Annotated in this window: 53 protein-coding genes; 21 read left to right on the forward strand and 32 right to left on the reverse strand. The window is 62.8% G+C overall.

Annotation, left to right across the window (positions count from 1 at the left end; genetic code table 11):
- The first annotated feature begins 43 nt into the window (after nt 1-43).
- Nucleotides 44-1,927: a tannase/feruloyl esterase family alpha/beta hydrolase gene (locus GH659_RS07375; RefSeq protein ID WP_211364148.1), complete on the forward strand. Its 1,884-nt coding sequence runs from the start codon at nt 44-46 to the stop codon at nt 1,925-1,927.
- A 142-nt stretch (nt 1,928-2,069) separates the two neighbouring features.
- Here the strand turns inward: GH659_RS07375 and GH659_RS07380 are convergent, their stop codons facing one another.
- Entirely contained in the window at nt 2,070-3,434 is a 1,365-nt protein-coding gene (locus tag GH659_RS07380; RefSeq protein ID WP_153110688.1) for a TrpB-like pyridoxal phosphate-dependent enzyme, read from the reverse strand.
- 157 nt (nt 3,435-3,591) lie between these two features.
- Here GH659_RS07380 and sugE point away from each other — a divergent pair, with 157 nt between their 5' ends.
- Nucleotides 3,592-3,909 (forward strand): quaternary ammonium compound efflux SMR transporter SugE, encoded by a 318-nt coding sequence (gene sugE, locus GH659_RS07385; protein ID WP_153110689.1) that lies wholly within the window; start codon nt 3,592-3,594, stop codon nt 3,907-3,909.
- 187 nt (nt 3,910-4,096) lie between these two features.
- On the opposite strand, the gene GH659_RS07390 is transcribed toward sugE, so the two are convergent.
- The 7 genes from GH659_RS07390 to GH659_RS07420 form a co-directional block, all read right to left on the reverse strand.
- Entirely contained in the window at nt 4,097-5,476 is a 1,380-nt protein-coding gene (locus tag GH659_RS07390; RefSeq protein ID WP_211364149.1) for an ATP-binding protein, read from the reverse strand.
- The gene (locus tag GH659_RS07395; RefSeq protein WP_153110690.1) at nt 5,473-6,135 is read right to left on the reverse strand and encodes a response regulator; all 663 of its coding nucleotides are present in this window, start codon (nt 6,133-6,135) and stop codon (nt 5,473-5,475) included. The genes GH659_RS07390 and GH659_RS07395 overlap by 4 nt, the downstream gene beginning before the upstream one ends.
- Nucleotides 6,136-6,147: 12 nt before the next feature.
- The gene (locus GH659_RS07400; RefSeq protein ID WP_153110692.1) at nt 6,148-6,798 is read right to left on the reverse strand and encodes a tetratricopeptide repeat protein; all 651 of its coding nucleotides are present in this window, start codon (nt 6,796-6,798) and stop codon (nt 6,148-6,150) included.
- 147 nt (nt 6,799-6,945) lie between these two features.
- Nucleotides 6,946-7,731, reverse strand: a complete 786-nt coding sequence (locus GH659_RS07405; protein ID WP_153110694.1) for an SDR family oxidoreductase — start codon at nt 7,729-7,731, stop codon at nt 6,946-6,948.
- A complete protein-coding gene (locus GH659_RS07410) occupies nt 7,728-8,387 on the reverse strand; it encodes an iron-containing redox enzyme family protein (protein WP_153110696.1) in 660 nt (219 codons plus the stop codon). Before GH659_RS07410 ends, GH659_RS07405 begins: the two co-directional genes overlap by 4 nt.
- A complete protein-coding gene (locus tag GH659_RS07415) occupies nt 8,374-9,858 on the reverse strand; it encodes an AMP-binding protein (RefSeq protein WP_153110698.1) in 1,485 nt (494 codons plus the stop codon). The genes GH659_RS07410 and GH659_RS07415 overlap by 14 nt, the downstream gene beginning before the upstream one ends.
- Nucleotides 9,855-10,478: a thermostable hemolysin gene (locus GH659_RS07420; protein WP_246167768.1), complete on the reverse strand. Its 624-nt coding sequence runs from the start codon at nt 10,476-10,478 to the stop codon at nt 9,855-9,857. Before GH659_RS07420 ends, GH659_RS07415 begins: the two co-directional genes overlap by 4 nt.
- A 289-nt stretch (nt 10,479-10,767) precedes the next feature.
- On the opposite strand from GH659_RS07420, the gene GH659_RS07425 reads away from it, so the two are divergent.
- From GH659_RS07425 to GH659_RS07435, 3 genes are all read left to right on the forward strand, one after another.
- Entirely contained in the window at nt 10,768-11,004 is a 237-nt protein-coding gene (locus GH659_RS07425) for a glycine zipper 2TM domain-containing protein (RefSeq protein WP_425499986.1), read from the forward strand.
- Between the two features lie 55 nt (nt 11,005-11,059).
- Complete coding sequence (locus tag GH659_RS07430; RefSeq protein WP_153110700.1) at nt 11,060-11,518, forward strand: hypothetical protein; 459 nt, start codon at nt 11,060-11,062, stop codon at nt 11,516-11,518.
- A 562-nt stretch (nt 11,519-12,080) separates the two neighbouring features.
- Nucleotides 12,081-13,478, forward strand: coding sequence for an alanine/glycine:cation symporter family protein (locus GH659_RS07435; RefSeq protein ID WP_153110701.1), 1,398 nt, complete (start codon nt 12,081-12,083; stop codon nt 13,476-13,478).
- A gap of 76 nt (nt 13,479-13,554) precedes the next feature.
- On the opposite strand, the gene GH659_RS07440 is transcribed toward GH659_RS07435, so the two are convergent.
- Complete coding sequence (locus GH659_RS07440; protein WP_153110704.1) at nt 13,555-14,355, reverse strand: glycosyltransferase family 2 protein; 801 nt, start codon at nt 14,353-14,355, stop codon at nt 13,555-13,557.
- Nucleotides 14,356-14,529: 174 nt separating this feature from the next.
- Complete coding sequence (locus tag GH659_RS07445) at nt 14,530-16,425, reverse strand: sulfatase-like hydrolase/transferase (protein WP_246167770.1); 1,896 nt, start codon at nt 16,423-16,425, stop codon at nt 14,530-14,532.
- 184 nt (nt 16,426-16,609) lie between these two features.
- Between GH659_RS07445 and GH659_RS07450 the strand changes: the two genes are divergently transcribed.
- Both GH659_RS07450 and GH659_RS07455 read left to right on the forward strand, forming a co-directional pair.
- On the forward strand, nt 16,610-18,223 hold the full coding sequence (locus tag GH659_RS07450; protein WP_246167772.1) for a phosphoethanolamine transferase: 1,614 nt from the start codon (nt 16,610-16,612) through the stop codon (nt 18,221-18,223).
- A gap of 105 nt (nt 18,224-18,328) precedes the next feature.
- Entirely contained in the window at nt 18,329-19,507 is a 1,179-nt protein-coding gene (locus tag GH659_RS07455; RefSeq protein ID WP_153110706.1) for a GGDEF domain-containing protein, read from the forward strand.
- Between the two features lie 51 nt (nt 19,508-19,558).
- On the opposite strand, the gene GH659_RS07460 is transcribed toward GH659_RS07455, so the two are convergent.
- Nucleotides 19,559-19,987 carry a TOBE domain-containing protein gene (locus tag GH659_RS07460; protein WP_153110708.1) on the reverse strand — a complete coding sequence of 143 codons (429 nt, stop codon included), beginning with the start codon at nt 19,985-19,987 and terminating at the stop codon, nt 19,559-19,561.
- 210 nt (nt 19,988-20,197) lie between these two features.
- Between GH659_RS07460 and GH659_RS07465 the strand changes: the two genes are divergently transcribed.
- From GH659_RS07465 to modD, 6 genes are read left to right on the forward strand one after another with little or no spacing between them, the layout of a single operon-like run.
- On the forward strand, nt 20,198-21,016 hold the full coding sequence (locus GH659_RS07465; protein ID WP_153110711.1) for a TOBE domain-containing protein: 819 nt from the start codon (nt 20,198-20,200) through the stop codon (nt 21,014-21,016).
- A 28-nt stretch (nt 21,017-21,044) separates the two neighbouring features.
- Nucleotides 21,045-21,809, forward strand: a complete 765-nt coding sequence (gene modA / locus GH659_RS07470) for a molybdate ABC transporter substrate-binding protein (protein ID WP_153110713.1) — start codon at nt 21,045-21,047, stop codon at nt 21,807-21,809.
- Nucleotides 21,810-21,827: 18 nt separating this feature from the next.
- On the forward strand, nt 21,828-22,505 hold the full coding sequence (gene modB, locus GH659_RS07475; RefSeq protein ID WP_153110715.1) for a molybdate ABC transporter permease subunit: 678 nt from the start codon (nt 21,828-21,830) through the stop codon (nt 22,503-22,505).
- Nucleotides 22,502-23,584, forward strand: a complete 1,083-nt coding sequence (modC, locus tag GH659_RS07480) for a molybdenum ABC transporter ATP-binding protein (protein ID WP_153110717.1) — start codon at nt 22,502-22,504, stop codon at nt 23,582-23,584. Before modB ends, modC begins: the two co-directional genes overlap by 4 nt.
- 11 nt (nt 23,585-23,595) lie before the next feature.
- Entirely contained in the window at nt 23,596-23,997 is a 402-nt protein-coding gene (locus GH659_RS07485) for a hypothetical protein (RefSeq protein WP_153110718.1), read from the forward strand.
- Nucleotides 23,994-24,842, forward strand: coding sequence for a ModD protein (gene modD / locus GH659_RS07490; RefSeq protein WP_153110721.1), 849 nt, complete (start codon nt 23,994-23,996; stop codon nt 24,840-24,842). The genes GH659_RS07485 and modD overlap by 4 nt, the downstream gene beginning before the upstream one ends.
- 208 nt (nt 24,843-25,050) lie before the next feature.
- On the opposite strand, the gene GH659_RS07495 is transcribed toward modD, so the two are convergent.
- The gene (locus tag GH659_RS07495) at nt 25,051-25,686 is read right to left on the reverse strand and encodes a hypothetical protein (protein ID WP_153110723.1); all 636 of its coding nucleotides are present in this window, start codon (nt 25,684-25,686) and stop codon (nt 25,051-25,053) included.
- A 305-nt stretch (nt 25,687-25,991) separates the two neighbouring features.
- On the opposite strand from GH659_RS07495, the gene GH659_RS07500 reads away from it, so the two are divergent.
- Complete coding sequence (locus GH659_RS07500; protein ID WP_153110725.1) at nt 25,992-27,137, forward strand: THUMP domain-containing class I SAM-dependent RNA methyltransferase; 1,146 nt, start codon at nt 25,992-25,994, stop codon at nt 27,135-27,137.
- 74 nt (nt 27,138-27,211) lie between these two features.
- On the opposite strand, the gene GH659_RS07505 is transcribed toward GH659_RS07500, so the two are convergent.
- The 4 genes from GH659_RS07505 to GH659_RS07520 all read right to left on the reverse strand — a co-directional run bounded on the left by GH659_RS07505 (nt 27,212) and on the right by GH659_RS07520 (nt 30,248).
- Complete coding sequence (locus GH659_RS07505) at nt 27,212-27,376, reverse strand: hypothetical protein (protein ID WP_153110726.1); 165 nt, start codon at nt 27,374-27,376, stop codon at nt 27,212-27,214.
- 214 nt (nt 27,377-27,590) lie between these two features.
- Nucleotides 27,591-27,908, reverse strand: a complete 318-nt coding sequence (locus tag GH659_RS07510; RefSeq protein WP_153110728.1) for an acyl-CoA carboxylase biotin carboxyl carrier protein subunit — start codon at nt 27,906-27,908, stop codon at nt 27,591-27,593.
- 11 nt (nt 27,909-27,919) lie between these two features.
- Nucleotides 27,920-29,455, reverse strand: a complete 1,536-nt coding sequence (locus tag GH659_RS07515) for an acyl-CoA carboxylase subunit beta (RefSeq protein WP_211364154.1) — start codon at nt 29,453-29,455, stop codon at nt 27,920-27,922.
- A gap of 331 nt (nt 29,456-29,786) precedes the next feature.
- The gene (locus GH659_RS07520; protein WP_153110787.1) at nt 29,787-30,248 is read right to left on the reverse strand and encodes an Lrp/AsnC family transcriptional regulator; all 462 of its coding nucleotides are present in this window, start codon (nt 30,246-30,248) and stop codon (nt 29,787-29,789) included.
- Nucleotides 30,249-30,420: 172 nt separating this feature from the next.
- On the opposite strand from GH659_RS07520, the gene leuA reads away from it, so the two are divergent.
- From leuA to GH659_RS07555, 7 genes are all read left to right on the forward strand, one after another.
- The gene (leuA, locus tag GH659_RS07525; RefSeq protein WP_211364150.1) at nt 30,421-32,082 is read left to right on the forward strand and encodes a 2-isopropylmalate synthase; all 1,662 of its coding nucleotides are present in this window, start codon (nt 30,421-30,423) and stop codon (nt 32,080-32,082) included.
- Nucleotides 32,083-32,212: 130 nt separating this feature from the next.
- Nucleotides 32,213-32,971 carry an adenosylcobinamide-GDP ribazoletransferase gene (locus GH659_RS07530; RefSeq protein WP_153110732.1) on the forward strand — a complete coding sequence of 253 codons (759 nt, stop codon included), beginning with the start codon at nt 32,213-32,215 and terminating at the stop codon, nt 32,969-32,971.
- A complete protein-coding gene (gene cobC, locus GH659_RS07535) occupies nt 32,956-33,483 on the forward strand; it encodes an alpha-ribazole phosphatase family protein (RefSeq protein ID WP_170285841.1) in 528 nt (175 codons plus the stop codon). The genes GH659_RS07530 and cobC overlap by 16 nt, the downstream gene beginning before the upstream one ends.
- Before the next feature lie 5 nt (nt 33,484-33,488).
- Complete coding sequence (locus tag GH659_RS07540; protein ID WP_153110736.1) at nt 33,489-34,676, forward strand: class I SAM-dependent methyltransferase; 1,188 nt, start codon at nt 33,489-33,491, stop codon at nt 34,674-34,676.
- A 91-nt stretch (nt 34,677-34,767) separates the two neighbouring features.
- Nucleotides 34,768-35,502 (forward strand): pteridine reductase, encoded by a 735-nt coding sequence (locus GH659_RS07545; protein WP_153110737.1) that lies wholly within the window; start codon nt 34,768-34,770, stop codon nt 35,500-35,502.
- A 49-nt stretch (nt 35,503-35,551) separates the two neighbouring features.
- On the forward strand, nt 35,552-36,430 hold the full coding sequence (gene ttcA / locus GH659_RS07550) for a tRNA 2-thiocytidine(32) synthetase TtcA (protein WP_153110739.1): 879 nt from the start codon (nt 35,552-35,554) through the stop codon (nt 36,428-36,430).
- Nucleotides 36,431-36,583: 153 nt separating this feature from the next.
- Nucleotides 36,584-37,519: an adenylate/guanylate cyclase domain-containing protein gene (locus GH659_RS07555; protein WP_246167775.1), complete on the forward strand. Its 936-nt coding sequence runs from the start codon at nt 36,584-36,586 to the stop codon at nt 37,517-37,519.
- A gap of 137 nt (nt 37,520-37,656) precedes the next feature.
- Here GH659_RS07555 and GH659_RS07560 read toward each other — a convergent pair whose 3' ends face one another.
- From GH659_RS07560 to GH659_RS07635, 16 genes are all read right to left on the reverse strand, one after another.
- Nucleotides 37,657-37,860 (reverse strand): PsiF family protein, encoded by a 204-nt coding sequence (locus tag GH659_RS07560; RefSeq protein WP_153110743.1) that lies wholly within the window; start codon nt 37,858-37,860, stop codon nt 37,657-37,659.
- A 53-nt stretch (nt 37,861-37,913) separates the two neighbouring features.
- The gene (gene hprK / locus GH659_RS07565) at nt 37,914-38,861 is read right to left on the reverse strand and encodes an HPr(Ser) kinase/phosphatase (protein WP_153110746.1); all 948 of its coding nucleotides are present in this window, start codon (nt 38,859-38,861) and stop codon (nt 37,914-37,916) included.
- Between the two features lie 10 nt (nt 38,862-38,871).
- A complete protein-coding gene (gene ptsN, locus GH659_RS07570; protein ID WP_153110748.1) occupies nt 38,872-39,327 on the reverse strand; it encodes a PTS IIA-like nitrogen regulatory protein PtsN in 456 nt (151 codons plus the stop codon).
- Nucleotides 39,328-39,509: 182 nt separating this feature from the next.
- Nucleotides 39,510-39,830 carry a ribosome hibernation-promoting factor, HPF/YfiA family gene (hpf, locus tag GH659_RS07575; protein ID WP_153110750.1) on the reverse strand — a complete coding sequence of 107 codons (321 nt, stop codon included), beginning with the start codon at nt 39,828-39,830 and terminating at the stop codon, nt 39,510-39,512.
- Nucleotides 39,831-39,966: 136 nt separating this feature from the next.
- Nucleotides 39,967-41,388 carry an RNA polymerase factor sigma-54 gene (locus GH659_RS07580; RefSeq protein ID WP_153110752.1) on the reverse strand — a complete coding sequence of 474 codons (1,422 nt, stop codon included), beginning with the start codon at nt 41,386-41,388 and terminating at the stop codon, nt 39,967-39,969.
- Between the two features lie 80 nt (nt 41,389-41,468).
- On the reverse strand, nt 41,469-42,212 hold the full coding sequence (gene lptB, locus GH659_RS07585; RefSeq protein WP_153110753.1) for an LPS export ABC transporter ATP-binding protein: 744 nt from the start codon (nt 42,210-42,212) through the stop codon (nt 41,469-41,471).
- A gap of 12 nt (nt 42,213-42,224) precedes the next feature.
- Complete coding sequence (gene recX, locus GH659_RS07590) at nt 42,225-42,674, reverse strand: recombination regulator RecX (protein WP_153110755.1); 450 nt, start codon at nt 42,672-42,674, stop codon at nt 42,225-42,227.
- Nucleotides 42,675-42,689: 15 nt separating this feature from the next.
- A complete protein-coding gene (recA, locus tag GH659_RS07595) occupies nt 42,690-43,709 on the reverse strand; it encodes a recombinase RecA (protein WP_153110757.1) in 1,020 nt (339 codons plus the stop codon).
- A gap of 140 nt (nt 43,710-43,849) precedes the next feature.
- Nucleotides 43,850-45,679: a type IV pilus assembly protein FimV gene (locus GH659_RS07600; RefSeq protein WP_153110758.1), complete on the reverse strand. Its 1,830-nt coding sequence runs from the start codon at nt 45,677-45,679 to the stop codon at nt 43,850-43,852.
- Nucleotides 45,680-45,764: 85 nt separating this feature from the next.
- On the reverse strand, nt 45,765-46,274 hold the full coding sequence (locus GH659_RS07605) for a CinA family protein (RefSeq protein WP_153110760.1): 510 nt from the start codon (nt 46,272-46,274) through the stop codon (nt 45,765-45,767).
- A complete protein-coding gene (locus tag GH659_RS07610) occupies nt 46,271-46,777 on the reverse strand; it encodes a phosphatidylglycerophosphatase A family protein (protein WP_246167773.1) in 507 nt (168 codons plus the stop codon). Before GH659_RS07610 ends, GH659_RS07605 begins: the two co-directional genes overlap by 4 nt.
- Nucleotides 46,758-47,738: a thiamine-phosphate kinase gene (gene thiL / locus GH659_RS07615; protein ID WP_153110763.1), complete on the reverse strand. Its 981-nt coding sequence runs from the start codon at nt 47,736-47,738 to the stop codon at nt 46,758-46,760. Before thiL ends, GH659_RS07610 begins: the two co-directional genes overlap by 20 nt.
- 75 nt (nt 47,739-47,813) lie before the next feature.
- Nucleotides 47,814-48,302 carry a transcription antitermination factor NusB gene (gene nusB, locus GH659_RS07620; protein ID WP_153110765.1) on the reverse strand — a complete coding sequence of 163 codons (489 nt, stop codon included), beginning with the start codon at nt 48,300-48,302 and terminating at the stop codon, nt 47,814-47,816.
- The gene (gene ribH, locus GH659_RS07625) at nt 48,299-48,781 is read right to left on the reverse strand and encodes a 6,7-dimethyl-8-ribityllumazine synthase (protein ID WP_153110766.1); all 483 of its coding nucleotides are present in this window, start codon (nt 48,779-48,781) and stop codon (nt 48,299-48,301) included. The genes nusB and ribH overlap by 4 nt, the downstream gene beginning before the upstream one ends.
- 40 nt (nt 48,782-48,821) lie before the next feature.
- Nucleotides 48,822-49,949 (reverse strand): bifunctional 3,4-dihydroxy-2-butanone-4-phosphate synthase/GTP cyclohydrolase II, encoded by a 1,128-nt coding sequence (gene ribBA / locus GH659_RS07630; RefSeq protein WP_153110768.1) that lies wholly within the window; start codon nt 49,947-49,949, stop codon nt 48,822-48,824.
- Nucleotides 49,946-50,560: a riboflavin synthase gene (locus tag GH659_RS07635; RefSeq protein ID WP_153110770.1), complete on the reverse strand. Its 615-nt coding sequence runs from the start codon at nt 50,558-50,560 to the stop codon at nt 49,946-49,948. Before GH659_RS07635 ends, ribBA begins: the two co-directional genes overlap by 4 nt.
- Nucleotides 50,561-50,863: the final 303 nt, after the last annotated feature.

Raw genomic sequence — 50,863 nt, forward strand, 5'->3', positions numbered from 1 at the left:
GTTGTTTGCATGACCGGTAAATCTAAAACAGGAGGGGTGAAACATGCATCACCCATCGACTAAAGAGCTTGCCACGGACGGTCGTTTCCGACTCAAATCGAGCTTGCGCATGATGGCACTTTGCGGTGTTCTTGGTATTTCGGCGTTCCTTACCGCCTGCGGCGGGAGCGATAGCGACGATGAAGTGGCCGTTACCGAGCCATCCGTTCCGCAGCTTTCAGCGGCCGTCGGCACTACGCTGAGCAAGTGCGCCGATCTGGCTTCAACCTTCAGTTACTCCGGGCTCAAAATCACCTCATCGACACTGGTGGCCGCCGGCTCGACCGTGACGGCTGACGGAGAGACTTACACGCTGCCCGAGCACTGCTATGTGCAGGGCTACATGAACGAGCGCGTCAGCGTCGTGGATGGACAGACGTACCGGATCGGTTTCGAGATGAAGCTGCCGAAGGACTGGAACGGCCGCTTCTTCTTCCAGCCGAACGGCGGAACCGAAGGCACGCTGCTCCTGCCGCAGAACCAGGCGAACGGGCGCATGCTCGGCGGCGGCCCGGTGACGACCGGCCTGAACAAGGGCTTTGCCGTTTTGAGCTCCGATTCGGGGCATGACGGCAACGCCCGAACCGATGTCGCGGCGAGCATTCGTGGCGCGGTGTTCGGCATCGACCCCGGCTCACGTACCGACAACGCGCATCGCTACGTGGCGACCCTGACGCCGATGGCCAAAGGCCTGATCGCAGCGGCTTACGGCAAGGGGCCGGACCGTTCCTACATGATCGGCTGCTCGAACGGCGGGCGCGTCGCCCTCGTGACGGCAGCGCGCTATCCCGACATGTTCGACGGCATCCTGTCGGCCGCGCCGGCCGTCAGCCTGCCAACGGGAACGGTCGCCGCGATGTGGAATGCGCAAGCCATGGCGCCCGTCTCGCCGCTGGTGGATGGCAAGGCCGATATTTCCAACAGTTTTATCCAGGCCGAAATGGATCTCGTGAAGAGCAAGGTGCTGGCCAAGTGCGATGCGCTCGACGGTGTGGCCGACGGCATCGTCGCCGACTACAAGGCCTGCAAGACGGCCTTCTCGCTGACGGCGGACGTGCCGACTTGCACAGGTGGCGAAACTGCGGGCACCTGCCTGACGAGCGCCCAGAAAACCGCAATGGCCAAGCTGATGGGTGGTCCGAAGAAGGCCGACGGAACGGCGATCTACGCCGACATGGACTACGATCCGGGCATGGCCGCGCCCGGATGGCGGGCGTGGATGATGGGGATGACCTCGAATGCGGCCGGCCCGGCCTCGGCGAGCAACCCGACCAGCCAGATCTTCAACCTGATGGCGCCAAGCATGGGGCTGATGTTCTCCAGCCCGGCGGTCGACCCGGCAACGCTGACAAGCTCGGCCACCGGCCTTTTCGACTATGTCATGAATTTCAACATGACGACCGATCTGGCCAAGGTCTATGCGACGGGCAACGGCTTTGCCGATTCGCCATGGAACGAGTACACGCCGCCGAACCGGGACGATCTGAGCGCATTGCGCAATCGCGGCGGCAAGGTGCTGCTCTTCCACGGCACGGCCGATCCGATCTGGTACTTCAACGACACGATCAACTGGTACGAGGCGCTCAAGGCAAAAATGGGGTCAAACACCGAATCGTTCAGCCGCGTCTTCCCGGTTCCGGGCATGAACCATTGCTCGGGCGGCCCGGCGGCCGACCGCTTTGACATGGTGACGGCACTGGTCGACTGGGTCGAGAAAGGGCAGGCGCCGGAGTCCGTGATGGCCTCGGTGCGCCCGGTGGCCAAAAATAGCGGCATGGATGCCAGCTGGCCGACGAACCGTACCCGCCTGCTCTGCCCGTACCCGAAGGTCGCGCGCTACAAGGGAACCGGCAACACGGAGGACGCGATCAACTATAGCTGCCAATAATCCCTAACCACCCTAAGCTCTGCTGTTGGCCGTCATCGCTCTCCCCGTGGGGCGGTGACGGTTTTTTTTGACCGAGGTCAGGATCAGCGCCAGCCTCCTGACGGGCCGCCGTGCCAGTACGGCGCCCGACACGCGCCGCCGATCAGCCGAATTTCGGCAAGTGCTGCAGCGACTTCTGGATGGCCTCGTCGGGGTACTCGAAGTCGACCAGTTCGCCCGCGAAATAGCGGTCGTAGGACGCCATGTCGAAGTGGCCATGGCCGGTCAGGTTGACGAGGATGGTCTTGGCTTCGCCCGTCTCTTTGCAGCGCAGCGCCTCGTCGATGGCGCCGCGAATGGCGTGGCAGGACTCCGGCGCCGGAATGACGCCTTCGGCGCGCGAGAACAACACACCGGCTTCGAAGGTGGCGACTTGCGGTACGGCGAGCGCCTCGATCAGCCCTTCGTGGTAAAGCTGCGAAAGAATCGGGCAGGCGCCGTGATAGCGCAGTCCGCCGGCGTGGATGCCCGGCGGCATGAAGTCGTGCCCGAGCGTGTACATTTTCATGAGCGGCGTGAATCCCGACGAGTCGCCGAAATCGTAGGCGTATTGGCCCTTCGTCAGCGACGGACACGACGTCGGTTCGACCGCGACCAGCCGCACCGGCTTGCCGTTGCGCCCGCCGGCGGCGTTGTCGGCGACGAAGGGGAAGGCCATGCCGGCGAACGAGGAACCACCGCCGCACGGCGCGAACACGACGTCCGGCCAATCGCCGGCCAGCTCGAACTGTTTCTTCGCTTCCAGCCCGATGATCGTCTGATGTAGTGCGACGTGGTTGAGCACCGAGCCGAGCGCGTAGTTGGTGTCGGCGCGCGAGGCGGCTTCTTCGACGGCCTCCGAGATCGCCAGCCCGAGCGAGCCCAGGTTGTCCGGATCGTTGGCCAGCGCGTCGCGGCCCGTCTGCGTCATCACCGACGGGCTGGCGAACACTTCGGCGCCCCACGTCTGCATCATCGAACGGCGGTAAGGCTTCTGGTTGTAGCTGACCTTGACCATGTAGACGCGCACGTCGAGGCCGAACATCTGGCCGGCCAGCGCCATCGAGCAACCCCACTGCCCGGCGCCGGTCTCGGTGACGATCCGCTTGATCCCGGCCTGCTTGTTGTAATACGCCTGCGCGACGGCGGTGTTCGGCTTGTGCGAACCGGCCGGCGAGACGCTTTCCTTCTTGTAGTAAATCCGCGCCGGCGTGCCGAGCATCTCCTCAAGGCGCACGGCGCGCACGAGCGGGGCGGGGCGCCACAGGCGATAGATTTCGCGTACCTCCTGCGGAATCGGAATCCAGCGCTCCATCGACATTTCCTGTTCGAGGATGCTCATCGGGAAAATGGCGCTCATCTGTTCGATTGTCGCCGGTTTGCCGTCCGCCCCGAGCGCCGGCAACGGCGGATTCGGCATGTCGGCAGCGACGTTGTACCAATGGGTCGGAATTTCGGATTGCGGCAGATCGAAGCGAAGGGATTCCATGCACTAATCTCCTGAGACTGGGGCGCCCGCGCGGGGCGGGAAAAGGCGCCAGTATAGCGGTCGTGCGTTGTGCTAGCATTTTCGCTCCAAGGACGTGAGGACGACCTCACCTCTCCAATTCGTTTGGGGACGGCCCCGCTTGTTTGAGGAGCGTTTCGTGAATTGGATAATCCTTGTCGTCGCCGGGCTGCTTGAAGTCGGTTGGGCGATTGGACTCAAGTACTCCGAAGGTTTTACGCGACTGTGGCCCTCGGTCTGGACCAGTCTGTCCATGCTGCTCAGCGTTGGCTTGCTCGGCGTCGCCATGAAATCACTGCCGGTGGGTACGGCCTATGCGGTCTGGGTGGGTATCGGCGCCATCGGGACCGCCGTTATGGGCATCGTTCTATTCGGCGAGCCGGCCAACTCCACCCGATTGCTGAGCCTGCTTCTGATTTTCGCCGGTATCGTTGGCCTCAAGTTGTCGGCGCCTTGACTGTCCGTGCCGGAGCGTTCCGAGGCCGTCAGTTGTGCGCGATCCGATGCTTGGCCGGGAAAAATCGTGAAAGCACCGGCCTTGAGGAAATAGCGTTTCAGCGGCGCGCTTTGGCGACGCCCTGGGTGTAACAGGTTGCGGTCGTTTATAAGCGGTTGTAAGGCGGTCGTCGGTCGACGCGGGCGGCTTACGCTTCCCAGCGCAGCCGGGCCTCGAAGCCGACGATCTGTCCGCCTTCAGTACGGTTGGCGAGTTCGAGGCGGGCACCGTGCAGTTCGGCGATGCGGCTGACGATGGTCAGGCCGAGGCCGCTGCCTTCGGCGGTGACCGAGTTGCCGCGATAGAAGCGTTCGATCAGCCGCGGCAGTTCGTCGGCGGGAACGCCGGGGCCGTTGTCGCTGACGCCGATCACCGGGGCACCGTTCTCGGTGCGCAGGAAAACGCCGATGCGGCAGTCGGCCGGGCAGTAGCGCACGGCGTTGTCGATCAGGTTGCGCAGGACGATTTCGAGCAGCCCGGCATCGCCCTCGACGATGGCATCCGGCGCCGCGAGGTCGAGCTCGATCGTCGCGGCGTGGGAGGTGTCGCGAACGCCGGCGACGACGCGCCGGGCAAGGTCGGCCAGCGGCACCGGCTGCGAATCGGGCAGTCGGCCCAGCGGGTCGAGGCGGGCCAGGCGCAGCATCTGCTCGACGAGGCGCGTCGCGCGGTCAAGCCCGGCCATGGTTTGCGCGAGGGCGTGGGTGCGTTGTTCGGCGCTGCCGCTCAGCTGGGCGACCTGTGCCTGGATGCGGGCGGCGGCGAGCGGCGTGCGCAGTTCGTGCGCCGCGTCGGCGGTGAAGCGGCGTTCGTTTTCCAGCGTCTGCCCCAAACGGAAGAGCAGCCGGTTGATGGCGGCGACGAGCGGCTGTGCCTCCCGCGGCACATCGCGCGTGGCGAGGGCGGCCATGTTGTCGGCGGAGCGGGTCGATACTTCGGATGCCAGATCGTCGAGCGGCTTCAAGCCGCGCCGGACCGAGAAATAAATCGCCAGCAGGAGCAGCGGCAACATGAGGGCGATCGGCTTGATCGTCTTGTAGGCGATTTCCAGCGCTTCCTTGTCGCGCTTTGGGATCGACTCGACGATCTGGACGCGCAGCGCGTGGTCGGCCGATTCGAGCAGCAGGCTGCGCCACGGCGTGCCGGCGTCGTCGAGCGTGGCGTAGCCGAGAGGGCCATTGATCGGCGTGGCCGGCGCGTCCGGCGAACGGGTGAGCACGGTGCCGTCGGGGCGGCCGATCTGGTATTCGAGTGTCAGCCGGTTGCGGCGTGGCGAGAGGCCGCGTAGGCCGGCGATGCGGGCCGGCAGCTCGCGGAAATGATCGTCGCCGCTCTCCGCCTGCGCCAGGACAAGCTGCGCTGTTTTGGCCAACTGGTCGTCCATCAGCTCCTGCACTTCATGGCGGGCGCGGCGGTAGCTGATCGAGGAGGCCAGCCCGAGCATGAGCAGCGAAGCGACCGAGACGAGCAGCAGCAGGCGCCTGCGCAGCGAAGGGACGGAGCCGGAATCGAGGGCGCCGGATTTCAATTTGCGTCACCCAGTTGGTAGCCGAGGCCGCGCACGGTACGGATGAAGTCGGCACCGAATTTCTTGCGCAAATGATGCACATAGACTTCGACCGTGTTGCTTCCCGTTTCCTCTCCCCACGCGTAGAGGCTTTCCTCGAGCTGGGCGCGCGTGCGGATATGGTTCTTGTGGCGCAACAGGTCTTCGAGCAGCGCGAACTCGCGCGCCGAGAGCAGCACGTTCTGGCCGTTGAAACTCACCTGCTTGGCGGCCGGTTCGAGCACGACGCCGCCGTGTTCGAGCGTCGGCTTCGCTTCGCCGGCCGCACGGCGCAGCAGCGCGCGCAGGCGGGCCAGCAGTTCCTGCAGGTCGAAGGGCTTGGTCAGGTAGTCGTCGGCGCCGGCGTCGAGGCCGGCCACCTTGTCGGCGCTCGCGTCGCGCGCGGTGAGAATCAGCACCGGCAGACGGCTGCCGCGGTTGCGCAGATCTTTCAACACCGACAGGCCGTCGCGCTTGGGCAGGCCAAGATCGAGCACGCACGCATCGTAGGGATGGTCGAGCAGGGCGAGGCGGGCGGCCTCGCCGTCGCGCACCCAGTCGACCGCGTGATCGGCCAGTTTCAGCCCGGCATGGATGCCGTCTCCCAGCAGTGCATCGTCTTCAACCAGCAATATCCGCACGTTTTCTCCCGTTTATTTCGATTCTTTGTCGAGTTTCGCCAGCAACGCCTGGACTTCCTGCCGGCGGCCGTTGTCGGCCAACTCGCGGCCGGGGCGCGGCGCGGCTTTGAGTGCCTTTTCCAGATACTGGCGTGCTTCCGCCGGGCGGTCGCGGTCGGCCAGATACTCGCCATAAAAGAAGTTCGGGTCAATCCCGTCCGGGTTGAGGGCGAGCGATTTCTTGAAGTACTCCTCGGCACGGGCCTTGTCGCCGAAACCGACCGGCCAGCCCGGGACCCTGGCGTAGAGCGTCGCCAGACTGGTGTAAGCCGAGCCATTGAGTGCCTTGTCGTTGAGCTTCAGCGCTTCCTCGAAACGTTTTCTGGCTTCCTTGGCCAGCGATAGCGCGCCCAGTCCGCCGCGCGCGCCGGCTTCGCTGGAAACGACGATACCGTCCCAGATCAGTGCTTCGGCCATGCCAGGATTGGTTTCGACGATCTGGCGCGATTTCTGCGCCAGCGCCTGGTACTGATCCGCCTGCTGTTTTTCCGGCATCCGGTACTTGATCTCCGCCCACTGGTCCTGAATCGGGCGAATCAGCTCCTCGGGCGTGGCCGCGTGCGCGGCGCTGGCGAGCAGGAGCGCAAAAAGGGCGGAGGCGGTGGTCTTGATGATCGAGCGCATGGTGGTTCCTTTCATACGGTGATAAACGCTTTCGACGCAGAGATCGCAGAGATACAGAGAGCGCAGAGAAAACCTTTTTTCTCGCTTTTCTCTGCGTACTCTGCGCCTCTGCGATCTCTGCGTTGAAAGAGGTTTGGTGGCATGTCGTTATCGGCCGGCGGCGTGTTGTTTGATGATCGGCAGTTTGCCGGCGAGGCTGCGGTCGATGAGGCCGGGGGCGATGCCGTTGAGCCAGGCGAAGAAGCGTTCGGGAAAGCCGATGTGCAGTTCGCGGTCGTTGCGCACGAGCGCGGTCACGATTTCGCAGGCGACGTCGGCGGCGCTGTCGCTCTGGCTGTTGAGCGCCCGGTTGAGCGCGGTGACGGCGGCGCTGTTCATTGGCGTGTCGATGGAGCGCGGCGCGATATGCACGACGGCAACGCGCGTGTCAGCGAGTTCGCGCCGCAGCGCCTGCGAGAAGCCGCGCAGACCGGCCTTGGCCGCCGAATAGGCGGCAAATCCGGCGAACGGCAGGCTACCGAAGGTCGAGCCGATGTTGACGACGACGGCTTCCGGCTGCGCCTTCAGCCACGGCAAGAGAGCGTGCGTGAGGCGGATCGGCGCTTCGAGGCTGGTGGCGAGCACCTGTTCGATGGCGGCCCATTCCTGATTTTCGAGCAGGCCGAAGAGGCTCGCGCCGGCGTTGTTGATCAGCACGTTGGCGCCGAATTCACGGGCGGCATGGGCGACGGTGGCGATGCCATCGGCTTGGGTGAGATCGGCGCCGACGACAGCCGTGCGGCCGCCGAGCGAAGTCTGCAGCGCGGTGAGGCGCTCGGCGTTGCGGCCAGCCAGCAGCAAGGTGGCGCCAGCCTCGGTGAGTTGCTTCGCCAGTTCGCTGCCGAGTCCGCCGGTCGCACCGGTGAGCAGGATGCGGGCGTGCTGGAGTTTCATGACGTCTCCCGGGCGGTCGGCAGGGCGCGGAAAATGTCCGCGTAAAGCTTGAAGAAGACCTTGGCGCAATGCACGACCTCGGCCTGATCTTCCGGCGTCATCTTGTCGAGCAGATCGGCGAGGTGGCGGGTGTGTTCCTGATCGAGCGTGCCGTGTGAGCGCAGGTAGGTGAAGGCCTGGTCGGGCACTCCCAAGGCTTCCTGAATGCGGTCGGCGGCGTTGAGCGCGAGGGCGACGCTGGTGCCTTCGAGCACGAACACCATGCCGAAGAAGCCGGCCGGATTGCGGCGATAAACGAGGTCGTAGGCGTAGGCGACCATCAGCTCGGCCGGCAGGTCCGGCTGGCTGTGGCGTACCGCCTCGGCGTCGCCACCGGCCGCCGCGATGTCGTTGAGAATCCATTCCTCGTGGCCGATTTCTTCCTCGATGTATTCGGCGACCGGGCGGCGCAGCCAGGCGAGGCGTTCGGGCAGGCGGCCGCCGAGCGCCATCAAAAGCGGCGTCGTGTGGCGGACGTGATGAAAGGCCTGGCCGAGAAAGGCGAGGTAGCTATTCCGGCTCACTTCGCCGCGAAAACAGTCGGCGATGATCGGTGCCGACAGCAGGTAATTGCGCTCGGCGGCGGTGGCTTCGGCGAGTTGTTCATAGAAGGACATGGGCGGGCTCCTGGGTGGGTTGTTCGTCATAAAGTGCCGCCAGCGCGGCGGCGTGGTGGTTGAGAATCGCGGTGCGGACGGGGCGGCCGTTGCCGGTCAGCTGGCCGTTCTGCGGCGTGAAGGGCGCGGCGACGAGCCACTGGCCGATACGGGCGTAGTCGGGCAGCGAGGCGTTGGCGTGCCCGATGGCGGTAGCCAGTTCGTCGTCCGCGACCCCGGGGAAGGGCACGACGATCGCCGCCAGTGATAGCTGTCCGTCGCCGGCGACCAGCGCTTGGGCGATCTGCGGCTGCGCCAGCAGCGCGGCTTCGACCCATTCCGGGGAAACGTTGCGGCCGAACGAGGTGATCAGCAGGTTCTTGCGCCGGCCGGAGAGGTGCAGATGGCCGGCTTCGTCGAACTGGCCGAGGTCGCCGGTGGCGTATTCGGCGGCGTCGGGCGACGGGGTGCCGAGATAGCCGAGGAAGGCGCGCGTGGCGACGTGGATTTCGCCGCTGCGGATGACCGTGCGCACGTGTGGCAAGGGCCGGCCGACACCGTAACCGTCGTCGCCGGGACGGTTGAGGCTGACCACCGAACCGCATTCGGTCAGGCCGTAGCCCTGATACGCCGGCAGGCCGAGCCGGCGCGCCTGTGTTAGCAGCGAGGCTTCGACGCGCGAGCCGCCGACGGCGACGTAGGAGAGTTCTTTCGGCGCGCTTTGTTTGCTACGGGCGAGAAACTGGCTCCACGCCTTGAGCAGTTCCGGCACCAGAATCACGCTGTTCGGCCGAACCTCAGCGACGGCTTGCTGCAACGCCTGCGGATTGAATCCCGACATGCCCTGCCAGCCGAGGCTGGCCAGGCTCGGCAGATGGATCTCGGTGCCGCGCAGCAACGGCGCGTAGAGGCCGGCGCTGTTCTCCAGCAGCAGGGCGAGCGGCAGGACGGCCAGATGGCGCTCGATGGGAAGGTCGGCCAGCCGCGTGTGCAGCGAACGGGCGGTGTCGAGCAGCCCGCCGGCTGACAGGCAGACGCCTTTTGGCGCGCCGGTGCTGCCGGAAGTGAACGAAATCTTGACGGTGCCGTCGGGCAACGTAACCGGGGCCGTGCGGCGGCGCAGCCAGACGATGTCGCGCCGCGTTTCGCTGACCGCGAAACCGAGGTCGAGCGAGAGGACGCGCTCCGGCTGGTCGGTGAGCACGAGGTCGGCGCCGCTTTGCGTCAGCGCATGCGAAAGCTGGGCCGGGGTGAAGAACAGCGGCAGCGGCAAGGCGACGGTGCTTGATTTCAGCGCGGCCAGATCGGCGATGGCCCAGTCCGGCGAGTTGTCGGCGAGGATGGCCATGACCCGCGTGCCGGCGAGACGTTTGGCGACAGCCTCGATTTCGGCGCCCAGCGCGCCAGCGCGCCAGATGCCTTGCGATCCGTGCAACACCGCTGCGTCGGGGCGGCGGGCGGCCAGTGCCGCGAAAAGAGTGGCGACACTCATGCCGCGTCTCCGATTTTTTCGAGCGCATGGCGGATGCGGCCGGCCACGACGACCGGACGCGTGTCGTAGTAGCGTCCCCAGTCCTGCGCTTCTTCGCCAAGACGGGACGGATCGGCCTTGGCCAGCGCCAGCAGCGGCAATCCCAGCTTGGTGAAGATGCGCACGAGTTCGTGCGTGGCGGTAAAGACGACCCATTCATAGCCGGCCGCGTGCAGATGGCGGGCCAGCGTCAGGATGACGTGCAGACTGCCGCCCGGTTTGTCGGACGCGAGGTGGCCGACCTCGACGAGGCGGGCGCGCGGAAACGGCAGGCCGGTCAGTCTTTCCATCAGTTTCTCGATCGGCTCGTCGAGATAACGTTCGAGAAAGAGCGGTTCGTCGGCGGCGGCTCGCCAGCCGGCGGCCGCGACGACGTGCTGCTCCCGTTCGAGCAGCATCAGGTTGGGCGCGAACGAGCGGACGTGGGCCGCATGGTGATGCCGGAATATCTCGCGAATGAAGCCTTCGGCCTCGGCGCGGCGCGGTGAATTAGCCTCAACGAAACAGGCGTTCGCCATTGCGTCGGCTGCGTGCTCCGAGGCAGCTGTTTCTTCCAGCCTGGCATGTCTTACGGCTCGCATGATCAGCCCCTTTGTTGGTTGTCGATGGCTGTAGCGTAGGGCGCGAGGCTTAAGCGGGCCTTAAATCGGGAGAGTTAATTCAGCGCCGATTTTCTGCTGCGTCGGGTGGATGGAATGTCGCCGTTTGGCGACGGTGAATTTTCTGCTTTATCAAAGGGATGTCTTGCCGCACTACGTTTTCTGTCGTGTCGAGGCGACAGAAATCCTGTCTGCGTATCCGGGAAGAATCTTCAAAGCGTTGATTCTTAAAGCTTGTCTTGCGTGGCACTGTTGTTGCTAATGACCGCGTATGGATCAATCCAAGAGGACAAGACAAAAAATGATCAACGGCAAGAAAATGTGGGTGGCGGCCATCGCGATGGCGACCTTGAGCGGTTGCGCAAACATGGACGCGCAGCAGAAAAACACCGCCATCGGCGCGGCGATGGGTGGCGTTGCCGGCGCCGTGCTTACGGGCGGTTCTTCAATCGGGACGGTTGGCGGTGCGGTGGTCGGCGGCGTGATCGGTAATCAGGTCAGGCGTTAATCGCCGAGGGAATTCCGTCTTTGAGCTCGTACAACTTGCAAGTGGAAATCGATTCGTGAAAAAAATCTTCATTGCGCTGGCCTGGGTTGGCGCCCTCAGTACGCCCGCTCTTGCCACAGACGTTGGCATGTCGTTAAGCATCGGCCAGCCGGGCTTCTATGGCCAGATCGACATCGGCGGTTATCCCCGGCCCGCGCTGATCTATTCCCAACCCGTGGTTATCGAGCACGTGCCGGTGCGCCGACCGCCGATCTATTTGCACGTTCCTCCCGGTCATGCCAAACACTGGTCAAAACACTGCTACGAATACGGTGCCTGCGGTGAGCGGGTTTATTTTGTGAAAAAGGACTGGTACGCCCGTGAATATGTCCCGCGTTATCAGCGGGCGCAGGGTGAGTACCGCCATCACGATCGTGACCGGCATCGGCACCACGAGGATTACCGGCACGGGGGCCGTGATTACGATCGCGACCATGATCGCGACCGGGGCCGTGGGCACGGACGTGACCGCTAGTCGCGGCTCGGCTAGCGGTCCTGCAAAATTTCAGCAGCGAGAGGGCCGTCCGAAACGGGCGGCTGTCTAGATGAACTGGTACTTGGCGAGAAGGTAGAGAACGATGATCACCAGCACGGCGTAGACCAGCAGGATCAGTTTCCTCGTACGCGGTTTCATTGTGCTCATTGTGTTCCCCCTTTTTGTCCATTCCGGCCCTGTAAGTGTGCCGGCAAACTCGGTTCTACAGATACAACTTTCGTAGAATCGAGCGATTTTCAGGCAACGATCGCAGCTCGATTCTGTGCTCCGCCGATCAGCCTGTGTGATTCCCTCAAGCGGCGCTGCCCTACGTTGTAACCGCCGTTGGCGGAAATAGTTCCCGCTTCAATACGATCAAGATAGCTGAAAATTCGGCGGGGGCCGAATCGCCGGCGTTCATGCCTTGCTGCCGAAAACCTCCTCCGTTATGCTCGGGCGTTGGCTTTGCCAAAGAGAAAAAAGAGCTTTTGCAGCCAATGGTCTTTGGGGGTCCGCGTTTCACCGTCTGATTTCGCCGTCTAATCCAACCGAGGGGGGAGTGATGCAATCACTGCATGAATTTTTCAATACGATCAACGGCATCGTCTGGGGCGTGCCGATGATTCTTCTGATTCTGGGCACCGGATTTTATTTGCAGCTTCGCCTTGGCTTCATGCCGATCCGCAAGATTCCGACCGGTTTTCGCATGATCATGCAAAGCCGCAAGCCGGGCAGCAGTGCGGAGGGCGAAATTTCGCCGTTCGCGGCGCTGATGACGGCGCTTTCGGCGACGGTCGGCACCGGCAACATCGCCGGCGTGGCGACGGCGATCGCGGTCGGCGGGCCGGGCGCGCTGTTCTGGATGTGGATGACGGCGCTCGTCGGCATGGCGACGAAATACGCGGAAGTCGTGCTGGCGGTGCGCTATCGCGAGGTCGATGAAAACGGCGAGCATGCGGGCGGGCCGATGTATGCGATCAAGAACGGGCTCGGCCGGAACTGGCGCTGGCTGGCGACGGTCTTTGCCGTGTTCGGCGGTCTGGCCGGTTTTGGCATCGGCAACATGGTGCAGGCGAACGGTATTTCCAGCGTCATGCAAAACGCGTTCGGCGTGCCGACCTGGCTGACCGGCACGGTGCTCGTCCTGCTGACCGGTCTTGTCGTTCTGGGCGGCATCAAGCGCATCGGCAAGGTGGCGGAGTTGCTCGTGCCGGCGATGTGCATCGGCTATGTCGTGTGCTGTCTTGTCGTGCTGTTCGTGTTTGCGAAAGAGATTCCGGCGGCCTTCGCGCTGATCATCGAACAGGCGTTCAATCCGACGGCGGCGACCGGCGGTTTCCTCGGTTCGACGGTAATGATGGCGATCCAGAAAGGCGTCTCGCGCGGCATCTTCTCGAACGAAGCCGGTCTCGGCACGGCCGGCATTGCCCAGGCGGCGGGTACGACGAGCCAACCGGTCTATTCCGGGCTGATCGGCATGATGGGCACCTTCATCGACACCATCATCGTGTGCACGATGACCGGCCTTGCGCTGATCGTCAGCGGCGTCTGGAGTTCCGGCGCGAACGGGGCGGTGCTGAGTTCGTCGGCGTTCGAGGCCGCCATGCCCGGCGTCGGCAAGTACCTGCTGGCTGTGTCGCTGGCCGTCTTTGCCTTTACGACGATCCTCGGCTGGGCTTACTACGGCGAGAAGTGCTGGGAGTACCTGCTCGGCACCGTCAGCGAGAAGCCTTTCCGCGTGTTCTGGACGCTGTCGCTCTTTCCCGGTGCGGTGCTCAGTCTCGATTTCGCCTGGCTGGTGGCGGACACGCTGAATGCCTTGATGGCGATCCCGAACCTGATCGTCCTGTTGCTGTTGAGTCCGCAAATCGTGGAGCTGACGCGCCAATACTTTGCGGCGCCGGAGGCGGCGGAAACGGAGGGGGAAATGGTTCTCGCCGTGCAGGCTGAGGACGACTGATTGCGCCAAGGGGCGTCCGCGACAATTGTGTCGGGACGTCCTTCGGTATTCGGCTTTTTTCGAGAGTTGGCGGTTGTCAGGCCGATTGAAGCGCCTGTTCCGCGGCTCCGCCGACCAGACCTTGGTATTTCCTTGATCGACATTTCCTTGCGCGAGAACCGTCGCTTACGGAAGTGGTTCCGGCCTTTATATGATCAAGATAGTGGAAAATTTCGCGCGGGCTGAACACATTGCGTTTGAATCCGGCGGCAAGCAACACATCCTGCGCTTCGTAGCCCGGATTGCGATGCGACATGAGGAAACTCACGCGGTTCTCGCGCATGAGGCGTAGATTCCAAAGCGCGCAAAAACTTTTGACGTGCGTTTCCCGGTAGGGCTTTGGCGGCCGCGACTTCAAGCCCAGCGCGAGTTTTGCCCGGCGCAGGTGGTGGCTGATGAAACGGGTGCCAATTCGCCACGCGGTGCGGAGTGGCCCGCGGTAGATTTGTTCGAGGCAGCCGACCAGAAAAACTTTATCGTCGGCCAGGCATTGGTCGAGCATCGCACGGAAAATCCGGCCGTCGTGGATCAGCGTGTCGGTGTGCAGCAGGAAAAGGTAATCGCACGTCGTCCGTTCCTGTGCGAGATTCAGGGCGCGCCCATGCGCGTGGAAGCCCGGCTCCCTGCCCTCCGCTTTGCGCTCGATCAGGCGGATCCAGTCCAGCGAGCGCAGGTACTCGGTGCTTCCATCGGCCGAATCGTTGTCGACGACCCAGACTTCGGCGTCGTAGCCTGTCAGCGCTTCCCGCAACAATTCGAGACAGGTGCGGGTCATGACTTCCGTTCTGTAATTCACCAGCGCAATCGCGATGCGCGGGGGGGCGGAATGTTCTGACATTTTTTCTCCGTTGGGTTGAGAGTGGATGGCATGCATCTTCGCTGTCCATCCTTAAGCGTGTCTTAACGGAGGGATTTCTGTTTGTAAGCGGATGTTTAATACGCAAAGCTTTGTTAATTCAGCATGTTCTGCGCTATTTCCTTTAGCGACTGCGCATGCGGCGCGTGCAGCAAACTAGCCGTTCCGACCCGAAAACCGTGCCAGGTTTTGCATCATCTCGAGCATCGCCGGCCGAATCGATGCCTTGGCTTCGGCGACGTTGTCGATCGGGTTGTCGTCGCCGTCGGTGGCTTTGTTCCTGGCCGTTCCGGAGGCGTTGACCGGGAAGGAAATCTTCAGGTCGTTGCCGATATAGGCGATGCGGTTCCAGTCGCCGGCCACGGCGTAGTCGCGGTGGTAGTCGGGGGCGAGCAGGTTGTAGCCGAGCGAGTAATCGGAGGGCGGATTCTTCACGCCGAGCAGCGGCAGCAGCGTTGCCGGAATGTCGAGGTGGCTGGTGATGCCGGTGACGACGCGCGGCTTTTCGCCTGGAATGCGGATCATGGCCGGCGTGCTGGTCTGGAAACGGTTGAACTCGGCGGCGTGGCCCCAGTGCGAGCGTTCCATGAATTCCTCGCCGTGGTCGCCGAGCACGATGATGATGGTGTTGTCGAGCAGCTTTTTCGCGCGCAGGTGGTCGATCACCCGGCCGATCTGCTGGTCGACGTGGTGCGCGGCGTTGATGTAGCGGTTCTTGATCTGGCCGATGTCGGCGGCGAAATCGGCGGTCAGGTAGTTGAGGTCGTCGAGATACGGGCGGGCGATGGCCGTCTCGTCCGGGAAGTTGTAGTTGGCGTGCGTTGATTCAAAGAACATGTAGGTCATGAACGGGCGCGTGGGGTCGCGCCGGTCGATGAAGTCGAGCAGGTCGGCGACGTTGGCGCGGTCACGCTGCCAGGCGATGGCGCCCTCCGAGCGCTCGTGCAGGTCGGCCTTGTTCATGTTCACGAAAATCGTCTTGTCGAAGGCCGGGTAGGTGAAGCGCTGGCTGGTGTACAGGCCGAACTGGTAGTTCTCCTTCTTCATCACGTCGAGCAGCACCGGCGAGCGCCGGTTGTCGAGCATCGGGAACCAGTAGGTGCTGTACAGGCCGTAGAACATCGAAAAGACGCCCATCTGGGTGACGTTTCCGCCGCTGTAGTGTTGTTCGAGGCGCAAGGCGTCCTGCGAAAATGTCCATGTCTTCGGCATGATTTTCGGGTCGAGCATGTCGAAGCGCAGCGATTCGGCGACCAGCCAGACGACGTTCGGCGGCCGTGCCGGCGGTTCGATGTCGAGGGGCGCGAGCGGATAATGCAGCGTGCCGTTCTTGACCGCGATGCCGGAGGCGTCGCTGGATATTTCCTCGATCCCGAGCTTTTTGGCCAGCGTGCGCGCTGACGTCGGCAGGTAGAACGGATAGCGCTCGCTGGCGAAAAGGATCGGCCGGTAATTGGCGGCACTGCTGTAGGCGTAGGCGACGCGCTCGCCAAGGCTGAGGCCGGCGACGGCGATCAGCAGCCAGCGCCATTGCACGCGCCAGAGCCTCTTGCGCATGGTTTCGAAACGCGGCGCGAGCCAGAAATAAGCGGCGGCTTGCAGCGCGAACAACGCGAGAACGATCGCCGTCGCAGTCAGTTGCGTGCTCAGGCTGGCGCCGAGCGAGGCGATGCCGCCCGGCGTCAGTACCAGATCGACGACGAAGCCGTTGATGTGGAAGCCGTACATCGAGTGGATGACCCGGTCGGCAAAGAGCAGCACGTGCGTCAGGCCGGTGCTGCCGATGGCCGCGGCCGCGATGACGGCGGCGGCGCCGCGTGGTGCGAGCAGCCAGCCGGCCAGCTTGCGGGTGGTGAAAACGATGCACAGCGCTGGCAACAGGTAAAACAGGCTGTAGGTCGATGTCGTGGCCAGCGACCAGAGCCCGGTTCGCCAATCGGCGTACTGGCTCAAGCCCGCCAGGGTCGTCAGGTGCACGGCGACCAACAGCCAGCTGAGCACGAAGAAACGGTTGATTCTGGTGAGAGGGGAGAACGAGAGCATTCCTGGCATCATCCGATCCGAATGGTTTATGGTGGGCATCTTGGGGGGCGACCCTTAAGCCAGTCTTAAGGAGGCGATTTCAGACTGCCAGCCAATATTCATCGAGTTTCAGAGGTTGCCCGTGTTCTCAGCTTCCCACGCCATGCGCCTGTTTTGTCCCGTCTGTTGGGCCCAACGGGGCCGAGCCGGCGAGATGCCCGCCGTACGGGTCGAAACGCTGGCGCTTGCGGCCAGCCTGTTTTTCGCGCTCGCCTGCAACGGCCTGTTCTGGCACGCGGTGCTGGCCGACCGGCCGCTGGCCCGGATGGGAACGCTGTTGTTTTCGCTGGGTCTGGGCGTGGCCATGACGGCGCTGCAGTTCGTTTTTCTGGCGCTGCTGATGAACCGCTGGACGGCCAAGCCGGTATTGGCCATTTTCATCGTGTGCACGGCCGTGGCAACGTACTACATGAACGCGTTTACCGTGTTCATCGACCAGGACATGCTGCGCAATGTCCTGAGGACCGACGTCAGCGAGGCGAGCGAATTGCTCTCCCTTGGCATGCTGCCGCATCTCGCCCTTTATGCCGGGCTGCCGTTGGCCTTGCTCTGGCGCGTCCGGATCAAGCGCGAAGCGTGGCGGCGGGCGCTGACTGGGCGATTGTTCTCCATGGCGCTGGCGTTCGGCGTGGCGGTGCTGGCGCTGCTGAGCGTCTATTCCCAACTGGCGCCGCTGATGCGCAACCACAAGGAAATCCGCTATCTGGTGACGCCCGGCAATGTTGCCTATTCGCTGGTGCACGTGCTGAACAACGAGGCCAGCGCGGCGCAGCGACCGCGTCTGCCGGTCGGCACCGATGCGACTCTGGGGGCGGGCTGGGCGGAGCGCAAGAAGCCGGTGCTGTTCGTCATCGTCGTCGGCGAAACGGTGCGGGCCGCCAACTGGGGGTTGTCCGGCTATGCCCGGCAAACGACGCCCAAACTGGCGCAGCGCGAGGTGATCAACTTCGCGCAGATGACCAGTTGCGGCACGAATACCGAGGTTTCGGTGCCGTGCATGTTTTCGGTTCATGGCCGGCGCCATTACGACGATGCGAAGATTCACCAGAGCGAGTCTTTGCTCAACGTCCTGAGCCATGCCGGCTTCAACGTCCTCTGGCGCGACAACCAGTCAGGATGCAAGGGTGCGTGCACCGGCGTCGGGGAGGAGCGGCTTAGTAACGCCAAGGTGCCCGAATTGTGCGACGGACAGCGTTGTCTCGACGAAATCCTGCTGCATGACCTCGACCGGGTGCTGGCCGATCGGCGGGGCAACCGGGTGCTCGTGCTGCACCAGCTCGGCAACCACGGACCGGCTTATTTCGAGCGCTACCCGGCTGCCTTCCGCCGTTTTCAGCCGACTTGCGACACGGCTGACATCGCCACGTGCTCCACCGAGTCGATCGTCAATTCCTACGACAATGCCTTGCTCTATACCGACCACGTGCTGGCGAAGACGATCGATTTCCTCAGGCGGCAGGCACCGGAATACGACACGGCGATGATTTATCTGTCGGACCATGGCGAGTCGCTGGGCGAGAACGGACTCTTCCTGCACGGTGTGCCGTACGCGATTGCGCCGGCAGAGCAGACGCGGGTGCCGCTGGTGATGTGGTTTTCGCCGGAATATGCCCGCGATTTCGGCGTCGATACCGGCTGCTTGCGGGCTCGTGCGGCACGGCCGGCCTCCCACGACAACCTGTTCCATTCCGTTCTCGGGCTGCTTGACGTGAGAACCCATGTCTATGACGCCGCGCTCGACGTGTCGGCGGCTTGCCGGTCGGGCTGAGGGGGATTTTGTCCGGCCATGTCGAGAAGGCGGCGGAAGCGCTATCGCGCCGCCGGGAAATCGCGCTAGTATCGGGCCGGTTTTCGTTCTCACCCGCCCGGTTCCATGCAAATACCCCAGGTCGACATCCGCACGATCCTTCTGCTTTTGGCGGTAGGCAACCTGATCGTGGCGGGGCTGCTGTCCCTCTACCGGTATCGCCAGAAATTGCCGGCGTTCGTTCTGACGGCCCGCCTCTTTCATGCCGTTGGCTGGTCGCTCCTGTGGCTGCGCGGCATGATCCCGGACGAGCTTTCCTACGCGGCTGGCAATATTCTGCTCAATCTCGGCTGGGCCATCGAAGCCGTTGCTCTGTTGTCGATCGAGCAGCGCGAGCGGCGGATCGAACTGCTCTATGCCGCGTTGGCGGTGGCTGGCGCGGCGGCCGTGGTGTTCAATCAGTGGGCGCAGACGGCGCCGAACGTCAGGATCGCCACCGCCTCGGTCACGACCTTGCTGTTCTTCCTCCTGCCGGCTTTCCTGCTCGGGCTGGGCCGGCAAGGGTCGTTGTTGCAGCGGGCGATCGGCGTCCTCTATTTCGCCTGCTCCTTTGCTGTCGCTTTCCGCGCTTACGATGCGTTGACGTCGGCGCCGTCGATGAACCTTGTGACGCCGGGCGTGGGGCAGACGTTAGCCTTCCTGTCGGTGTTCTCGCTGCTGCTCTTCGGCAACATCGGCTATTTGCTCCTGCTCAAGGAAAAGGACGATGCGGAGCTCTTGCAGGCGGCGACGAGCGATCCGCTGACCGGCCTGTTCAACCGGCGCGCTTTCTTCGCGGCGGCGGAAATCGCGCTCGGCCTCGCCGTCCGGCGCGAGGAGCCGGTCAGCCTGCTGATGTTCGACCTCGATCACTTCAAGCGCATCAACGACACCTACGGCCATGACGCCGGGGACGTTGTCCTCAAGGTGTTTGCCGGCACCACCCGGTGCCTGATCCGGCCGCACGACATCTTCGCCCGCATCGGCGGCGAGGAGTTCGTCATCCTGCTGATCGGGTCGTTTGATGACGCCCGCGAGATCGCCGAACGGATCAGGCAGGCGGCGTCGATCCAGGTGTTCAGCGAATTCCCCGAGCTGCGCTATACGGTCAGCGCCGGCGGTTTCACGCAAATTCCCACCGACGGCGGCGATCTGGCGGAGATGATGCGCCACGCCGACCGCGCCCTCTACAAAGCCAAGAACGCCGGCCGCAACCGGGTCGAGCTATCAATGGCCGCGCCGTGGCTTGATTTCGTGGCGCAGTAAGAAGCAGGAACCCCGGCCAGGGTCGGGGTTACGGATTCACGCTTCTTTGTTTCAGACCGGCACGCCGAGCACGACGTGGCTGGCCTTGATCAGCGCCGTCGCCGGGGCGCCTTCCTTCAGGCCGAGTTCGAGCACCGCTTCGTTGGTGATGACGGCGTGCACGACCGAGCCGCCGGCCAGCGCAATCGCCACATCGCTGTTGACAGCGCCCTTGGTCAGACGCTTCACCGTGCCGCTGAGTTGGTTGCGCGTCGAGAAACGGATCTTGCTGTCGCCGGCGACAACCATCACCCACGGCGCCTTGGTGTAGGCCACGGCCGGCTGGCCGATGGCGAGCCCGAGCGACTTGACGCTGCCTTCGGTGACGATGGCGACGATCTTGTCGCCGCCCTGGGTGGTGACTTCGACTTCGGCATTGACTGCGCCATTCGACAGGGCGGTGATGGTGCCTTCAAAGACGTTGCGTGCGCTGATGTTCATTGGATTCTCCTGAAACGTGATGCGCGGGTGAGGCTGGCCCGATTCTCGCTATATACGGATCAATAGAGCGACTTTCGCGACCGCGGAGACAATTTTGGGGTAACCCGCTGTGCAATGACAACCATAGCGGACAGCCTGTTTCCGGCGCGCCGGTCGCCTGTGAAGTGGCATCTTTTGGTTCGTTGTATACGCGACAACATGGCGACAAAAATGGAACAAATACGACATCAATTACGCGGCAAGCTTCAGGTCGACACCGAATTCGGCACCTTCCTCGGCGATACCCGCATCCGGCTACTCGAGGCTGTCGATCAGCACGGTTCGATCTCGCAGGCGGCAAAGGCCGTGCCTTTGTCCTACAAGGCGGCGTGGGATGCGATCGATGCCATGAACAACCTCGCCGAGCAGCCGCTCGTCGTGCGTTCGACCGGCGGCCGCAACGGCGGCGGCACCTTGCTGACCGACTACGGGCGCAAGGCCGTCGCCCTCTACCGCGCACTGGAAGCCGAGTATCAGGCGGCGCTCGATCGGCTGGCCGAACGGATGAATGACGCGCAAACCGGCGATTTCCACGAGTTCCGCCGACTCTTGAAGCGCATGTCGATGAAAACGAGCGCCCGCAACCAGTTCGCCGGCACCATCGTTGGCCTGCGCGAGGGCGACGTCGATTTCGAGGTGCGCCTGCGTCTCGACGCCGAGAACGAAGTTGTCGCCATCATCACGCGCGAGTCGGCCGAGAACCTCGATCTGTCGATCGGCATGGAAATCAGCGCCCTCGTAAAAACCTCGTCGGTGCTGCTGCTCTCCGACCCGGCTGTCAAAACCACGGCCCGCAACCACCTGTGGGGCGAGGTGACGCGCATCACCGACGGCGCCGTCAATGCCGAGGTGACGATCACCATGCCCGGCGGCAAGACCGTCTGCGCTGTCGTTACCCGTGACAGCGTTGCCGCGCTGGGCCTGGCTGTCGGCGAACGTGCCTGCGCCGTGTTCAAGGCCTCGGCCGTCATTCTTTGTCTTTATGCCTGATCCTTCACTATCTACCGAGGAGAATCCCATGATCCGCAAGAACTTCCGTCTTCCCGTCGCGCTGTTCGCGTTGCTGTGTTCGGCTGGCCTGAGCCATGTAAAGGCCGACGAAGTGCAGGTGGCGGTAGCCGCCAACTTCACCGCGCCGATGCGGAAAATCGCTGCCGAGTTCGAGAAGGACACGGGGCACAAGCCGGTGCTGTCGTTCGGCGCCACCGGCAAGTTCTACGCGCAAATTACCAACGGCGCACCCTTTGAAGTCTTTCTCGCCGCCGATGACGAGACGCCGGCCAGGCTAGAAAAGGAATTGCTGATCGCGCCGCATTCGCGCTTTACCTACGCCATCGGCAAGCTGGTGCTGTGGTCGGCCAAGGATGGGGTGGTGGACGGCAACGGCGAGGTGCTGAAAAAGGGAGCGTTCAAGCATCTGGCGTTGGCGAATCCGAAGATCGCGTCCTACGGTACCGCTGCCGTCGAAGCGATGAGCAAGCTCGGCGTCCTTGAGTCGCTCCGGCCCTGCTTCGTGCAGGGGGACAACATCACCCAGACCTATCAGTTCATCGCGACCGGCAACGCCGAACTCGGCTTCGTCGCGCTTTCGCAGGTGTATAAGGACGGCAAGCTGGCGCCGGGTTCGGCCTGGATGGTGCCGTCATTGCTCTACACGCCGATCCGCCAGGACGCGGTGCTGCTCGCCAAGGGGCGCAACAAGCCGGCGGCGACGGCCCTTGCCGATTATCTGAAGAGCGACAAGGCGAAGGCGATCATCAAGTCGTATGGCTACGATCTGTAATCTATTGGGATAAAAGTCATGGATATGGCCGACCTCGGTGCCGTCTGGCTGACTCTCAAGCTGGCCAGCGTCGTTACTGTCCTGCTGCTGTTGATCGGCACGCCGATTGCGTGGTGGCTGGCGCGGACGCGCTCGCGCCTCAAGGGCGTCATCGGCGCCGTGGTGGCGCTGCCGCTCGTGCTGCCGCCGACGGTGCTCGGCTTTTACCTGCTTCTTGTCCTGGGGCCGCAGGGCTGGGGCGGTCAGTTGACCGAAGCGCTTGGCCTCGGCTTGTTGCCCTTCACCTTTCCCGGCCTCGTCGTCGCCTCGGTGTTCTACTCGATGCCGTTCGTCGTGCAGCCGATCCAGAATGCCTTCGAAGCGATTGGCGAGCGGCCGCTCGAAGTCGCCGCGACGCTGCGCGCCAGCCCGTGGAGTGCGTTCTGGTCGGTCGCCGTGCCGCTTGCCCGGCCGGGTTTTCTCTCCGGCGCCATTCTCGGCTTCGCGCATACGGTCGGCGAGTTTGGCGTCGTGCTGATGATCGGCGGCAACATTCCGGACAAGACGCGCGTCATCTCGGTGCAAATCTACGACCACGTCGAGGCGCTCGAATACGCGCAGGCGCACTGGCTGGCCGGCGGCATGCTGGTGTTCAGCTTCGTCGTGTTGTTGGCGCTCTATAGCTTGAAGCAACGTGGCAAAGGAGAGGCGCGATGAGCACGGATACCTTTCTGCACGCCCGCTTCCGCATCGAGCGCCGCGATTTCTGCCTCGACGTCGACCTGACCCTGCCCGGACGCGGCATCACGGCGCTGTTCGGTCATTCCGGCTCGGGCAAGACGACCTGCCTGCGCGCCATGGCCGGACTGGAGCACGCGCCGGGCGGGCGTTTCGCGCTCGGCGACGAGGTCTGGCAGGACGACGCGCGCGGCGTTTTCCTGCCGACGCACCGGCGCCCGCTTGGCTACGTCTTTCAGGAAGCGAGCCTGTTTCCGCATTTGTCGGTGCGGCGCAACATGGAGTTCGGACAGAAGCGGGGCGGCGGCTCTGCTTCGGTCAGTCTTGCCACCGTGGCTGAACTGCTCGGCATCGCCCACCTGCTCGACCGCCGGCCGGCCAGCCTCTCCGGCGGCGAGCGCCAGCGCGTCGCCATCGCCCGCGCCCTGCTCACCGCGCCGCGCCTGTTGCTGATGGACGAGCCGCTGGCGGCGCTTGACCTCAAACGCAAGCAGGAAATCCTGCCCTACCTCGAACGGTTGCACGACGAGCTGTCGATTCCGGTCATCTACGTCAGCCACGCCCCGGACGAAGTGGCGCGGCTCGCCGATCACCTCGTCCTGCTCGACAACGGCCGCGTCGTCGCCAGCGGTCCGCTCATGGAAACGCTGGCGCGTACCGATTTGCCGCCGGCCTTCACCGACGACGCCGGCGTTGTCCTCGAAACGACGCTCGCCCGCCACGAAGCCGACCACCTTTCCCGCCTCGAATTTCCCGGCGGCGCCATCCTCGTTAGCCAGCGCCCGGAAGCGCTCGGCAGCCGCCTGCGCTGCCGCATCCACGCACGCGACGTCAGCCTGACGCGGCATCGCCCGCTCTCGTCGAGCATCCTCAACATCCTGCCGGCCACCGTGGCCGCGATTGCCGCGACCGACACGCCGGGGCAGGTGCTGGTGCAGCTGCGCATGGGTGAAACGGCGTTGCTGGCGCGTATCACCGAGCGTTCGCGGCGCGAACTGCTGCTCGAACCGGGGCAGCCGGTGTGGGTGCAAATCAAGGCCGTTGCGCTGCTGGCCTGAAAGGACATCGCATGACGCCATCCTCCTGTTCCGTCCCCGGCTCCCGGCGCTGCCGTAAATCCGCCCGCGACTGGGGGGATCCCGACTGGCGCCATACATTGCCCGCCGAATGGCGCGATGCCGTTGTGGCTCCGCTCGAATTCTCGGTGCACCGCGACTACGAAACCGCGGCCTGCCGCGTGCTCGGTTTCGACGAAGACGGCGACGCCTGCTATTACCGCCATACCTACCTGCTCAAGTCCGTTTGTTCTGACGACGGCGAGGAGTTCTACGAGGCGGTGGTTTATGGCGAGGAAGTCAAAGGCTGGCGGCTGCGTGACGGGCGCTGGCTACTGTGGCGTGTTTTCCATGAGGACGGCGACTGTCACGGCAACCGGGGTTTCTATTCTTTTTCCGAGGATTTTCCACGATGAATCCATACACCTTTCCCGATAATTTGCTCAACGAATTGCTCGGGGACGATTCGCCCTATGGCGACGCGACGACCTGGGGATTGGGTATCGGCGACGCGCCGGGGCGTCTCGTCTTCCGCGCCCGCCATGCGCAGGTCGCCTGCTGTACCGAGGAGGCGGTGCGCATGGGCGCATTGCGCGGCCTGTGTTGCGAAGAACCACCCGTACGCAGCGGTACGCCCGTGGAAGCGGGCCACCTGCTGCTCACACTCTACGGGCGCGCCGCTGACCTGCACACCGTCTGGAAACCGGCGCAAACGCTGATGGAATACGCGGCCGGGATCGCCTCGGCCGCGGCCGAACTCGTTGCCGCCGGCCGGCGCGGCAACCCGGAGATCGCCGTCGCCTGCACGCGCAAACAGGTGCCCGGCGCCAAGGCGATGAGCGTCAAGGCGATTCTCGCCGGCGGCGCGGTGCCGCACCGGCTTGGGCTTTCGGAGACGTTACTCGTCTTTGCCGAACACCGCGCCTTTCTCGGTGACGAGCCGCCCGCTGCGACGGTTCGGCGCCTGCGCCGCTGTTGGCCGGAGCGGATGGTCGTCGTCGAGGTGGCGGGGCCGGAGGAAGCCATGCGCTGGGTCGAGGCCGGCGCCGATGTTATCCAGCTCGAAAAATGCACCCCCGAGGTCGTGGCGCAAGTGGTCGAGCTCGCCCGTCCCTATCCGGCAAAAATCGCGGCGGCCGGCGGTGTCAATGCGTCGAACGCCGAAGCCTACGCCCGCGCCGGCGCGCACGTGCTGGTCAGCAGCGCGCCCTACAACGCCAAACCGAGGGACGTGGCGGTGACGCTGGAGCCGGTGGGCTGAGCCTGAAATTTCGATTGGAATCGCATTCAGTTGACCAACGAGTCGCATCGGCATGGCAGTCTGTTGCCGACCCTCAGTGGTCAGTGAGCGATTGCGGATGGCCGGCGCCTAGGCAGCGGATTGCAGACCTTGGTCGCCGAGTTGCATGAGCGGCGTCGGCAATCAATAGCGGTCAACTGAGGTTGTTCTGCCTGTGGTAGATGATGATTCACTTGGCGACGATATTGCCCGGGGGGCAGGCGGGGTTCGGCGTTGCGCTGGAGGTCAATGCCGCAGCAGCAGCGCGCCGTTCTTTCATGACATGCTCGGCTGCGTAGCCGACCGCATCAAGGACTTCAGCAACGGCACCTTGAGACATCAGCGCCGGTCCCTCAATTTCGTATGCATAGCGCCACTCGACGAAGGGAGCATTCCCGATGCCGGTCAACGCTTCGAGGAAGAGCGCCTTGCGGGTGGCGAGGCCTGCCGCCACGGGGGTGTGCGAAGGGTTGCGGAACATGCCGGCGATGAGATCTTGGTTGTCCGGCTTAATTCGCTCCCATAGCTTTTGAAGGTAATGCCCTCGTCGGTCATCCTGCGGCGACGTCGGGTTGTCGGCGTTGTCGAGCGTGAGGAAGAACTTTAAAAAGAGTTCGACGGCGAAACTGGAGCAGACCATCGCAGGGAACGCGAACGTGACTTGATCAGTCCGAGCCGCGTGGCCGTTCAACAACTCGCCCGAGTGAGCGTAGGCCGTAGCGATGGCGTACAGCGAGGAGAAGTCGTGCGCGTCGCCGGGGACAACTAGCAGCGCGGGGATTGCTGGTTTTGTAGGCTCATTGACTCTCTGTTGTTGAGTATTCATTCTGAGGATGCGGGGTCTTGGCGGTATTGAGGGATTCAAGGCGAATCACTCGAAGTCGAACAACATATCCAACTATATGAAGTCCCCCAAATATCGGGTCGAAGGACGGCTCCTGGCCGAATCCTGTCTTATGGCGTTGTGCTGGTCAAGTGGCTGGAGATTCCCCACGATCTGCGTCAAATGCGGTTTGTTGGTTGATTTGGTGGATTCGGGGATAGGCAAAAGATTGCCTCGCCGGTGCCTTGGCAGGGTACACTTCGCGGCTTGTCGTACCTCACCCGTGAACCTTGCTCAGGAAGTTTCCCTTGGAAAAGTTTTTTGCCACTTGCCCGCGCGGCCTTGAACCGCTCCTCGTCGAAGATCTGGCGGCCGTTGGCGTCGCTGACGCGAAAGCCGTCCCCGGCGGGGTGCATTTTGCCGCCGAGTGGCCGGCCTGTTATGCGCTCAACCTGCATTCGCGTATCGCCACCCGCGTCCTCTGGCGCGTCGCGCAGGGCCGTTACACGCGCGAGGACGACATTTACAACCTCGCCAAGGACACGCCCTGGCCGCACTGGTTCGCCGCCAGGCAGACGATCCGCGTCGATGTCGTCGGCGTCAAATGCCCGCTGAAAAGCCTTGAATTCATCACGTTGCGCATCAAGGACGCGGTGTGTGACCGCTTCCGCGCCGATGCCAATGCCCGGCCGACCGTCGATACGCGCGAGCCGGATGTGCGCATCCACGGCTTTTTGACCGCCGACGAGTGCACGCTGTATATCGACACCTCGGGGGCGCCGCTCTACCAGCGCGGTTTGCGTCAGAAGACGGTGGAAGCGCCGCTCAAGGAGAACCTCGCGGCCGGCATCCTGCGCCTGACCGGCTGGAAGCCCGGTGTTCCGCTGCTCGACCCGATGTGCGGCAGCGGCACTTTCCTCGCCGAAGCGGCGCAGATGGCGCTCAACATCGCGCCCGGCGCCGGTGGCCGCAGCTTCGGTTTTCAGCGGCTCCGGAACTTCCAGCTCGAAACATGGAAAGACCTGCTCGATGCGGCGCAGGACGCCGAGAAACCGGTGCAGCATGCACAGATCTACGGTAGCGACATTTCGCCCGTTTCGGTGCGCGCCGCGCTGGCCAACCTCGATCGCGCCGGCCTGCTGCCCGCCGTGACGCTCAGTTCCGGTGACATCCTTGAAATCGAGGCCCCCGCCGAGAGCGGCATCATGGTCGCCAACCCGCCGTACGGTGAGCGACTGTCCGAACAGGAAGAGCTGGCGGTGTTCTACCCGCCGCTCGGCAGTGCCTTGAAGCGGAATTTTGCCGGCTGGAACTGTTACCTATTCACGGCCGACATGCGTCTGCCCAAGCTGATGCGCCTGACGCCGAGCAAGAAGACCCCGCTCTTCAACGGCGCCATCGAATGCCGCCTGTTCGAATTCAAGATGGTGGCGGGCAGCAACCGGCCGAAATGATCGGGCGATGCGCCACAACAAAAAAGGCCGGGAAGTTCCGGCCTTTTTTGTTGTGGGTGTGGGTGGCGTCAGAATCAACCGTCGAAATCGGTGCGCTCCGTGTCGGCTTCGTCTTTCAGTTCGCACTGTGATCTGATCTTGGCGATCAAATCAGCGACTTCGTCATACGGCTGCTTGCCCAGCGCCTGCAGAAGAGCGAAAACTTCGTTTGCGGTCAGTTCGAGAACTTGTGGCTTCATGGTGATTCCCCCTTTGACGTGTACCGGAATTGAGCAGCCAAGGTGGGCAATCGCGTGAAGGCTTGCTCGCCGACCGTGGGCTGACGAAATCAGTATTGGACAGGGCGGGGCGGAAATCAAACCCGAAATCAATCGGGGGAGGGAACCGTTTGCTGCATGAAAAAAAACCGGACGACCGCAGGGCGGCGTCCGGTTTTCAGGATGCGGGCTGTGCTCAGGCGAGTTCGATCAGTACCTGACCTTTGGTGACTTTCTCGCCGTTGGCGACGCTGATGGCTTTGACCGTCGCGTCGAACGGCGCCTTGATCTGGTTGAGCATTTTCATCGCTTCCAGAATCATCAGCGTTTCGCCTTCCTTGATCGTCTTGCCGACTTCCGTGCGGAGTTCGGCGACGGTGCCCGGAATCAGTGCCTTGATAACGCGCGGATCCTTCTTTTCGAACGGCTTGCGGGCGGCAAATTTCTTGGTCAGCCGCGCCTCGAACAAGCCGTTTTCCAGCGCGATCTGACCGAATTTTTCCTGTTCGCTCACGGGGAATCTCCTTAGAACGGTGCGACGCCGTGTTTTCTGGCCGGACGCAGTTCTTCCTTGTTGCGCGTCATCTGCAGCGCGTGGGCGACGTAGGCGCGGGTTTCTTCCGGGGCGATCACGGCATCGACGTAGCCAGCCGAGGCCGCGACATAAGGGTTGGCAAACTTGTCGGTGTATTCCTTGACCTTCAGCTTGCGCATCTCGTCGGGGTTCTCGGCGGCCATGATCTCGCTGCGGAAGATGATGTTGGCCGCGCCTTCCGGCCCCATGACGGCGATTTCGGCAGTCGGCCAGGCGAAGACGAAGTCGGCGCGCAGGTGGTGCGAGCACATGGCGATGTAGCCGCCGCCGTAGGCCTTGCGCAGGATGACGGTGATCTTCGGCACGGACGCTTCGCTGTAGGCGTAGAGCACCTTGGCGCCGTGGCGGATGACGCCGGCGTGTTCCTGGTCGGAGCCCGGCAGGTAGCCCGGAATGTCGACGAGGGTGACGAGCGGGATGTTGAACGAGTCGCAGAAGCGGACAAAGCGGGCGATCTTGTCGGACGCGTCGATGTCGAGCACGCCGGCCAGTACCAGCGCCTGATTGCCGACGATACCGACCGTTTCGCCGTTGATGCGGCCAAAGCCGGTGATGGCGTTCGGGGCGAACAGTTCCTGTACTTCGAGGAATTCGGAGTCGTCGACGAGCGAGCGAACGATGTCGCGCACGTCGAACGGAATCTTCGAGTCCTTTGGAAGAAGTTCTTCGATCTTGTACGAATGCTTCGGCTTTTTCTGCTCGATGATCGCGGCCTTGTTGCGGTTGCTGTCCGGCAGGAAGCCGACCAGCTGGCGGATCTGCTCGAAGCACTCCATTTCGCTGTTGGCGAAGAAGTGGGCGTTGCCGGCCGTTTCGGCCTGCACACGGGCGCCGCCGAGGTCTTCCATCGAGATTTCCTCGCCGAGCACGGTTTTGACGACTTCCGGTCCGGTGATGAACATCTTCGAGATGTTGTCGACCACAAAGACGAAGTCGGTCAGCGCCGGCGAATACACGGCACCACCGGCGCACGGGCCGAGGATGACGGAAATCTGCGGCACGACGCCGGAAGCCAGCGTGTTGCGGTAGAAGATTTCACCGTAACCGGCCAGCGAATTGACGCCTTCCTGGATGCGGGCGCCGCCCGAGTCGTTGATGCCGATGATCGGCATGCCCATCTTGATCGCGTGGTCCATGACCTTGGTGATCTTGCGGGCGTGCATCAGGCCGAGCGAACCGCCGGCAACGGTGAAGTCCTGTGCGTAGATGCACACCGGGCGGCCGCCGATGGTGCCGGAACCGGTGATCACGCCGTCGGCAGCTAGTTCCTTTTCGTGCATGCCGAAGTCTTTGCAGTTGTGTTCGACAAAGAGGTCGTATTCGTGGAACGAGCCGTCGTCGAGCAGCGCGGCGATGCGCTCGCGAGCGGTCATCTTGCCGCCGGCCTTTTGCTTGCTGAGGGCTTTTTCGCCGCCCCCGAGAGATTTGGTCGATTTCTTGGAGAAGAAATCAATGATGCGTTGCATGAAAGACATATAAGCCTCCCTAAATTAAAAACCGAATAGACCACGCAGGGTCTTCGAAGCGGCGCGAGTGTAACAGTAATCCAAAAGAAATAAATAGGTCGATTTTCGTCGAAAATCCAGCAAGTGACGCGATTTGTCGCCAAAGTTATCGATAAACGCTGATATGTGCCGGGATTGGACGGCTTCTGCCGCGATTGTGTTTTTTTGCCTTGGCGGAAAATAAGATTCGCCGGATTTCGCGGTTTTTTCGACGTTTTTTTGCGGGAAAAATGCCTTTTAGGTGGCTTTTTAGTTGTATGGCATGGTGCGTCCGGTGTGCGCCCGCCGAACGTCAAACCGGGAGCGCTGTCTTCTCGATCACGCGTCGCAGCACGAAGCTGGAGTGGACGCCGGTGACCCCCTGAATGCGGGTAATGCGGTTGAGCAGCAGTTCCTGGAAGGCGTCCATGTCGCGCACGATGACCTTGATCTGGTAGTCGGCGTCCTGGCCGGTGATCAGCAGGCATTCGATGATTTCCGAGATCTGGCTGATTTCCTGTTCGAAGCTGTCGAAGCGCTCCGGCGTGTGCTTGTCCATCGCGATGTGGATCAGCGCCATCAGCGTATAGCCGAGCGCCTTGGCGTTGAGCAGGGCGCGGTAGCCGGTGATGATGCCGGTCTCTTCCAGCGTGCGGACGCGACGCAGGCAGGGGGAGGGCGAAAGGCCGATGCGCTCGGCGAGATCCTGGTTGCTGATGCGCCCGTCTTCCTGCAGCACGCGCAGGATTTCACGGTCGATGCGGTCGATTTCCATAAATTCCATCTCTGCCAATCAGTGCGGTGATAAGTTGCGAGTTGTTTTGTTAGTGCGCAATAAAATATTAAATATATAGTGTTTTGTGCCGTAATTCGCAAGCACCTGCCGTGCTGGAAGGTCTATGATTTCAAACATCGCAACAGGTCACGTGCCGATTCAGGAGTCCGCCATGATGTTGAAAGATCCTTCCGTCAAATACGCCGCTTTCCCTCCCGTCAAACTGGATGACCGGCGGTGGCCGAACCGCACGATCACCCAGCCGCCGATCTGGATGAGTACCGATCTGCGCGATGGCAACCAGGCGCTGTTCGAGCCGATGAACCTTGAGCGCAAGATGCGCATGTTCAAGACGCTGGTGAATGCCGGCTTCAAGGAAATCGAAATTGCTTTTCCGTCGGCCTCGCAGACCGACTTCGATTTCGTGCGCAAGCTGATCGAAGAAAAGCACATTCCCGACGACGTCACCATCGAAGTCCTGGCGCCGGCACGCGAAGCGCTGATCCGCCGCACCTTCGAGGCGCTCAAGGGCGCCCGCCGCGCCATCGTGCATATCTATAACGCCACCTCGCGTCCGTTCCGCGAGATCGTCTTCGGCATGAGCAAGCCGGAAGTCATCAGCATGGCTGTCTCGGCCGTCAAGCTTGTCCGCCAGTTGTGCGAGGAAAATCCGGAAACGGAATGGATGCTCGAATACAGCCCGGAAACCTTCACCGCCACCGAGCTCGATTTCGCACTCGAAGTCTGCAACGCCGTCACCGACGCCTGGGGCGCGACGCCGGACAACAAGATCATCCTCAATCTGCCGACGACGGTGGAAATGGCGACGCCGAACGTCTACGCCGACCAGATCGAATGGATGCACCGGAATCTTGCCAAGCGCGACAGCATCCTGATCAGCCTGCACCCGCACAACGACCGGGGCACGGCCGTCGCCGCCGCCGAGCTCGGCATCATGGCCGGCGCCGATCGCGTTGAGGGCTGCCTGTTCAGCAACGGCGAACGCACCGGCAACGTCGATCTCGTCACCCTCGCGCTCAATCTGTACACACAGGGCGTTGCGCCGAATCTCGATTTCTCGGACATCAACGCCGTCGCGCGCGACTTCGAATACTGCACGCAGTTGCCGATCCACCCGCGCCATCCGTATGTCGGCGACCTCGTGTTCACCGCCTTCTCCGGTTCGCACCAGGATGCGATCAAGAAGGGCTTTGCCCAGCTGCAATCTGGTGCGCACTGGAACCTGCCGTACTTGCCGATCGACCCGGCTGACCTCGGTCGCAGCTACGAGTCGGTGATTCGCATCAACAGCCAGTCGGGCAAGGGCGGCATTGCCTACCTGCTCGAGCACGAATACGGCATCGTCATGCCGCGCCGCTTGCAGGTCGAGTTTTCCGGCGTCGTGCAGCGCTACACCGACGAGCACGGCGGCGAGATGGAAGCGGCCGATATCTGGGGCTTGTTCTCGCGCACCTATCTCGAAACGAGTTCGCCGCTGGCCTACGTCGAGCATCACCTGTTCGAGGAAGGCAAGGCGCAGGGCATCCGGCTGACGGTGCGGAAGGACGGCCAGACGCAGGTGCTGACCGGCCAGGGCAACGGCCCGATCGATGCGGCGGTGCATGCGTTGCGCCAAGTCGGCGTTTCGTTGCAGGTGCGCAGCTACGAAGAGCGTTCCATGGGCAGCAGCGGCGACGGCGGTGACGCGAAAGCCTGTGCCTTCATGGAAGTCATGCAGCCAGGCGGCGAGCGCGAGTGTTACGGCGTCGGCATCGATTCGAACATCGTCACGGCTTCGCTCCGCGCCTTGATCAGCGGCGCCAATCGCCTGTAAGCGAAGCGGACTGTTCTCTCTGCAACAGTCCGCCACGAAGCATCGGCTTTCCGTCCCCGCGCCTCATGACCCGGGGACGGATTTGCGCGATACTCCGTGCTTTGTTTTTTGCCCGTAAAGGCGAGTCATCTTGGATTCAGAACGCAGCGAACTAGAAACTTTCTTCGGCGCCGTCCGGTTTTTCACGCGCCTGCCCGTTCCCGGCTCGATCGGTGCCGATGTCAACGTGCTTGAGCGGGCGATCCGCTATTTTCCAGCGGTGGGTCTCATCGTTGGCTTGATCGCCGGGTTTACGTTTGCCATCACGAGCTTTTTCTGGCCGAAGACGCTGGCGATTCTCGCCGCCATGGCGATTGCCATCTACGTGACCGGCGCGATTCACGAGGATGGCTGGAATGACACCGTCGACGGCTTCGGCGGCGGCTGGGACAAGGAACGGATTCTGGCCATCATGCGCGATTCGTGCGTCGGCAGCTTTGGCGCGGTGGCGCTGGTCATGCTGTTGCTGACCCGCTTCTTCGCGCTGGTCGAGGTCGACATCCTGCTCGTGCCGTTCGCGCTGATCGGCGGGCACGCCGTTTCCCGCTTCTGTTCGACCTGCGTTCTCTGGCGGCTCGACTACGTCCGCCCGGAGGGCAAGGCCAAGCCGTTCAGCAATCAGCTGAGCCTGAGTGACATGGGGCTTGCCGCGGCGTGCGCGCTGGTGCCGGTGCTGTTCCTGCCGCCGTCGCAATTCATCCCGGGCCTCATTCTTGCCGCGCTGGCGACCCTCTGGCTGGCGCGGCTCTTCAAAAGCCGCATCGGCGGCTACACCGGCGACTGTCTCGGCGCGGTGCAGCAATTCTCGGAAGTCGCGTTTTACTGCGGGCTGCTGTGCAAGTTTTCCTGATTCGTCATCCGCAGCCGCTGATCGATCTCGGCATTTGCTACGGTCGCCTCGATGTCGATTGCGTCGATCCGCATCCGGTAGCGGCGCAGATCCGGCCTCAGTTGCCGGAAGGCACGCCGGTTTTCTCCAGTCCCCTGCAGCGGGCGCGTCGATTGGCCGAAGCGATTCATCACGAGGTCGAATTCGACGCGCGGCTGGCCGAAATCCATTTCGGCGAGTGGGAGGGGCAGCCGTGGGACAGCATCGACCGCGCATTGCTCGATGCCTGGGCCAACGACATTCTTCGCTTCACGCCGCCGGGCGGCGAGCCCGTCGCGCGCTTGCAGGCGCGTGTCGTCGATTTCGTCAGTTCGTTGCGGGAACGGAATCTCCCGCGCGTGGCGCTCGTCACCCATGCCGGTGTGATTCGCACCTTGCTGGCGCACTTCCGGCAGCTGTCGTACCCGGAATGGACGAAGCTGAAAATCGACTTTGGCAGCGTCACCCTGCTTGAAATTGAACCTTCTGTCTGAGAACCATGCGGCCATTTCCCCGTAGCACGTCGGCGGCCTTGCCGATGCCCGAGCCCGATGCGCTGGCGTACAGCGATGCCCTGAAAAACCGGATCGCCGACGAAATCGCGGCGGCGGGCGGCTGGATCAGTTTTGCCCGTTTCATGGAACTGGCGCTTTATGCGCCGGGGCAGGGCTACTATTCGGGAGGCGCCCGCAAGTTCGGCGCGGCCGGCGATTTCATCACCGCGCCCGAAATGACCCCGCTGTTCGGCCAGACGCTGGCGGTGCAGGCGGCGCAGATTCTTCGCCTCAGCGCACCGCACATCATCGAGGCCGGTGCCGGTTCGGGGCGGCTGGCGGTCGATCTGCTGTTGGAGCTGGAGCGGCTGGGCGCCGTGCCGGACAGTTACGGCATCCTCGACCTTTCCGGGGAGTTGCGCGCGCGTCAGCGCACGACGTTCGAAGCGCACGCGCCGCACCTGCTCGAGCGCGTCTATTGGCTCGACGCGTTGCCGGAACGTTTCGACGGCCTGGTGCTGGCCAACGAATTGCTCGATGCGATGCCGGTGCATCTTGTCGTCCGGGACGAGGATGGCGCCATCATGGAGCGCGGTGTCGGCTTCGAAAATGGCGGTTTCGCCTGGTGCGATCATCCCGCTGCCGGCCGCGTGCTTGAAAGGGCGGAGGCGTTGGCCGCGGAATGCGCGATGCCGCCCGGCTATCTGAGCGAAATCAATTTCGCGGCGGCGGGGTGGACGGCTTCGTGGGCGCCCATTCTCGGTCGGGGGGCGTTGTTGCTCATCGATTACGGATTTCCGCGGCACGAGTACTACCATCCGCAGCGCGATATGGGCACGCTGATGTGTCACTATCGCCACCACGCGCACGGCGATCCGTTTTTCCTTCCGGGCCTGCAGGACATCACGGCGCATGTCGAGTTCACTGCCGTCGTCGAGGCGGGACATGAGGCGGGGCTGGAATTCCTCGGCTACACGACGCAGGCGAGTTTTCTGCTCAATTGCGGCGTGACAGACGCCTTGGCGCGGATTCCGGTTGAGGATGCCGGACGCTATCTGCCGCAGTCGCAGGCCGTGCAGAAGCTGATTTCGCCGGCCGAGATGGGCGAATTGTTCAAGGTGATGGTGCTCGGCAAAGGCGTCAATGAACCGCTGCTCGGCTTTCTCCGCGGCGACCGCAGCGCGACGCTCTGACAGAGCTTGTTTGCTCTGCCAAGCGCTTGAAACAAAAGAAATCCGTTAGAATCTGGCGCTTCTTTCAATCGACGCGTGGCGGGGAGTGTGTGTGGTCGGCAAGACGGTCCTGATTACCGGCGCAGCCAAGCGGGTGGGGCGCGCGATCGCACGCGAACTGCACGCGGCCGGCGCCAGCATTCTCCTGCATTATCACCGCGCGCATGCCGAGGCGCTGCGCCTGGCCGACGAGTTGAATGCCGTCCGTTCCGGCAGTGCCGTCTGTTGTCAGGCCGATCTGCTCGACGCGCGAGCGCCTGAATTATTGGTGCAGAGTGCGCTGCAGAGCTTTGGCCGGCTCGACGCGCTCGTCAATAACGCTTCGAGTTTCTTCGCGACGCCGCTCGGGATAATCGATGCCGGCGCGTGGGACGATCTCGTGGGCAGTAACTTCAAGGCGCCGCTTTTCCTGACCCAGGCCGCCGCGCCCCATTTGCGGGCGACTCAAGGTGCGGTGGTCAATATCACCGATATCCACGCCGAGCGGCCGCTCGCCGGCTATCCGCTCTACTGCGCCGCCAAGGCCGGTCTGCTTGGTTTGACGCGAGCATTGGCCATCGAACTGGCGCCGCAAGTGCGGGTCAATGCCGTGGCGCCGGGGCCGATCCTGTGGCCGGAAAGCGGCGATTTCGACGCGGTGGCCCGGGAGCACATCGTCGCCGATACGCTGCTCAAGCGCGTCGGCGAACCGCAGGACATTGCACATGCCGTGCGTTTCCTGCTCGAAGACGGCTATATCACCGGGCAGGTCATCAACGTCGATGGCGGCCGGACGGCGCATCTGTAGTCCGATCCGATTTTTTATCTCATTCAACCCAACGCAACAGTAGGTTCTGGTGGAAAGTTCAAAAACATTGCAGCGCTTGAAAAAGCGCCTTGAGAGCGAGGCCGGCAAGGCCATCGCCGATTACAACATGATCGAAGACGGCGATACGCTGCTCGTCTGCATTTCCGGCGGCAAGGATTCGCACGCCATGCTGTCGATATTGATGGCGCTGCAGCAGCGTGCGCCGGTCAATTTCCGCCTGATCGCGATGAACCTCGACCAGAAGCAGCCCGGCTTTCCGGCCGACGTGCTGCCGAATTACCTTTCCACGCTGGGGGTTGAATACCGCATCGTCGAGCAGGACACGTATTCGATCGTCAAGGAAAAGATTCCCGAGGGCAAGACGACCTGTTCACTTTGCTCGCGTTTGCGGCGTGGCGTGATCTACCGCACGGCGAAGGAGTTGGGTGCCAACAAGATTGCGCTCGGCCACCACCGCGACGATATCGTCCACACCCTCTTCCTCAACCTGCTGTTCGGCGGCAAGTTGAAGGCGATGCCGCCCAAACTGGTGACCGATGACGGCGCGCATATCGTCATCCGCCCGCTGGCGTACAGCAGCGAAGCGGATATTGCTCGTTTTGCCCGCGGCATGGAGTTCCCGATCATTCCGTGCAATTTGTGCGGCTCGCAGAGCAATTTGCAGCGCCAGAAGGTGCGGGAAATGATGGCCGAATGGGACAAGCGCTATCCGGGGCGCACCGAGTCGGTGTTCACTGCATTGCAGAACATCGTGCCGTCGCATCTTGCCGATACGTCCATGTACGATTTCAAGGGGCTGAAAACAGGCGGCGATCTGGCGGCCATGGCCGGTGGCGATACGGTTTTCGATGAGGAGGAGCTGCCGGCAGTTCCCGCATTTTCGGATCTGATAATTGTCAGCGCATGACGCGACAATCTGCGGCTTTGCGTTAGTCGGGCGAGCCCGCTATAGTGATTCGAATTTCAATAATTAGAACATGTCGATATGACAAAAGCCTTGTCTGAAGATTCTTTCGGGATCGATACGCACGTATTGGCGGCGTCCCAGTGCGTGGACATTATGGAAGAGGAATTCCCGAGCAGGCAGGCCGTGCTGTGCGCCGAGATCGTCGGTGGCGTCCGCCTGCATGAGAAATTGCCCGGCAACGAGGCGATGCGCGCCATCGACCGTTGCCTGAAGCGCATGGAACGGGTGGTCGAGGCGTTTGAAGGACGGGTCGTCAGAGTCGTCGGCGACGAGTTGATGGCCATCTTCTGGAAAGCGGATGATGCCTGCCAGTCGGCCGTCGAGATGCAACAGCGGGTGCATGATCTGCCGCCGGTGTCTGGTATCGAACTGGGCGTGCGGGTTGGCCTCTCGTTCGGCGAAGTGTGTGAAGGGAACGGGCAATGCACGGGGCCGGCGGTCGTAGACGCGGCGCGTCTGGCCGGAACGGCGAGGCCGGGACAGGTCCTTGCCTCGGAGCCGGCGTACGATGCGTGGCGCGGAGCGCACCGAGGTGATTTACGTAGAACCGTTTGCCTCGGTTCGGGCGGAGAAATCGATAAAAATGGCGTTTATGAGATCGTCTCCGTCACCGATTCGACAGTGACCCGGCAAGGACTTGGGCCGTCCCTCAAGGAAAAGGGGGGGGGCAGCCTGAATGTCGCGCCTGGGGAAGAGCGGGTGGCGCAGCCGCGTTTCAAGCTGCAGTATCAGGGGCGCAGCCTGCTCATCGATGCCGCGCATCCGCGCATTCGCCTTGGCCGTGACGCGGAATCCGACGTCGTGATACGGGATCGACGGGCGTCGAGACATCATGCCGTGATTGAACTGAGAAACGGCACACTCGTTCTCGTTGATGCCAGCACCAACGGAACATTTGTGACCCAGCACGGCAAGCGGGAGTTTTTTGTACACCGCGAGGAGTGCCTGCTGAATGGCAAGGGAGTGATCAGTTTTGCCGCCTCGGCCGGAAGCGTCGGGTCGGATTTGGCTGAGTACGAGGCTGTCTGAGCCGGCACGGCCAAGGATATTTGCATTAAAAAGCGGACCGAGGGGAACCTCGATCCGCTTTGTTTTATCTGCCCGAAGCGACGAGACGCAGTCGCTGGGATTGCGGCGATTCGGTTGGGCCGGTCAGGCGTCGCCGATTACTTGCCGCTTTTGAGGCATTCGCTCATGAACGTCTTGCGTTCGTCGCCTTTAAGGCCCTTTTTTCCGGCGCTGGCGTTGCAGGCTTTCATCTTTTCCTGTTGCGCCTTCTGGGCGGGCGTTGGCTCCTTTTTCGCCTTTTCCTCAGCGTGGGCAGAAAACATCGTCAGAGCAAGGGCAGTACAGGCAATCAGCGCTTTCATTGTTGTCTCCGTAGTTGTTTGGAATAATGCCGTGCGATTGTAGCGCGAATTGACTATATGTTGTTGTCGTCGAGAACGGCCTGTTGCTGGCGGTTGATGAATTCGCTCATGCTGTCGATGCCGCGCAGCTGGAGGATGCAGTTGCGAACGGCGGCTTCCAGCAAGACGGCCAGGTTGCGGCCCGGGGCGACGTGAATGGTGACGCGGCGAATCGGAATGCCAAGAATTTCCTGCAACTGAGAATCAAGCGGCAAGCGCGGCGTTTCATCGCCCGGCGCGTTTTTCTGCAGATGCACGATCAGCTTGAGCTTCATTTTCCGGCGTGCGGCCGTTTCACCAAAAATCGTCCGGATGTTCAGCAATCCGAGTCCGCGCACTTCGAGGTAATCGCGCAGCATGCCCGGGCAGCGGCCTTCGATCGTCGTCGGTGCCGTGCGGGCCAGTTCGACGACGTCGTCGGCCACCAGTCCGTGGCCACGCGAGACGAGCTCAAGGGCGAGTTCGCTTTTGCCGATGCCGGACGCGCCGGTGATCAGGACGCCCATGCCGAAGACATCCATGAAGACGCCATGGGCCGAGACGGTGTCGGCGAATCGCCTGGCCAGATAGATATGCAGCAGGTCAATGACGGCGGAGCAGGCTTTCGGGGATGTGAAGAGAGGCGTCTGGCTCGACTCGCAGATTTCCCGCATGCCGGGCAGGGGATCGATGTCATCGGCGACGATCATTGCCGGCGGTCTGCCCACAATCAAATCTTCGAGCTGACGTTGCCAGCGTTCCTGGCCGGCGCGCTCGACCCAGTTCCGCTCGGCCTTGCCAATCACTTGCACCCGGTGGCCGTAGATCAGGTTGAGGTGGCCGACAACGTCCGGTCCATACGTTTCCAGATCCTGCAGTTCGACGTGCCGCTCAATGCCGACGGCGGCGATCCACGAGAGTCTGAGTTTCTCGATGTGGTCTTCATACATTTGCGTGATGCTGAAGGCGCGAGTGGAGGTCATGCCGGGATCCTCAGTGAGCCGGTGCGGAAAAGATTTCGCGGACTCGTTCGGTGCAATCCGCATGACTGAGTGCGTCGCGACAGGTTTGGTCGGAAAAGCGCTCGGCCAGTTCGGAAAGAATTTGCAGATGCTGTTCGGTGGCCTGTTCGGGGACGAGCAGCACGAACAGGATGGAAACCGGCTGGCCGTCGGGCGAATCGAAGGGTACGGGCGTGTCCAGTCGCAGGAAGGCGCCGACGGCTTCCTTCAGTCCCCTGATGCGGCCATGTGGAATCGCGATGCCGCGCCCGAGACCCGTCGATCCCAGCTTCTCGCGTGCGAACAGGCTGTCGAAAACCTTACTGCGTGCGATGCCCTTGCTGTTTTCGAAGAGCAGTCCGACCTGCTCGAAGACGCGCTTCTTGCTGGTCGCATGGAGATCAAGCACGATGTTCTCGGGGGCTAACAGTTGGGTAATCTGGTTCATACGGAGTTGGCGTTGTCCGGTGGCAGAGCATCGACAAAGCAGAAAATTGGAGGAAAAGACGCGCGGCGAGGATGCGATGCGCTGATCAGGATTCAAGGTGCTGCGATTGTATAGAAAACAACGGGCCATTGGATGAATGGCCCGTTGCTTGAGGTAGGGGGCTTGTGTTCCCCGGGTTTGCCTTATTCGACTTCGTGGCTGGGCTTTTCGCCCCGGTGGTGATCCTGAAGCTTTTGCTTGTGCTTCTGGATCTGGCGGTCGAGTTTGTCGACGAGGCTGTCGATTGCCGCGTACAGGTCTTCCTCGGCGGCTTCGACATGAATGTCTTTGCCGGAGAGATGGACTGTCACTTCGGCCATCTGCTTCAGTTTGTCCACCGACAAAATCACGTTCACGTCGATGACGTTATCGAAGTGACGTGTGACGCGCTCAAGCTTCCCGGTAACGTAATCATGGATTGCCGGGGTGATCTCAAGGTGGTGTCCACTGATTTGCAGGTTCATGGTGTGGCTCCTTTGGTTAAGGTGATAGTCGCGCAGGCGGCTATCGGTTCTCCCCGTCCGCTCAGTTGAGCGGGGGCGGGGGTGTGGGTTGGCGGCATTGCGTTCATCTTGTTTTAACGATTATTGAAATGCCGGGTTAAAGGGTCTTGCGCAGTTTCACTGGCGGGATATTGAGCGCCTCGCGGTATTTTGCAATTGTTCTCCGTGCGACGACAATGCCCTGCTGACCGAGGACTTCGGATATCTGACTATCCGAAAGGGGCTTCTTCGGGTCTTCGGCACCCACCAGCTGTTTGATGAGTGCCCGGATGGCCGTGGCCGAGCAGGCGCCACCGGCTTCAGTGGCGACATGGCTCCCGAAAAAATACTTCAATTCAAAAATGCCGCGCGGTGTCGCCATGTATTTCTGGGTCGTGACGCGCGAAACGGTTGATTCGTGCAGCCCGAGAATGTCGGCGATCTCGCGCAGCACGAGCGGCCGCATGGCGACTTCGCCGTGGTCGAAGAACTGGCGTTGGCGATCGACGATTGATTGGGCGACACGCAGAATCGTCTCGAAGCGCTGCTGTACGTTCTTGATCAGCCAGCGCGCTTCCTGCAACTGGCCGGATAATCCCGATCCCCGCTGGCGCGAGAGGATTTGTGCATAGAGGCTGTTGATGCGCAAGCGGGGGTAGGCGTCGCTGTTGATGCTGACCGTCCACTGGCCCCGGATCTTGCGCACGACGACGTCCGGCGTGATGTAGCGGGCGTCAAGCGCCGCGTATTGCGCACCGGGGCGCGGGTTGAGGCTGCGGATCAGGGTTTGGGCGCCGCGCAGTGCATCATCGTCGCTGCCGAGCAGTTTCTTGATCTTGACGAAATCGCGCCCGGCTAACAGATCAAGGTGCTCGCGCACGATCTTGAGTGCCAGTATCCGGGTTTCATCGGCCGGGAGCGCCTGCAGTTGCAGCGCCAGGCACTCCTGTGCATTGCGGGCGCCAACGCCGGTCGGGTCGAAGCATTGCAGATGCTTGAGGGCGATCTGCAACTCCTCCGGCTCGATTTCCAGTTCAGGGGGGAGACTCTCGGCGAGTTCTTCGAGCGATTGACTCAGATAGCCGTCATCGTCGAGCGCGTCGATCAGGCACTGGACCAGCGTGCGGTCGCGGTCGGGAAGATTCATCAGGCCGAGCTGCCAGGACAAGTGTTCGCGCAGCGAGGTCGTGGCGGCCTGCACATCCTGAAAGTCGTTGTCATCGTCGTCAAACGAGCCCGAGGCGCTGGCGTAACTACCGCCTTCCTCGCCGAGCCAGCTTTCCTCGTCCGCCGATGGCTGTGGCTCTGGCGCTTCGCTTTCGCTCCGTTCGGCGTCACGCGTGCTCTCGGGGGTATTGCTGGGGAGAGGTGGTGTGGCGTACTCGTCTTCCTCGCGCTCAAGCAACGGGTTGTCTTGCAGGTACTTTTCCAATTCCTGTTCGAGCTCGATCGTCGACAGCTGCAAAAGACGGATCGACTGCTGCAGCTGTGGCGTCAGGGCAAGGTGCTGGGAAAGTTTGAGCTGGAGTGATGGTTTCATTGACGAAGCCTGACCGGCAGGCTGTTTTAGGAGCGGCGACCCGTTTTCCCAGTTTCCGGAGACACGAATAACAATAAAGACTAAAGGCGGAAGCTCTCGCCGAGATAAACCTTCCGGACGCTTTCATTATAAATGATTTCATCCGGGCGGCCAGAAGCCAGCACGCGGCCCTCGTTGAGGATGTAGGCATGATCGCAGATGCCCAGTGTTTCGCGCACGTTGTGGTCGGTGATCAGGACGCCGATGCCGCGTTCCTTGAGGAAGCGGATGATCTTCTGGATGTCGAGAACGGCGATCGGGTCGACACCGGCAAACGGTTCATCAAGCAGGATGAAACGGGGATTGGTCGACAGCGCGCGGGCGATTTCGACCCGCCGCCGCTCGCCGCCCGACAACGCCGCGGCGGGGCTGTTGCGAATGTGTCCGATATGCAGTTCTTCAAGCAGCATTTCGGCTCGCTGTTCAACTTCGTCGGCCGGCAGGTTCTGGAGTTCGAGAACCGCCTTGATGTTCTCGATCACGGTCAGCTTGCGGAAAACCGAAGCCTCCTGCGGCAGGTACGAGACACCGAGCTTGGCACGCTTGTGGATCGGTTGGTGGGTGAGCTTGACGTCATCAAGGTAGACGTCCCCGCCGTCGCACGCGACAAGGCCGACGACCATGTAAAAGCAGGTTGTCTTGCCGGCGCCGTTGGGGCCGAGCAGACCCACCACCTCGCCGCTTTTGACCTCGATCGAGGCGTCTTCGACGACGGTCCGTTTCTTGTAGCGTTTCTTCAGGTTGTGCGTGGAGAGGGTGCTTGCGCGGGCAGTAGTCTCGGACATCGTTCGTCGTCTTTATTCAGTTTCGTCAAAATCATCGCGCAGAACACGACGGATCGTTTCTCCGGAAAAGCCCCGGTTCATCAGGAATCGTACCTGACGGTTCCGTTCCGTAGCGTCCCCGCTGGCGGGGGGAGCGCCATATTTCCTTTGCCAGACGGCGCGCGCGCGCGCGAATTCGTCGTCCGTCTCCGCCAGCGCCGCGTCGATCAGCTCGTCGGCGACGCCTTGCGAGCGTAGTTCCTGTGCCAGGCGCCGGTTGCCGAAACGGGCCGCACGCGCGTTCAGCCGCATTTCGGCATAGCGCTCATCCGAAAGCAGCCGCCGTTGGGCCAGATCGTCGAGGACGGCTTCCAGTTCGTCGGCCGTTTCGGCGTAGGGTGCCAGCTTGCGCGCCAACTCGACGCGGGCGTGCTCGCGCCGAGAAAGCAGCTTGAGCGCGCGTTCGCGCAGGGAGACGGGCATGGCCAAGCGGAGCGCTTATTCTGCCGCGGCAGGCAATTGCGGTGAAGGAACGTTGACCAGGGCCCGGATTTTGGCCTCGATTTCCGCGCCGATGAGCGGATTTGCCTTGAGGAATTCGCGGGCGTTGTCTTTGCCCTGACCGATCTTCTCGCCGTTATACGCATACCAGGAGCCGGATTTGTCGACCAGCTTGTGGGCGACGCCGAGTTCGATGATCTCACCTTCGCGCGAGATGCCTTCGCCGTAAAGAATGTCGAAAATCGCCTCGCGGAACGGTGGCGCCACCTTGTTTTTGACGACCTTGACCTTGGTTTCGTTGCCGACGACTTCGTCGCCTTTCTTGATGCCGCCGATGCGCCGGATGTCGAGGCGGACGGAGGCGTAGAACTTGAGCGCGTTGCCGCCGGTCGTCGTTTCGGGGCTGCCGAACATGACGCCGATCTTCATCCGGATCTGGTTGATGAAGATGACGAGCGTGTTGGTCTTCTTGATGTTCGCGGTCAGCTTGCGCAGCGCCTGACTCATCAGGCGGGCCTGCAGGCCGGGCAGCGAATCGCCCATTTCGCCCTCGATTTCGGCCTTCGGAACGAGCGCGGCGACCGAGTCGATGACGACGACGTCGACGCTGCCGGAGCGAACCAGCATGTCGGCGATCTCAAGCGCCTGCTCGCCGGTGTCGGGCTGCGAAATCAGGAGCTCGTCGAGCTTGACGCCGAGCTTCTGGGCGTAGGTGGGGTCGAGCGCATGTTCGGCGTCGATGAACGCGGCGGTGCCGCCGAGTTTCTGCATCTGGGCGACGACCTGCAGCGTCAGCGTCGTCTTGCCCGACGACTCCGGTCCGTAGATTTCGACAACGCGGCCGCGCGGCAGGCCGCCCACGCCAAGGGCGATGTCGAGTCCGAGCGAGCCGGTGGAAACGACCTGCAGGTCGTTCTCGACGCTGCCTTCGCCCATCTTCATGATCGAGCCCTTGCCGAACTGCTTTTCGATTTGCGCCAATGCGGCGGCCAGCGCTTTTGCCTTGTTGTCGTCCATTGCGTGTCCTTCTCGTGATTTTCGCGGGATTATCTCACGTTCGATGGCGCGGAATCAGCGACTTACCGACCGGAGTGCTGTGATTATATACAGTATTTGTGGGTGTGATTCACGTTTGCCGGATCAACCCGGACGCATCGCTACGATGCCGGGGCGGCACGCGCAGCCAGCTGCGACTTCAGTGCATCCTTCAGCAGCAGCAATTCGCGCATGAGCGGCAGGGTAAAGCCTTGTGGCACCATCGGGTCGGGCTCACGAAGCAGTGTGCGAAGATAGGCCAAGGCGTCTTGCGTTCCCCAACGGCGCCTTATTTCATCGGCGATTGCAGGGAAGGTGTCGGCGATCTGCAAGCGCTGCAACCGCTCGTCGATTGAAAGCTCTCCCGCCGCGGTGGCCGGGGGCAATTCCTTGAAAAAATCGGCGGCCTCTTCCCAGGGCAACGGGGCGGCGTTGAAGTGCGTGCGGAACTCGGCGAGGCTGGACTCGAATTTCTCGCGTAGGCCGTCCATCCAGTACATCTCGAGTAGCTTGAACCACGGTTCGGGGGCCGCGCCTGGATGGTGCGCGAGGTAGTCCTCGAGCGTTTGTGTGGCTTCTTCGCTCTTGCCAAAAGCCATCATGATCTCGGCCAGTTCCAGCGTCGTGCGGTGATCGCTTTCATCCTCTCCGCCAACCTCGATGTCGAGGTGTCGACTCGATACAGGTGCCAGCGTCTCTTTCTGCGCGGCAGCCCCCCCCGCGGGGATCCCTGATTGTGTCGCCGCCGGGGTGAGGCGCATCGGCTGGTTTGGCTGGAATGCTGGCTCGATGGTTTCGAAAAATCGGGCCTGAGGGAAGGTTGTCATGGACTCGGCAACGGAGGAGGGTGGGGCTTCGGTGGGTGCCGGAGGTGCTTCAGAACGCCGTCGTGAGACCTGCCGATGATACAAAGCCAGCGCAGCGGCGAGCGTGCCGGCCAGCGCGGCGCCTAGCCAGAAAACGTAGGGCAGGGGTTCCGCGGTGGATGATGATGTTGCTTGGCCAACCGCCATGCTTCCGGGCGATGGAGCCGAGCCGTTGGGTTGTGCGTTCGGTGCGTCCGTTGTCGAAGGGGGCGAAGTGGGCGAAGGCGGAGCCGAGGGCGCCTGCGCTGCGCTCTCCTTCAATTCCTGCGCGGCGCTTTCGTTGGCCGTGAGCAGGTTCTCGACTTGCGCATCAAGCGCCCTGAGCCGCTCCGTGATGGCCAGTTGTGCGATGGCCCGCGCATGGAGCGAGTCGAGCAGGCGGTATTCGGCACGCAGCATGGCGCGCTGGTTTTCGGATACTTTTCGTGCAAGTGCTCGCGATGTGATTTCGGTCGAAAGGCGCAATGGGAGCGGCTGATCGCCGGCGCCTTCTCCTTCTGAAGTTATCAGGCGATCCGCTATGCGGCTTGCCATGTTCGATTGCGTCTGCGCACGGGGTGGGCGCGCCGGACGAGGTTTGGCAACCGGAGGGGGGGATTCGCTCTCCGCCGTTTGCGCTGTCGGTGTATTTGAAGCCCTGTTCGGTTGTGTTTCCGGCGGCGTCGGTCGCTGGGCGGCGGGTGAGGCAACCGGACCCGGGTCGATCAGGGCCGTGTAGTTGCGGACGAGTTCAGTGCCGCAGCCGGCGCGAAGCCTGATCAGGATCACCGGATCGTTGATGATCTGGTCGGAGAAAATGAGTAATTTGCTCCGCCCGTTTTGGCGCTCGATGCTGATGCGTCCGCGTGTCAGGTGTGGGATGTCGGAAGAGCCCTCATCGGCGCGGTCCAGGCGAAAACACGTTTCCGCCGGATTGACGTCGCCGGGTCTTTCGATCAGCTGAATTTCGCCGACAAAACGGTGCCCGAGGTGCGAGCGGACGGTCAGCTCACCAAGTCCTCCAGCCAGCGTCGCGGCGGCCATGAGCTGCAACGCGGTGCCGGTTAGCAGCAGGCGGAGCGGAAGGAGTCGGAAGCGTGGCAGCATTGGCAAAATGTTTGTGGCGAAGGGGCGTTCTGTCGGATTTCATAAGAATATCAGCATGCCCGGCAATTTTCGTGCACACCGCGTGTTATGCCAAGCGGCTGGCCGCAATTGTCAGCAGCTTGTTCAGTGCATGGTGAACCGACTGGCGTCGGATTTCTTCACGACTGCCGGAAAAACGGCGGGTCTCGACCCGGCGGAATTCATCCGGGCCGGCCCAGCCGAAGCAGACCGTGCCGACCGGTTTTTCGGGTGAGCCGCCGGTCGGGCCGGCGATGCCGGAAATCGACAGGGCCCAGTCGGCCACGCTGTGGCACAAGGCGCCATCGGCCATCGCGGCGGCCGTGGCCTCGCTGACCGCGCCATGGGCGGCCAGTGTCTCCGCCGGAACGCCGAGCATGTCGACTTTGGCCGCATTCGAATAGGTGACGAAACCGCGATCGAACCAGTCCGAACTGCCGGCGACGGCGGTCAAGCATTGGGCAACCCAGCCGCCGGTGCATGATTCGGCCGTGGCCAGACGCTGTCCATTGGCCAGCATGAGCGCACCGACTTGGGCGGCCAGGGCTTCCAGTTGAGATTGGTCCGGTGCGTTCATGTCAGGAAATGGCCGATGAAAATCAGCGTCAGCAGCGTGTAGGCGGCGGCAAAGACATCGTCGGTCATGACGCCGAAGCCGTTCTTGACCCGTTCGTCGAAGAAGCGTGCCGGCTGCGGCTTGACGATGTCGAAGAGGCGGAACAAAAGGAACGCGGCTGTTTGCCAGTACCAGCCTGCCGGGCAAAAAAGAAGCACGAGCCAGAAGGGAACGATTTCATCCCAGACGATGCTGCCGTGGTCGGGCTCGCCAAGGTCGCGGCCGGTCTTGTGCACGGCGAGGACGCCGATGACGAAGCAGGCCGCGAGCAAGGCAAGTTGCCCGCTTCGACTCAACTGTTCCAGCCACGGTTGGGCCAGCAGGAAGGTTGCCCACGCGAACAGCGTTCCGGCGGTGCCCGGCGCGACGGGCGACAACCCGCTGCCGAAGCCGCAGGCGACGAGGTGGGCGGGATGCGAGAAAAGGAAGCGCAGCGAAGGCGATTTACCGATCGTCCTGTCCAAAATGATCGAATCCTCTATGCGTTACGGGAAGGGGCTGTCCGTTCTCGTCGAGCAGGCGCACGGTGCTCGCGGAAGACGGCGGTGTCGCCACGAAGCAGCCGATTCGCCAGAGTGGCAGCTCAAGTTCGCAGGCCAGTGCCGCCAGTGCCGCACGGTGTTCGGGCGCCGCGGAAAACAGTAGTTCATAGTCGTCGCCGCCGGCGATCTGGCACTGCCGGGCCAAAGCAGGGTCGGCGCCTTCCGGGCGGGCGGGCAGCTGCGCTTGCCACACCTCGGCGTCGATGCCGGAGCATTCGACGATATGTCCGAGATCGGCCAGCAGACCATCGGAAACATCGATGGCGGCGCGCGCCAGTTGCCGTTCGCGCAAGGCCAGGCCGAGTGCGACGCGCGGCAGGGGGCGTTGCAGGGCGGTGATGCAGCGTTGGGACAAGGCGTCGGGCAGTTGCGTCCGGCCCTGCAGGTGGGCGAGTCCCAAGGCGGCCAGTCCCGGTTCTCCCGAGATCCAGAGGTCGTCGCCGGCCTGGGCGTGGTCGCGTCGCAACGACTGTCCGACCGGCACTTCGCCGAGCGCGGTGACGCAGAGATTGAGCGGGCCACGCGTGGTGTCGCCCCCGACAAGATCGACGTTGTAACGGTTGGCGCAGGCGAACAGGCCGTCGGCAAAGGCATTGATCCAGGCTTCGTCCGCCTTCGGCAGGCTGCCGGCAAGCAACACCCAGCGTGGTCGGGCGCCCATCGCGGCGAGGTCGGAGATGTTGACCGCCAGTGTTTTCCAGCCGAGTTGGCGTGGATCGGTGTCAGGCAAAAAATGCGTGCCCGCGACCAGCATGTCGGTCGTGATCGCCAGCTCCATGCCCGGGGCCGGGGCCAGCAAGGCGCAGTCGTCACCGGGGCCGAGCACCGCCTGCGGCGTCGGTCGGGCGAAATAACGGGCGATCAGGTCGAATTCGGAGGGCATGGCGAATTTCTTTCGGCGCGGGGAGTCGGCGCGGCGCCGCAAGGAGCGCCGCCACCACGTGTTGCGGCGTTGGCGTTACCCCTTGGCGCGTTGTGCCCGTTTGGCGGCGACTTCCTCCGGCCGGAGCGTGGCGGCCAGTTTGTCGAGCACGCCATTGACGTACTTGTGGCCATCGGTGCCGCCGAAACTCTTGGTCAGTTCGATGGCTTCATTGATGATGACGCGATAGGGCGTCTGCGGGAAGCTGATCAGTTCGAACGCGCCGGCGAGCAGGATGCTGGCTTCGACCGGCGAGAGATCGCCAAACGGCCGGTCGAGGTGGGCTTGCAGTTGCTCTTCCAGCGTTGCGTGCTGGGCGAGGACGCCACGCAGCATGCTGGCAAAGAAGGAACGGTCGGCCTTGGCGTACTCGTCGGCGTCGGCCAGATGGGCTTCGATGGCCGCTTCGTCGTTGCCGCCGATGCGCCACTGATAGAGGCCCTGTATCGCCAGTTCGCGGGCAATGCGCCGGGGCGACTTGTTGACGGGCTTTTCGTTGGTGTTCATTTCTGGTTGGGTGTTCATGCGGGGCGTTCTCCAATTGCGCGCAACAGGTTGGCCATTTCGACGGCGGCGTTGGCGCAGTCGCTGCCCTTCTGCTGCATGCGGGCCAGCGCCTGGTCATCGTTCTCGCAGGTCAGGATGCCGTTGGCGACCGGGATGCCGGTATCGAGTTGTACTTCCATGACGGAGCGGCAGGAATCGTTCGAGACGACCTCGAAGTGATAGGTTTCGCCGCGGATGACGGCGCCGAGCGCGACCAGGGCGTCGAAGCGGTCGCTCTGGGCCATCGTTTGCAGCGTTAGCGGGATTTCGAGCGCCCCGGGAACGGTGGCGATCTCGATGTCGCTGGCGGCTACGCCAAGGCGCTTCAGTTCCGCCGTGCAGGCGGCCAGTAGCCCTTCGCAGACGTCCTGATTGAAGCGGCTCATAACGATGCCGATGGCGAGCCCCTGGCCCTCGAGGCTGGGTTCGTATTCGTAGATGTTTTCGTAGCGAGCCATGTCAGTGCTTCCAGATAGCAAGGTGTAAATCGGTCGGAGGTCAGCCCAGGTCGGCCGGTGCGGCGACGAAGCCGGCGACTTCGAGGTCGAAACCGGCCATGTTCGGCATGTGGCGCGGGCTGGCCAGGAGCTTCATTTTTCCGACGCCGAGGTCGCGCAGGATTTGCGCGCCGATGCCGAAAATGCGCGGATCCCACTTCGCGGCCGGACGCTGCGCCGGCGTCTGCTCGCCGAGGGCGGCGAGAATGTCCTGCCCGGTTTCCGGACGGTGCATGAGCACGATGACGCCGGAACCGGCCTTGGCCAGCGCGGCTTGCGCCTGGTCGAGCGAGAAGGCGTGGCGGCCGCTGGTCGGGTCGAGGAAATCGAGTACCGAGAGCGGTTCGTGCACGCGCACCAGCGTTTCGTTCTCCGGCTTGATTTCGCCGCAGGTCAGTGCCAGATGTACTTCGCCGGTCGTCTGGTCGGTGAAGGCGTGCAGCGAGAATTGCCCGTGGACGGAGTGCACCGGCTTCGAAAAAGTGCGCTTGACGAGCGCTTCGTTGTGGCTGCGGTAGTGGATCAGGTCGGCGATGGTGCCGATCTTGAGGCCGTGCTCGCGTGCGAATTCGATCAGGTCGGGCAGGCGGGCCATCGATCCGTCGTCCTTGAGGATCTCGCAGATGACCGAAGATGGCTCGAGTCCGGCCAGTTGGGCGAGATCGCAGCCCGCTTCGGTGTGGCCGGCGCGGACGAGGACGCCGCCCGGACGCGCCGTGATCGGGAAGATGTGGCCGGGCTGAACGATGTCTTCCGGCTTCGCATGGCGGGCGACGGCGGCCTGCACGGTGCGTGCGCGGTCATGCGCCGAGATGCCGGTGGTGACCCCTTCGGCGGCTTCGATCGAGACGGTGAACGCGGTGCTGTACGGGCTTTTGTTGTCGCTCGTCATCGGTGTCAGGCCGAGTTGCCGGCTGCGCGCTTCGGTGATCGTCAGGCAGACGAGGCCGCGTGCGTGGGTGACCATGAAATTGATCGCTTCCGGCGTGACGTGCTCGGCGGCGAGGACGAGGTCGCCCTCGTTTTCACGGTCTTCTTCATCAACGAGAATGACCATGCGCCCGGCGCGCATCTCGACGATGATTTCCTCGACCGGCGAGATGGCCGGCGACCTTTTTGGATTCGTCATTGCGAGACCTCCGGTGCGTCGTTGTTCAGCATACGCTCGACGTAGCGGGCGATGAGGTCGATTTCGAGGTTGACCCGGCTACCCGCTTGCAAACGGCTGAGGGTGGTCGCTTCCAGCGTGTGCGGAATCAGGTTGATGGTGAACACGGCGGCGTCGACAGTGTTGGTGGTCAGGCTGACGCCGTTGATGGTGATTGATCCCTTGCGCGCGATGTACTTGGCGAGTTCCTGCGGGGCGCGGATTTCGAGCAGGCGGTTGTCGCCGACCGGGTCAAAGCGCAGCACGTCGCCAACGCCGTCGACGTGGCCGGAGACCAGATGCCCGCCGAGCCGGTCGGCCAGGCGCAGCGCCTTTTCCAGATTGATCGGGCCGGGGGCGCTCAGGCCAACCGTGCACGAGAGCGTCTCGGGCGAGGCGTCGACGAAGAAGTGCTTGTCCTGCTTGTCGACAACGGTCAGGCAAACCCCGTTGCAGGCGATCGAGTCGCCCAAGGCGACGTCATCGAGACCGAGGCTACCGGCGTCGATGGTCAGGCGAACAGTCGGCGTGCCGTCGTTGCGCGGCGTCAGTTCAGTGATCCGCCCGACAGCGGCGATGATTCCGGAGAACATATTGAGGATCAATCAGATAGATGGGGGAAGGTCAGTGCGGCGAAGAGGCCGGATTCTACCACGTCGGACCATCGGCGGCCGCGAGGCCAGAGAAAGCTGGTCGCCGCAAAGAAAAACGGGCCAGCATTGGCTGGCCCGTTTCGTTGGCTGTTACCCGTGTTTTTTTACTTGGCGCCGAACCACTGGGCCGGCACGATGACGATGTCCGGGAAGAAGATCATCAGCAGCAGCACGATGGAGTGCGAGAGCAGGAACGGCGCGACGCCCTTGACGACTTTGGTCATGTCGCTCTTCGTCGCACCG

The sequence above is a fragment of the Propionivibrio limicola genome (genome assembly GCF_009469695.1).
GTDB lineage: Bacteria > Pseudomonadota > Gammaproteobacteria > Burkholderiales > Rhodocyclaceae > Propionivibrio > Propionivibrio limicola.

Excerpts from the sequence above, each read along its gene's own strand:
- GH659_RS07435 (WP_153110701.1), top strand. The coding sequence starts at position 12,081 with ATGCAATCACTGCATGAATTTTTCAATACGATCAACGGCATCGTCTGG.
- GH659_RS07540 (WP_153110736.1), top strand. The coding sequence starts at position 33,489 with ATGCGGCCATTTCCCCGTAGCACGTCGGCGGCCTTGCCGATGCCCGAG.
- lptB (WP_153110753.1), bottom strand. The coding sequence starts at position 42,212 with ATGTCCGAGACTACTGCCCGCGCAAGCACCCTCTCCACGCACAACCTG.
- GH659_RS07600 (WP_153110758.1), bottom strand. The coding sequence starts at position 45,679 with ATGCTGCCACGCTTCCGACTCCTTCCGCTCCGCCTGCTGCTAACCGGC.
- recX (WP_153110755.1), bottom strand. The coding sequence starts at position 42,674 with ATGCCCGTCTCCCTGCGCGAACGCGCGCTCAAGCTGCTTTCTCGGCGC.
- GH659_RS07445 (WP_246167770.1), bottom strand. The coding sequence starts at position 16,425 with ATGCCAGGAATGCTCTCGTTCTCCCCTCTCACCAGAATCAACCGTTTC.
- modA (WP_153110713.1), top strand. The coding sequence starts at position 21,045 with ATGATCCGCAAGAACTTCCGTCTTCCCGTCGCGCTGTTCGCGTTGCTG.
- GH659_RS07455 (WP_153110706.1), top strand. The coding sequence starts at position 18,329 with ATGCAAATACCCCAGGTCGACATCCGCACGATCCTTCTGCTTTTGGCG.
- GH659_RS07520 (WP_153110787.1), bottom strand. The coding sequence starts at position 30,248 with ATGGAAATCGACCGCATCGACCGTGAAATCCTGCGCGTGCTGCAGGAA.
- GH659_RS07440 (WP_153110704.1), bottom strand. The coding sequence starts at position 14,355 with ATGTCAGAACATTCCGCCCCCCCGCGCATCGCGATTGCGCTGGTGAAT.
- GH659_RS07465 (WP_153110711.1), top strand. The coding sequence starts at position 20,198 with ATGGAACAAATACGACATCAATTACGCGGCAAGCTTCAGGTCGACACC.
- GH659_RS07375 (WP_211364148.1), top strand. The coding sequence starts at position 44 with ATGCATCACCCATCGACTAAAGAGCTTGCCACGGACGGTCGTTTCCGA.
- GH659_RS07405 (WP_153110694.1), bottom strand. The coding sequence starts at position 7,731 with ATGAAACTCCAGCACGCCCGCATCCTGCTCACCGGTGCGACCGGCGGA.
- GH659_RS07495 (WP_153110723.1), bottom strand. The coding sequence starts at position 25,686 with ATGAATACTCAACAACAGAGAGTCAATGAGCCTACAAAACCAGCAATC.
- modD (WP_153110721.1), top strand. The coding sequence starts at position 23,994 with ATGAATCCATACACCTTTCCCGATAATTTGCTCAACGAATTGCTCGGG.
- GH659_RS07560 (WP_153110743.1), bottom strand. The coding sequence starts at position 37,860 with ATGAAAGCGCTGATTGCCTGTACTGCCCTTGCTCTGACGATGTTTTCT.
- GH659_RS07555 (WP_246167775.1), top strand. The coding sequence starts at position 36,584 with ATGGAAGAGGAATTCCCGAGCAGGCAGGCCGTGCTGTGCGCCGAGATC.
- GH659_RS07505 (WP_153110726.1), bottom strand. The coding sequence starts at position 27,376 with ATGAAGCCACAAGTTCTCGAACTGACCGCAAACGAAGTTTTCGCTCTT.
- ribBA (WP_153110768.1), bottom strand. The coding sequence starts at position 49,949 with ATGACGAATCCAAAAAGGTCGCCGGCCATCTCGCCGGTCGAGGAAATC.
- hpf (WP_153110750.1), bottom strand. The coding sequence starts at position 39,830 with ATGAACCTGCAAATCAGTGGACACCACCTTGAGATCACCCCGGCAATC.
- GH659_RS07485 (WP_153110718.1), top strand. The coding sequence starts at position 23,596 with ATGACGCCATCCTCCTGTTCCGTCCCCGGCTCCCGGCGCTGCCGTAAA.
- recA (WP_153110757.1), bottom strand. The coding sequence starts at position 43,709 with ATGGACGACAACAAGGCAAAAGCGCTGGCCGCCGCATTGGCGCAAATC.
- modC (WP_153110717.1), top strand. The coding sequence starts at position 22,502 with ATGAGCACGGATACCTTTCTGCACGCCCGCTTCCGCATCGAGCGCCGC.
- GH659_RS07580 (WP_153110752.1), bottom strand. The coding sequence starts at position 41,388 with ATGAAACCATCACTCCAGCTCAAACTTTCCCAGCACCTTGCCCTGACG.
- ribH (WP_153110766.1), bottom strand. The coding sequence starts at position 48,781 with ATGGCTCGCTACGAAAACATCTACGAATACGAACCCAGCCTCGAGGGC.
- GH659_RS07425 (WP_425499986.1), top strand. The coding sequence starts at position 10,768 with ATGGATCAATCCAAGAGGACAAGACAAAAAATGATCAACGGCAAGAAA.
- modB (WP_153110715.1), top strand. The coding sequence starts at position 21,828 with ATGGATATGGCCGACCTCGGTGCCGTCTGGCTGACTCTCAAGCTGGCC.
- GH659_RS07415 (WP_153110698.1), bottom strand. The coding sequence starts at position 9,858 with ATGAGTGTCGCCACTCTTTTCGCGGCACTGGCCGCCCGCCGCCCCGAC.
- nusB (WP_153110765.1), bottom strand. The coding sequence starts at position 48,302 with ATGAACACCCAACCAGAAATGAACACCAACGAAAAGCCCGTCAACAAG.
- GH659_RS07380 (WP_153110688.1), bottom strand. The coding sequence starts at position 3,434 with ATGGAATCCCTTCGCTTCGATCTGCCGCAATCCGAAATTCCGACCCAT.
- GH659_RS07400 (WP_153110692.1), bottom strand. The coding sequence starts at position 6,798 with ATGCGCTCGATCATCAAGACCACCGCCTCCGCCCTTTTTGCGCTCCTG.
- GH659_RS07635 (WP_153110770.1), bottom strand. The coding sequence starts at position 50,560 with ATGTTCTCCGGAATCATCGCCGCTGTCGGGCGGATCACTGAACTGACG.
- leuA (WP_211364150.1), top strand. The coding sequence starts at position 30,421 with ATGATGTTGAAAGATCCTTCCGTCAAATACGCCGCTTTCCCTCCCGTC.
- GH659_RS07410 (WP_153110696.1), bottom strand. The coding sequence starts at position 8,387 with ATGTCCTTCTATGAACAACTCGCCGAAGCCACCGCCGCCGAGCGCAAT.
- GH659_RS07450 (WP_246167772.1), top strand. The coding sequence starts at position 16,610 with ATGCCCGCCGTACGGGTCGAAACGCTGGCGCTTGCGGCCAGCCTGTTT.
- GH659_RS07420 (WP_246167768.1), bottom strand. The coding sequence starts at position 10,478 with ATGCGAGCCGTAAGACATGCCAGGCTGGAAGAAACAGCTGCCTCGGAG.
- GH659_RS07515 (WP_211364154.1), bottom strand. The coding sequence starts at position 29,455 with ATGCAACGCATCATTGATTTCTTCTCCAAGAAATCGACCAAATCTCTC.
- hprK (WP_153110746.1), bottom strand. The coding sequence starts at position 38,861 with ATGACCTCCACTCGCGCCTTCAGCATCACGCAAATGTATGAAGACCAC.
- thiL (WP_153110763.1), bottom strand. The coding sequence starts at position 47,738 with ATGCCCTCCGAATTCGACCTGATCGCCCGTTATTTCGCCCGACCGACG.
- ptsN (WP_153110748.1), bottom strand. The coding sequence starts at position 39,327 with ATGAACCAGATTACCCAACTGTTAGCCCCCGAGAACATCGTGCTTGAT.
- GH659_RS07460 (WP_153110708.1), bottom strand. The coding sequence starts at position 19,987 with ATGAACATCAGCGCACGCAACGTCTTTGAAGGCACCATCACCGCCCTG.
- GH659_RS07605 (WP_153110760.1), bottom strand. The coding sequence starts at position 46,274 with ATGAACGCACCGGACCAATCTCAACTGGAAGCCCTGGCCGCCCAAGTC.